We start from the raw sequence: 56,181 nt of genomic DNA, 5'->3' as shown, positions 1-56,181 counted from the left end.
GTATACGGCACGCCAGACATGCGCGTGATGCCCGCTCAGGCAAGAATCACCCCGTTCGGCGGGGGTCCCGGTTGGGTATGACGTGCGTTTAAACATATCGAACCGAGAAAGGGTCACCTTAATGGCCAACACGCCGCAGTCCAAAAAACGCGCCCGCCAGAACGAGAAGCGTTTTGCCATCAACAAATCGCGCCGCTCGCGTATCCGTACATTCCTGCGCAAAGTCGAAGAGGCCATCGCCTCTGGCGATCAAGACGCGGCCGTGACCGCGCTGCGCAATGCTCAGCCCGAGCTGATGCGCGGCGTGACCAAAGGCGTGGTGCACAAGAACACCGCATCGCGCAAAATTTCCCGCCTGTCGGCCCGCGTCAAGGCCATCGCACAGAGCTGAGAAGCAACTCATTGAAAGTAAAAGGCAGCGTCGTTGGCGCTGCCTTTTGCATGTCTGACGGTCCAAGGACGGTCAGAGATTCTTTTCCGTCAAAGGCCCTGTCAAGAGCATAGAATAGTTGCCGCCACGGGTGAGACGTTGCTAGTTTCAGACCTGCGATTCACGCTTGGGGGGACAGGCTACAACGGTGTCGGGCACAGAGGGAAACCCTCGGTCACGGCATCGAGACGGAGCGTTGCGCTCTGGCCATGTCCGATGCGAATGTATTTTGCGGTCAAAAACCGCGTGGCTTTGGGACAAGCCGCGCAATTATGGTGTTTGACCTCAGAATGCACGCTTGTTGATGAAGGGACATGCGACCGTTGCATCTGACAACGGCATGTATGCGCTTTGCCACAACCAAGCTTGTGTCGCACTGGGTCGAACAGCTGCTGTTCGATCCGGTTTGAGAAGAACGGCAGGGTCGCGGAACGGGGACAGAATGACACAAGAACAATGGGGCCAGTTGAAGCAGAAGCTTCAGCAATCCGTCGGGCAGAGCAATTTCAAGAACTGGATCGAACCTCTGGAATTTGCTCGCGTCGATGATGGCGTTGCGACGTTTCATGTCCCCACGACGTTTCTTGGAAATTATGTCTCGCAACATTTTGGCGAGCTGATCCTTTATCAGATGACCAATCTCTCTCCCGACGTGAGGCGCGTGCAGTTCCGTGTCGCCGCAAACAGTGGTGCGCGCCCATCTCGCCCCACTACCGCGGCTCCTGTCGAACCCATTGCCGACAGCCTGGTGCCGTCTGCGCCGCTGGACGAGCGATTCAGTTTTGACAGTTTCGTCGTTGGCAAGCCCAACGAATTGGCGCATGCCGCCGCGCGTCGTGTGGCAGAGTGTGGCCCTGTCACCTTTAATCCACTGTTTCTTTATGGCGGCGTCGGGCTCGGCAAGACACACCTTATGCACGCAATTGCCTGGGAACTGAAAAACACTCGTCCCGATTTGAACGTGGTCTATCTCTCGGCGGAGCAGTTCATGTATCGCTTTGTTCAGGCGCTGCGCGACCGCAAGATGATGGATTTCAAATCCGTGTTCCGCTCGGTTGATGTGCTGATGGTGGACGATGTGCAGTTCATCGCCGGCAAGGACAGCACGCAGGAAGAGTTCTTTCACACGTTCAATGCCCTCGTGGATCAGAACAAGCAGATCGTGATTTCGGCCGATCGCGCGCCCGGCGAGATTGCCAATCTCGAAGAGCGGATAAAGTCACGCCTGCAATGTGGCCTCGTGGTCGATCTGCACCCTACCGATTACGAATTGCGTCTAGGCATTCTGCAATCCAAGGTCGACCGCTACCGCGCGCAATATCCCGACCTCGTCCTGCATGACGGAGTGCTCGAATTCCTTGCCCATCGGATCAGCACCAATGTCCGCGTGCTCGAAGGGGCGATGACACGGCTCTTTGCCTTCGCCTCGCTTGTGCGCAAGCCTATCACGCTGGAACTGACGCAGGACTGTCTGGCAGACGTGCTGCGCGCGTCCGAGCGCAAAGTCTCTATCGAGGAAATTCAGCGCAAGGTCTCGGACCATTACAACATCCGCCTGAGCGACATGATCGGCCCCAAACGCACGCGCTGCTACGCCCGTCCGCGTCAGGTGGCGATGTATCTGTGCAAGCAGATGACCTCGCGCTCGCTGCCCGAAATAGGCCGCCGTTTCGGTGGCCGCGACCACACCACAATTATGCACGGTGTCAAGCGGATCGACGAGTTGCGTATTCAGGACGCGCAGATCGCCGAGGATCTGGAGCTTCTGCGCCGCACGCTGGAAGGCTGAGCAGCAGCAACCCTTGACGCTGCCGGTTTTCCGTCCGAAAACTCCAAAAAACACTTGAGGTGCAGGGTAGAGTTGCTACCTTGCCCCTCCCGGCTTTGGACCGGCACCTGACAGGAGCGAGGGAATGAAACTCAGCATCGAACGCGGCGCATTGCTCAAGGCCGTGTCCCAGGCCCAATCCGTGGTCGAACGGCGCAACACGATCCCGATCCTCGCAAATGTGCTGATCGAAGCCGAAGGCAACAATGTGCAGTTCCGCGCAACCGACCTCGACATCGAGGTGGTGGACAAGGCGCCTGCTCAGGTCGAACGTGCCGGTGCCACCACCGTCTCGGCGGTCATGCTGCATGAAATCGTGCGCAAACTGCCCGATGGGTCGCTCGTGACGCTCAGCGACGATGGGGCCTCTGGTCGCCTCACGGTGCAGGCCGGGCGCTCCAATTTCAATCTGGCCACCTTGCCGAAAGAAGATTTTCCGGTGATGGCCTCGTCGGAATATGCGAGCAATTTCTCGGCACCGGCACCGGTGCTGCGCCGCCTCTTCGACAAATCGAAGTTCGCCATTTCTACCGAGGAAACAAGGTATTACCTCAACGGCGTCTATCTGCATGTCTCTGACGCCGATGGCGGAAAGGTGCTGCGCTGTGTGGCCACCGATGGCCACCGTCTCGCGCGCATTGACGCTGACCTGCCCGATGGGGCATCAGACATGCCCGGTGTGATCGTCCCGCGCAAGACCGTAGGCGAATTGCGCAAGTTGCTGGAAGACGATGACATGAAGATCGCGGTCTCGGTCTCGGAGACCAAGATCCGTTTTGCCACCCCCGACATCACCCTCACGTCCAAGGTGATCGACGGCACCTTCCCCGACTACACCCGCGTCATCCCGCAGGGCAACACCCGCCGGATGGAAGTCGACGCCGCCGAATTCGCGCAGGCCGTCGATCGGGTTGCAACCGTCAGCTCCGAGCGTTCGCGTGCGGTGAAACTCTCGCTCGACGAGGACCGTCTGATCCTCTCGGTCAATGCCCCCGATAGCGGTGCTGCCGAAGAAGAATTGGCCGTGGCCTATGGCGATGAGCGGCTTGAGATTGGCTTTAACGCCAAATACCTGCTGGAAATCGCCAGCCAGGTCGACCGCGAGAATGCCGTTTTCCTGTTCAACTCCTCGGGCGATCCCACCCTCATGCGCGAAGGCAATGATACGACGGCGGTCTATGTCGTCATGCCGATGCGGGTGTGACGCCTGTCAGAGCCTCCGGCGGGAGTATTGTCAAGGTGAAAAAGTTCATATTTTTCATGGTGATGGAGTGCTGCCAGTTCTATCATCCACTTTTTTATCCACAGTTTCTGCTATCTTTGGAAGGGCAGTGAAGCAGAGCTACAATTGCCGCGTTATACCGTGACCGCCCCCCAATCAAGGGTAATCTCCCCCTTTTGGGCGCGGTGCATTCGCAGAATTTACACGGCCATTTTCAGCGGCTTTGCGCTTTCTCGTTACAATTCATGAACAGACAAAACCCAACCCGATCAGCAGGTGCAAAGAGTAGCTTAATTTACGCCAGATACTGTCCAAACGATAGAGAGTAGCTCAGAACGACACGGAAAGCACCCCGCTAAGAATGTGGGAATTACCGGGTATTATCTCCAGTCCGGCGCGTTCCTGTCATCAATCATCCTGCGCATTTGCGTGGCGGTAAGTAAGCGTCCGGCGAAGTCGCGGGTGGTTTAGAGATTGGCAGGTCGAATACCGACCCATGGGCTATTGGGCTTCTCTCGTGTAACCGCGACCCACCGGTTGTTCCCGTAACTGCACCATTCGACAATGGCCGGATCAACCGGATGCTCGACACGGTCAATGACATCTCCTGAGACCAGATTGATGCATTCCATTTGGGTAGCGGGGAGCAGCTTTTCTATAGCTTCTCCCAACGCGGCCAAATCTTCTCGCACGACATGATTTTCTTTTGGAAAGCTTGCACTGAGGCTTAAAGTGTCGGTCGCGAGTGCAATGTCTTCAGGCATCCCACGCTCGCTTGGAACAAAGAGCGTGCGCCCCAAATCCGCTTCAGCTTGGCGCTTTTGGCTGGTGTATCTTGGAGCTGGATATTGCCAAAGAGAAAAGCTGATCGCGACAAGAATCTGATCAGAGTTCGGCAAGACGCCAAACTCGGGATCGATGCTTACCTCCGCCAGTGCAGATGGGCCGTTGATCAGCCAAGCGTTCCAGTAGTCAATCTGTTCCGGTGTGGTCGTTTCAAGACGCTCTAGCTTGTATGCGTCGTTCAAGACAGGCCGCACCAATAGGGCTTCGGGAAAGGTCGAGCACGCCTCACTTAGAATCCTGCGCGACGTCTCAATGGTGATCTGACGAAGATAGCCTTCCCAATAGGTCGTTTGCCCTGTGAGGTCAGCATTGCGACGTGCCTCTGGATCAGTCTCCTCTGGAATGATCCCGTTTACGGTCACACCGAAGTTCGTACAGAACTGCGTGAGTGACATCGTGCCATCATACCGCGTCCCGATTTGCGTTTGCAGGATGCACTGACCGTCGTCTAATGCATCATCTCCTGGTTTGTTGGCAACGTGAACACGCAGTGCTCCACCACGATACCGGACATAAACACCCAGGCCCTCATGGGTTTCCCCATAGAATTGGGCGGGACAAGACCCGCCACCGCGAAGCTTGGCGAGATCAAGACCAAGGGGCTCAGGAAGCTCCGGTGTATGGAAACTCATCATCTTCATCGCTTGATGCTCCATCCGCGCGTTTGTGAAGCCACAATCCTTGCCCATCGCAATACTTGCCCGACGGCAAAGATTTGAGCTTTGCAACCGTAAATTCATTCGATTTTGCCATAAGAATATCCTCCAAATTATCTACATTCTAGCGCAACATTGCCCGAGCTGCCCCGGGATGCCTTGACACAGTAACGCATTGTGATTTAAGGAAGATTAAATCCCGTGACACGCAACGAAGACGCCTGACACGATAACGATACTCCTCCGGCGGGAGTATTTTTCGGAACGATGAAAGGGCCGTGCATGCCCGGCCTTTACCTCTCGGAACTGACCCTCTCGCATTTTCGCTCGCATAAATTCGGGCGGCTTTCGCTTGACGCACGGCCCGTCGCCATTCATGGCCCCAACGGCGCGGGCAAGACCAACCTGATCGAGGCGGTGTCGCTCTTGTCGCCCGGTCGAGGCCTGCGGCGCGCCGCGGCACAGGACATGGCGCGACGGCCCGAGGCGCTCGGCTGGAAGATCACCGCGATCCTTCATTCCCTGCACCAGGTCCACGAAGTCGAGACCTTGGCCGAGGGCATGGCCGCCCGTCAGGTTCGCATCGATGACAAGACCGCCACGCAGATCGCCCTTGGGCGCATCGCGCGTGTGCTCTGGCTCATCCCTGCCATGGACCGTCTCTGGATCGAAGGGGCAGAGGGCCGCCGCCGCTTTCTCGACCGGATGACCATGAGCTTTGTTCCCGCCCATGCCGAAGCCACGCTCGCCTATGACAAGGCGATGCGCGAACGCAACCGCCTGCTCAAGGATCAGGTCCGCGACGCGCAATGGTATCTCGCTCTGGAACGGCAAATGGCCGAGGCGGGCGCTGAGATCCACGCCAACCGTCAGCACGCGCTCGCGCTGATCGCGGGCGCGCAGATGCAGGCGGAAACAGCTTTTCCCACAGCCGAGCTTGAGCTGACCCAAACCGAAGGCGAAATGCCCGAGGCCGCCGACGACCTGCGTCAGGCGCTGGCCGAGAGCCGCTTTCGCGACCTTGTCGCCGGGCGCACCCTTATCGGTCCGCACCGGGCCGAACTTTACGGTGTCTATGCCGCCAAAGGCGTGCCCGCTGCCGATTGTTCCACCGGCGAGCAAAAGGCGCTCCTGGTCTCGCTCATCCTCGCCAATGCCCGCGCGCTCGCCCGCGATTTCGGTGCGCCGCCGCTTTTGTTGCTGGATGAGGTCGCCGCACATCTTGACGCCACCCGCCGGGCCGCGCTCTATGACGAAATCTGCGCACTGGGCGCTCAGGCGTGGATGACCGGCACCGGACCTGAACTTTTCTCCGAACTGGGCGCACGCGCACAACATATTCACGTCACCGACACCGACGGCATCAGCCAGATTTCTCAAGCGACCTAACCATGACTCCGCAACGCGTCACTCTCATCACCCTTGGCGTCGATGATCTCGACCGATCGCGTGCCTTTTACGCGGCCCTTGGCTGGACCCCGGCAGAGGCGCTGGATGAGGTCGTATTCTACCAGATGAACGGGCTTGTCCTCGGCCTTTTTGGCAAGGCGCATCTCGCCGCCGATCAGGGGCGCCCGGATGCTACCCTCGGCACCGGCGCAATCACGCTGGCGCAGAATTATTCGACCGAGGCAGAGGTGGACACCGCCTTTGCCACCGCCCTCGCGGCCGGGGCCACTGCGCTCAAACACCCCGACAAGGTGTTCTGGGGCGGTTATTCCGGCTATTTCGCCGATCCCGACGGCCATGTCTGGGAACTGGCGATGAACCCTTTCTGGCCGCTTTCCGAGGATGGCAGCCTGACCTTACCAGAGGCTCCATGACCATCGCCCCTTTCGACTTGTTGCTTTATGCCGCCGCCATGGCGGGCCTCTGGGCCGTGCCGGGGCCCGTGTGGGTGGCGCTGACTGCGCGCGCGCTTTCGGGAGGCATGGGCGGGGCCTGGCCCTTGGCCGTCGGCGTGGCTTTGGGCGATCTGATCTGGCCGCTTTGCGCCATTCTCGGCCTTACCTGGGTGCTCTCGCTCTATGGCGACGCCCTCAGCCTCTTGCGTTGGGTTGCGGCGGGGGTGTTCATCGTGATGGGGCTTTTGCTGATCCGGGCGCCTGCGCGGGTGCCCGGCGCCGATAGCCGAATGACACGCCCCGGCATCTGGGCCGGGTTTTCCGTAGGCGTTGCCGCGGTCATCGGCAACCCCAAGGCAATTCTGTTTTACATGGGGTTTCTGCCGGGTTTCTTCGATCTCTCGCAGGTGACAGTACCGGATATCGCCGCCATCCTCGCCATATCGGCCATTATCCCCATGCTCGGCAATCTGGCGCTTGCGCTCTTTCTCGACCGCGCGCGACGCCTGTTGCAGAGTCCAGCGGCGCTCCGGCGTATGAACGTCGGATCGGGCGCGCTCCTGATCCTTGTCGGGCTTGTGATCCCCTTCACATAAAGGGCACGCTCGCCTTCATCTGGCCCAAAATACCTTGGGGGAGTCCCGGATGTCATCCGGGACGGGGGCAGCGCCCCCTATCCGGGCAAGGTTCCGGTCAGAACATAGCGCAGCAGGTCCACCACCTGTGCCGGTTCGCGCGCCACGGCGAGGGCGGCGGCATCCACCTCCTTCAGAGCATGGTCGTGTTCCGGGCGTTGCAGGATGATCAGCGACTTGCCCAGTGCTGCGGCATAGCCCGCGTCAAAGGCCGCGTTCCATTGTTTGTACTGCTCGCCAAAGCGCACGACGACCACATCCGCCTCGGCCAGACCTTTACGGGTGCGGATGGCGTTGACCATGGCCCCCTTGTGGTCGTGCCAATACTTGTTCGGCTCCTCACCCAGAATCACCACGCCGCAATCATCGCTCGCCGCATGATCCGTGACCGGACCAGAGAAAACCACATCAAGCCCCTCGGCCCCCGCGATGATCTGTTCCCGCCAATCGGTATGGATTTCGCCTGACAGATAGACCTTGAGCATGGTTTCCTCCTTTTTCTTCAGCCCCGAAGAACCCCGCCGGTGGCCTTGGTCACTTTTTCGATGATCTTGGCCGATACCGCCTCGATATCGGCTTCGGTCAAGGTCTTGTCGCGCGGTTGCAGCCGCACCGTCAGGGCCAGGGATTTCTTGCCCTCGCCCAGATTGCCACCGCTGAACGCGTCGAACACCCGCACATCCTCGATCAGCGCCTTATCGGCCCCGGCCGCCGCATTGATCAGGGTCAGCGCCTCGGTTTGAGTATCCACGACAAAGGCGAAATCACGCTCGACCGCCTGCAAATCGCTGATGTCAAGCGCACCCCTGCTGGCAGAGGTCTTGCGCGGGAGCGGAATTTCCCCCGGATAGAGCGTAAAGGCCACGGCAGGCCCTTTGACATCCAGCGCCTGCAAGATACGCGGATGCACTTCGCCGAAGATGCCCAGCATCTTCTTGGGACCCAGACAGATCCGCCCATGCCGCCCGGGATGGAACCACGCCGGCCCATCGCGCAGGATTTGCACCTTGGCCGGTGCGCCGATGGCGGCAAGGATCGCCTCGGCATCGGCCTTGGCATCGAACACATCGACGGCACGCGCCGAGCCATGCACATCCTTGGGTCCGGTGCGCCCGACCAAGAGGCCCGCCACCTGCAAATGCTGCTCGCCGGGTTCGCCACCATGAAAGGCATGGCCAACCTCGAACAGCGCCAGATCCATGAGTCCGCGCGCCTGATTGCGTGCCGCCGCCCGCAAGAGCCCCGGAAGCAGATCGGGCCGCATGTGGCTGAGGTCTGCACTGATCGGATTGGCCAGCATCGTGGCATCATCGCCGCCGCCAAAGAGCGCGGCCGCCGCATGGTCGATGAAACTGTAGGTGACACATTCGTTATACCCGAGCGCCGCACCTGTGCGCCGCGCGATCTGCTCGCGCTTTTGCATCGGGCTGAGGATCGGCTTGGGTACGCCCGGCAGGGCGCGTGCCATCGGGCGGCCCTTGAGCTTGGTCAGGGAGGCGATGCGCGCCACCTCTTCCACCAGATCGGCCTCGCCCAGAATATCCGGTCGCCAGCTTGGGACATAGGCCATGTTGCCTTCGAGCTTGAAGCCGAGGGCGGTCAGTGTCTGACGTTGCTCACTCTCGGGAATATCCATCCCGACCAGCGATTGCACCCGCGCGGGATCCAGCCGGTAGGCGCGCGACACATCCGGCACCTTGCCCGCGACCACGCGGTTCGAGGGCACGCCACCGCAAAGATCAAGGATCATCTGCGTGGCCAGATCCAGCGCCTCCATATTGAACGCGGGATCAATGCCGCGTTCATTGCGATAGCGCGCGTCCGAGTTGATCCGCAGGGCGCGGCCCGTCGTGGCGATCTGCACCGTGTCCCAAACGGCGGCCTCGAGAAAGACATTCACGGTCTCGTCGGTGCAGCCGGTGGCAAGGCCACCCATGATGCCACCAATGCTCTCGATGCCGGTATCATCGGAAATCACCACCTGACCGGGGCCAAAGGTGTATTCCTTGTCGTCTAGGCCGATCAACGTCTCGCCGCCCGTTGTGCGGTGCACCCTCAAATTACCGCTGACCTTGTCGGCGTCGAACACATGCAGGGGGCGGTTGCGGTCATAGGTGAAGAAATTGGTGATATCGACAAGGGTCGAGATCGGGCGCAATCCGATGGCGCGTAGCCGCTGTTGCAGCCATTCCGGCGAGGGGCCATTCTTGACCCCCCGGATCAACCGCCCGGCAAAAACCTCGCAGCCGCCCGTTGCGGCATCATCGTCGATCGTCACACCAATGGGGCAGGAAAACTGCCCTTCGATGTCAACGGTCTTGGCGGGCTTCATGGTGCCCAATCCTCGTGCCGCGAGGTCGAGTGCCACGCCGCGCACGCCAAGCGCATCGGGGCGGTTGGGGGTGATGGCAATCTCTATCACCGGGTCCACCTTGGCAGGCTCATGAGCGGCCAGCCAATCGGTGAACCGTTGGCCCACCTCGCCCGAGGGAAGTTCGATGATGCCGTCGTGCTCTTCGCTCAGCTCCATCTCGCGTTCGGAACACATCATGCCGTGGCTCTCGATGCCACGGATCTTGCCCACGCCGATGGTGGTGTCGATCCCCGGCACATAAACCCCGGGCTTGGCGATGACCACAGTGATCCCCTCGCGCGCGTTGGGCGCACCACAGATGATCTGTGTCTCGCCATCCGCCGTGGCCACCTGACAGACGCGCAGCCGGTCCGCATCGGGATGCGGTTCGGCCTTGAGGACCTTGCCGATGGTAAAGTCACGCAGCCGCGCGGCGGGATCGGTGATCCCCTCCACCTCCAGACCCAGATCGGTCAGGGTCTCGGCGATCTCCTCCACCGAGGCGGTGGTTTCCAGATGCTCTTTCAGCCAGGACAATGTGAATTTCATGCGTGCTCTTCCGCCGGCAAATATGGGTTACAGAGCGCTTTACCGGATATGTCTGGCATGGAAAACCCCGCATTGCTGCGGGGCTTTGTCTTGGTTGGCCTGCGGGGTGGATTACTTCTTCCAGCGGCCCGAGAAATCAAAGGAGCTGTCATAGCCAAAGAGCGCGACCGCACCGCCAGTGTGCAGAAAGACGACGCGCTCGCCTTTCTTGAAATGGCCCTTGCGAATGAGGTCGATAAAGCCTGCTGCCCCCTTCGCCGAATAGACCGGATCAAGCAGGATCGCCTCCAACTCGGCGAACATGCGGATCGCCTCAAGGCCCGACTCGGTCGGGATACCATAGCCCTCACCGACATAATCGGTGTTTGCGACCACATCCTCGCGCTTGACCACTCCGGCGCAGCCCAGCTTTTCAGCGGTGGCGCAGGCGAGGTTATAGACGTTCTCTTCCTGCTTGGGCTTGGGCGCGCGCACACCAATGCCCAAAAGCGGGATCTGTGCATTCATCGCCTTGAGGCCGGTGATCAGCCCCGCCTGCGTGCCAGCGCTGCCGGTGGCGTGAACAATGTGATCCACCTTGAGCGCCCGATCATTGAACTGCGCCAGCATCTCGAAGGCGCAGTTGACATAGCCGAGCGCACCTGTCGGATTGGACCCACCACCGGGGATGGTGTAAACATTGCGCCCCTCGGCGCGGAACTTGTCCGCGACCTTTTCCATTTCGGCATTCATATCGCCGCCACCGGGGCGCTTTTCCGTGGTCGCCCCATGCATGTGATCCAAAAGGACATTGCCGCCGTTGTTGTAATTGGCGTTGTTCGATCCGGTCCGATCCTCAAGCAGCAGGTGGCAATCCATCCCCAGCTTGGCGGCAAAGGCCGCCGTTTGACGCGCATGGTTGGATTGCGTGGCCCCTTGGGTCATCACCATATCCGCGCCCTGCAATTCCGCCTCGGCCATCAGGAATTCGAGCTTGCGGGTCTTGTTGCCGCCAGTGCTGAGCCCGGTGCAATCGTCCCGCTTGATCCAGATTTCGGGACCGTTCAATTCCTTGGTCAACCGGTCCAGCCGCTCGAGCGGCGTGGGCAGATGGGCGAGAAAGCGGCGGGGATAACGGGCGAGATGCATGGGTGTCCTCCATTAACATGCGTTTTCCGTAGGGTAAGGCGGGACATTGGCCACGTCTAATGCTATTATCGCCCCATATAATGCAAGGATTGCAATATGCGACTGGAATGGTTGGATGACATACTGGCAGTGGCCGATGCCGGATCACTCGCCCGCGCCGCCGAGATACGGCATGTCAGTCAATCCGCCTTTACCCGCCGCCTGCGCGCGATCGAAGAGGCGCTTGGCGTGCCGCTCTTTGATCGGCGACGCAAACCCGTCGTGCTCTTGCCCGACATCGAGGCGCAGTCAGGCGAGATGCGCGCGCTGGCCACGCAATTACGCCACCTGCGCGAGAGCCTGATGCAGAGCGCCGGAGCGCGTGGCCTCACACTCGCCTGTCAACATGCCATCACCACCACCCATTCCCCAGCAATTGTAAGCATCCTCACCGCGCAGGGCGGACGGCCGGTGCGGGTGCGCTCGGATAACCGCGAGGAATGTCTTTTGCGCCTCTTGTCCGGCGAGGCAGATTTGGCCGTGGTATACGCCGTGCCCGAGATTGCACCACTCACGCTCAACCGCAGCTTTGAGCAGGTGCTCTTGGGGCGCGAGCGGCTGAGGCCGGTGGCGGCCCCCCGTCTGGCGCAGGGTAATGACCTGCCATTCATCGGATATCCTGCAGATGTATTTCTGGGACAGATCATGGCGCGCACGATCCTGCCGCGCATTCCCGCACACCGCGTTTTACGACGTCGTGCAGAAACCGCGCTGACGCTGGCGGCGCATGAATATGCGCGTCGGGGAATCGGGGTGGCATGGCTGCCCGAAGACATGGTGCAACGCGATCTGGACGAGGGGCGTCTTGTGCCGCTCGATCAGACGCTTCCAGAACAGGAAATGGAACTTTGGATGATCCGCCTCAGCGAGCGTAACGATGACGGCTGGGCGCATGACTGGTCGCGTCTGGTCGCGGCCTTGGGCGTCTGAGAGACTCAGATAACCCGGATCACATCCTTGTCGATGGCCAGCATATAGCCCCGGCGCGCGATGTTCTTGACCAAAAGCTCGCTCACCAACTGATTGCCAAGGGTATCGCGCAGCCGCTTGATGCGCGTGGCGCCTGCCGCCTCTTCGCAGTCCTCGGGCTTGCGCCCGGAAATCACCGCTTCGATCTCGGCCCCGGTCATCACGTCATCGTCCAATCGTGCCTCGGCCAGGACACTGAGGGTTTCCATGGCGGCATCGGTCAGCTTGAAACCCATATCGTTCAGATAGACCGTCTTTTCCTCTCGGCTGATCAGCAGGGAACTCACCTGGATACCCGACCGTTCGATCTGTGCCATACGGCGGTTGAGGGTGATCAGCATCACCAGAAAAACCAGCGACGCCACAAGAAGCGCGGTGGCAAATACCAGCAGGACAAAAATCACCATCCGGTAGCTGACCAGTGTTTCCGAGAAGGCCGTGCCCGAGAGCGCCAGAATTTCCAACAGCTTGATTTCGCCCTGACCGGTCAGCGCGTCATTCTCGACAAAGATCCGCTCGACCCTCGCGTTGAAGGCGTTGGCATCCGGCAGACTGAGGAACAGAAACACGGCCGCACTGGTCAGAATCGCAACGATGGCCCCCACCCCGGCGATTACCACCCGGTTGCCGGACCGGCGCGCATCGGCGGCGGTGGTGGTTATCCCGCGCATCCGCGCACGCTTCTGATTGTCACCTTAGCTTTCCTTCTTCGACAGCACCTTCAGCAGGGTCAGCCCCTGCCGTGCCAATTGCGCCCGGAGCGCCGCCTCTGCCGAGGCGCAGGGCGCGTTCACGACGGTTACGTCGTAATACAGCTCAAGCGGCTTGTCGCGCTTGGCTTTGTATTCCACCTGACAAGCCGCCTGCGCCGCAGTCGCGGCAAGGACAAGGCCAGAGGCGAAGATGAGGGGGCGTGTGATCTGGGTCATGCCGCCAAGATGCGCCAAGGCCCACGGCTATTCAATAACTTGTGCGACGGAGTGACCGGAAAACGGCGTGTTATCTGATAACATGGAGGCGTTATTGCCTGTCTGGGCGGCTCGGCCCCAACTTTGGGTCATAGCGTCCGGTCATGTGGGCCGACGCAGAGTAACGACGTCACTCTCCTGAAAGGAATGACCATGCATCGCAAGTTCATCGCACTCATCATCGGCGCGGCCCTGACCGTGAGCAGCCTTGCTGCCGCGCCGGTCCAGGCCAAGAACCGGGGCGAAACCGCCGCCATTATCGCGGGTGTTGCCGCACTGGCGATTGTCGGTGCCGCGATCTCCGATGACCGCAACCGCGACCGTGATCGCCGCCATGACTATGTATCGCGGGGTCATGGGTATAAGCAGCCGCATTACGCCCCCAAACGGCACCACAAACACGGCTACAACCCTGGCCACTATCGCCACCATTATAACCAGCACCGCTATTACGAGCCGCAGCACGACTATGGCCGCTCTTATCAGGGCCGCCCGGCCTATCAGCGGAGTACTGGCAACCATGTGCCCTATCACCGCGACGACCATCGCAACTGAGCCCTGTGCCCCGGAAAGGATAAACCCATGTTCAGCAAAGTTACCTCTGCCCTGATGATCGGCGCGCTTGCGCTGACCACGGCTACGGCAACCCCCGCCCTCGCCCGCGACCGCAGCGACAATCGCAACCTCGCCGTCGGGCTTGCCCTTGGCGCCATCGTCGGTGCGGCAATTGCCAGCAACAACAAGCAAAACAACAACGGCGTGTATCGGGATGATCGCAGATACCGCGACTACGATGATCGGGACTACGATGACGATCATCGGCGCTATGACAGAGGCCATGGTCATCGCGGCCATGACAATGATCGCGGGCGCTATGACAGAAATTACGGGCGGGCGCAGCGTGTCAACCTGCCGGGGGCATGCCGGGTCTATGCGGGCAACCGCGCGGGATATTCTGGCCGCTGCCTGAGCCACCGCTACGGCTCTTACCGCGCGTTGCCGTCGGCCTGCGCCGTTCGCGTGGGTGGGCAACATCAAGTGATCTACCGCGATCACTGTTTGAACCAATACGGATATTACTGAACCCATCAAACAGGCAAACAGAGGGAGGGGCGCGCCCCTCCCTTTGCATTTATCCGCGGATCATGCGACGAGAGGCCATGCTTGGCCCCGATTTCACCCATGAGCGCGCCGCCCTGTCCGAGGGGTATCTCCGCATCGCCGGGGTGGATGAAGTTGGGCGTGGACCGTTGGCCGGGCCGGTCACTGCCGCCGCCGTGATCCTTGATCCGGCGAATGTCCCCGAAGGCCTGAACGACTCAAAGAAACTGAGTGCCGCGCGACGTGCCGCGCTCTGTGAGGCGATCCATACCTCTGCCCAAGTCAGCGTGGCCCATGCCAGCGTCGCAGAGATTGACGAGATCAATATCCTGCGCGCCGCGCATCTGGCGATGGAGCGGGCGATCGCAGCCCTCGACCCTCCGCCCGATCTCGTCTTGATCGACGGCAACCTGATCCCGCGCGGCCTGACCCTTCCTGCCCGTGCGATCGTGCGCGGCGATGCGGTCTCTCTCTCGATTGCGGCGGCCTCAATTGTGGCAAAAATCAGGCGCGACCGGATCATGTGGGATTTGGCGCAACAGTTCCCCGGCTATGGCTGGGAACGGAACGCCGGATACCCGTCGAAAAGCCACAAACAGGCGCTTCTAAATCTTGGTGTAACCCCACATCATAGGCGTTCGTTCAAACCCGTCCACAACATCTTGTATCAAGAAAATAACTAAGCCACTGATTCAAAAAAGAATTTGACGGCGATTCGGGTTTGACTCATCTTGGTCTCCAACGACCAGAGCGCAAAAGCGCCGGGATAGAGGCAGAAGATGACGACAATGACCAAAGCCAAGAGCGCGCCTGCGCTCCCTCTCAACACGATTATCGCCGGGGATTGCATCGAGGTGATGAACAGCTTGCCAGAGGCAAGCGTTGACCTGATCTTTGCCGATCCTCCCTACAATCTCCAGCTCAAGGGCGATCTGCATCGCCCCGACAACAGCCAGGTGGATGCGGTCGATGACGCCTGGGACCAATTCTCGAGTTTCGCCGCCTATGACAAATTCACCCAGGACTGGCTCAAGGCGGCACGCCGACTGCTCAAGCCGAATGGCGCCATCTGGGTGATCGGCTCTTACCACAACATCTTTCGGGTGGGGGCGGCGCTGCAGGACGCAGGATACTGGATCCTGAATGATGTGATCTGGCGCAAATCCAACCCGATGCCGAATTTCCGTGGCAAACGCCTGACCAACGCCCATGAAACGATGATCTGGGCGTCTAAATCCGAGGGTGCGAAATACACCTTCAACTACGAGGCGCTGAAATCGCTCAACGACGGGGTGCAGATGCGCTCGGACTGGGTGCTGCCGCTGTGCACAGGGCATGAGCGGCTCAAGGATGACAAGGGCGAAAAGGCCCATCCGACACAAAAGCCCGAGAGCCTGTTGCACCGCGTTCTGGTCGGCTCGACCAACCCCGGTGACGTGATCCTAGACCCGTTCTTTGGCACCGGCACGACCGGCGCCGTCGCCAAGATGCTGGGCCGGGATTACATCGGGATCGAGCGCGAGGCGGCCTATCGCGTGGTCGCGGAGAAACGGCTGGCAAACATCCGCAAATTCGACCGCGACGCGCTCCAGGTCTCGACCTCGAAGCGGGCAGAGCCGCGTGTTCCCTTTGGTCAGCTGATCGAACGTGGCATGCTGCGCCCCGGTGAAGTTCTGACCTCGATCAACGGCAAGGCGGCCAAGGTTCGTGCCGATGGGACGTTGGTGGCCGATGGCGTAAACGGCTCGATCCACCAGATCGGCGCGCATCTCGAAGGCGCCCCTTCCTGCAATGGCTGGACCTATTGGTGTTTTCGCCGCGAGGGCAAAGTGGTGCCCATCGACGTGTTGCGCCAGCAGATCCGCTCGGAAATGGAAGAGCGCCCCAACTGATTCTCAGACACCGCCGGTGCCCAAGGCCTGACTTTCTCGGGCACCATTGACCTGCCCCGCCTCTCTGGCGGGGCTTTTTTCGCTATCGGTCTGGGGCGGGCGCAACCAGATCGGCCAATTCCGAGAACAGCATATCAGGCTGAAACAGTCTCTGTTTCATATCCCAGAGCGCCGCAATGCGTCCCTCTGACAGAACATGCCCTGCCATCGCACCCAGTTTGGCGCGCACATCCGCCTCGGGCATCGGGGCCTCCGGGCCGCCGCGCGCGTTGACATCACCCGATGTCAGTCGTCGCCCATCTTGCAGGATCGCCGTCACATCAGACCATCGCCCGGCGGGAAAGCGGGCAGAATGGCGGGGCTCTTCGCGCACCGTGATGCGGGCGTGCAGACGGGCGACCTCCGGATCATTCAATCCCGCATCAGTGATATGCTCCGGCCCGATTCTTCCATGCACCAGCAACGTGGCCAATGCGAAGCCCAGCGAATACTGCGCCTCGCTCGTCGTTTTGGGCAGTCCGGGGAAAAGGGCAGCCGATTGCGCAAAAGTCGCCACTTCAAGTCGCTCGATCTCGGCGGCCCGGACGCCATGTTCAACCATCAGCACGCGCACCCCCTCAAGCGCACCATGCGCCCAGCGGCAAATCGGATAGGGCTTGATGTAATTGCGCAGGATCGTCCAATCCTGTCCCAAATCCTCCCAGATAGGCGCAACCTCTTGCCCCTCGATCGTGATCGCGGGCGCGCCGGTAAAGCCGCGCTCTGCCAGTAACAGAGACGAAATTCCCACAAGAGCGCCCATGCCAGACCCGTCGTGCAGCATGGTGGGATTGGCGATCTCGCGCATCATCTGGCTACGCGGACCGTGGTACTCTGCGATTCCCATCGCCTCGCGCAGAATATCGGAGGGTTGCCCGCGCAAATGCGCCCCGATGGCCGCAACGCCCAGCGCGTTCCACGCACCCGAAGTGTGGTAATCCGCAGTGGTTGCATGAAGGGCCACCCCCGCCCGCGCCGCCACCTCATACCCCATGGCAAGCGCGGTGAGCGCCTGTCGTCCGGTCAACTTCGGATGCTGCCCCGCAAAGGCAAATAGGGCCGGCACCAGCGCGCAGCCAATATGCCCTTTGGTTGGATTATAGCCGTCATGCCCATCAAGATTGTCGATTTGCGTGGCCAGCGCCCAAGCTGCGCCTGGCATGGCGCAACGTCGCCCATCAAAGAGCAAGGTAGCGCTGTGTTTGTCACTCCCAGCGGCATGAAACTCCACCGCGAACTCGCGCGCGATGCGCCCCACCTCCAGCGTCGCTGCGCCCGCCGCAACGCCGAGCGTATCGACCAGCAAAAGGGCCATTCGCTCCAGCACTTCCTGTGGTATTTCAAGTGTGCGGTCGAGCACGAATTTCGCAACGCGGTCGAATTGATGAGGGTTGGAGGCAAAGGACATCGGAGCAACTTTCTGCAAGGGGGCCATGTCTCAGCGTGGCGCGTTATGGCGCCGGTTTGTCGGCTGTTTGCGACATTTCCTGTCTCGCATTCTCCTCTTGCAGCGCATGAAACCGGCTGTTAGCAATCGTTCTCATCCGTTGGGGTGCCCGCAATCCGGGCTGAGAGGCGCCTCGCCAACCCATCGAACCTGATCCGGGTGATGCCGGCGTAGGGAACGGACTTCAGCTCGCCCGGCGCGCCCCCCGTCCGTTCCCCGCAAGACGAGAGGAATGGCAAATGGTTGCCACAGCTTTGACGATCGCAGGCTCCGACAGCGGCGGAGGTGCGGGTATTCAGGCGGATCTCAAGACTTTTTCGGCGCTTGGCGTTTATGGCGCGAGCGTGATCACAGCCGTCACCGCGCAAAACACCTGCGCCGTGACCGATGTGCATGCCATTCCGAATGCGATCGTAGCGGCGCAAATCAAGGCTGTTTTGGGCGATATCAGGGTCGATTGCATCAAGATCGGCATGTTGGGCGATGCCAGTTTGATCGAAACCGTGGCAGGGGCGCTGACAGAGTATCATGGCCCGATTGTCCTCGATCCTGTGATGGTTGCGAAATCCGGCGCGCGCCTTTTGCCGGACACAGCGCGTGCCGCGCTCATCGCGCATCTCGTGCCGCGTGCTGATCTCCTCACCCCGAATTTGCCTGAGGCGGCGGCACTTTTGGGCGTGGCAGAGGCGCAGGACGATGCCGAGATGCAGGCGCAGGGCTCGCTTTTGCGTCAAATGGGGGCCAAGGCCGTCTTGATGAAAGGCGGGCACGCACAGGGCGAGACCTGCACCGATTGGTTGATGGCTGATGAGGTGATCCGCCTGGACGCTCCGCGCATCAGCACGCGGAACACTCATGGCACCGGCTGTACGCTATCATCGGCCATCGCGGCGCAGCTGGCAAAGGGACTAACCTTGCCAAAGGCTGTGTCCGCCGCCCATGGCTGGTTGCATCACGCGATCCTTGCCGCCGATACGCTGGAGATCGGTCAAGGGCATGGCCCGGTCCATCATTTCCACGAGGTCTGGACATGACCGAGGCGGTCACCATACGGGGCGCGGGCATTGTTGGCCTCTGCGTGGCAACCGAACTCTTGGCACGTGGAATTTCCGTCACTTTGCGTGATCCGGCACCGGAACCCGGCACGCATGCCTGTTCTTGGTGGGCGGGCGGCATGCTTGCCCCATTTTGCGAAGGCTTTTCCGCAGAAGAGCCGGTGGTGCGCCTGGGTCAAGAGGCCGCTGACTGGTGGGCAGCGCAGGGTGTCGAGGTGATACGCCGCGGATCACTTGTCGTGACCTTGGACCGCGACCGCCGCGAACTCGACCAATTCGCGCGCCGAACCCGAGGGCATCGGATGGTTTCAGGCTCTGATTTGGCGGAATTAGAGCCACATCTGGCGGATCGCCATGACCGCGCGCTTTTCTTTCCAGACGAGGCGCATATCAACCCGCGCGCTGCGCTCATGCACCTGCGCACGCGGCTACACGCGGCCGGCGGACGGTTCGAGCAGAGCGATACCGCCCCCACGGGATCGATCATCGACTGTCGCGGTCTTGCAGCACAGGATAGCCTGCCCAATCTGCGCGGCGTCAAGGGCGAGATGGTCGTCTTGCACAGTCGGGATGTGACCCTATCTCGGCCTGTTCGCCTGCTGCACCCGCGATTTCCGCTCTATATCGTGCCGCGCGGCGATGGGGTGTTCATGCTGGGCGCAACACAGATCGAGAGTGCGGAACGCGGACGTGCCTCAGCCAGGTCCGTGATGGAACTGCTGTCTGCGGCTTATGCCCTGCACCCGGCCTTTGGCGAGGCGGAGGTGTTGGAGATCGGTGCCGACGCACGCCCGGCCTTTCCCGACAATCTGCCGCGGATCATTCAACAAAACGGCACGATCCATGCCAACGGTCTCTTCCGCCACGGCTTTCTCTTGTCACCTGTGGTGGCGCGGATGGTGGCCAATCTGGTCACAGGCAACAATGAAACACCGGAGTTTTTGTCACATGAAGATCACGGTTAACGGCACCCCACGCGACAGCACCGCCGCAACGCTCGACGCGCTGCTGGTCGAGTTGGGGTATGGCGGGGCCAAGGTGGCGACAGCAGTGAACGAAAGCTTCGTTCCCGCTGCAATAAGGCCAGAACAGAGACTGAATGAGGGCGACAGGATCGAAATTGTCGCGCCACGGCAAGGGGGCTGACATGCCTGTTTTCTACGAGACTGAGGTCAGCTCGCGGCTGATGCTGGGCACGGCGCAATATCCATCGCCCGCAATCCTTGCCGAGGCCTTCAAACGCTCTGGCGCGGGAATCGCAACCGTGTCCGTGCGCCGCGAGGCGGGGGGCGAGCGGGCCGGGCAGGCGTTCTGGGACATGATCGCCGATCTCGGGGTGCATGTCCTGCCCAATACCGCCGGTTGCCATTCGGTGCGCGAGGCCGTGACAACGGCGCAGATGGCGCGCGAGCTCTTTGACACCAACTGGATAAAACTCGAGGTGATCGGCCATGCCGACACACTTCAGCCTGACCCTTTCGGTCTGGTCGAGGCGGCACGCATCCTGACCGATGACGGATTTCAGGTGTTTCCATATTGCACCGAAGATCTTGTGCTCTGCGAACGGCTGGTCGAGGCCGGGTGCCGGGTGCTGATGCCTTGGGGCGCGCCCATCGGCACGGGCCTTGGCCTCAACAATATCTATGGCTTGCGCAGTTTGCGGGCGCATTTCCCCGATCTGCCATTGGTCATCGACGCCGGTTTGGGCCTGCCCTCACAAGCTGCACACGCAATGGAGCTGGGCTATGACGCCGTTCTGCTCAATACCGCGGTGGCCAAAGCGGGCGACCCGGCGGCAATGGCCGAAGGTTTCGCACGCGCACTCGAGGCCGGCCGCCTGGCCTATGAGGCTGACCCGATGGAGCCGCGTGATATGGCCGCCCCCTCTACCCCTGTATTCGGGAGGGCGTTCACCTGATGTCTCTGACGCGTTTCTATCCGATTTTCGATCATACGGACTGGCTGCGCCGCCTGCTTCCGCTTGGCGTTGCGCTCGTGCAGTTGCGCATCAAAGACCTCACGGACGAAGCCCTGCGGGATGAAATTGTGCAGGGACAGAGCCTGTGCCGTGCCCATGGCGCGACTCTCGTGGTCAACGATCACTGGCAGGCGGCGATTGATGCAGGCTGCGATTGGGTGCATCTGGGCCAAGAGGATCTGGACACGGCCGACATTGCCGCTCTGCGCCGCGCCGGGATCAAACTCGGGCTCAGCACGCATGACCATGCCGAACTTGACCGGGCGCTCTCGTATGATCCCGATTACGTGGCACTTGGCCCGGTCTATCCCACCATTCTCAAAAAGATGAAATGGCACGAACAGGGGCTGGACAAGCTGACGGAATGGAAGCGCCTGATCGGCGACATTCCCCTCGTCGCCATTGGCGGCATGTCTGTGGAGCGGGCGGGCGGGGCCTATGCGGCCGGGGCGGATATCGTCTCTGCCGTGACCGATATAACCCTTCACGCCGACCCAGAGGCGCGGGTGCGGCAATGGTTGGATGTGTCGGGATGAGCCGCTACATGCGCCAGACTGCCCTCCCTGAATTCGGGACCGCGGGACAGGATCGGCTCGCGGCGGCGCATGTTCTGGTCGTGGGTGCCGGTGGGCTGGCAGCGCCGGTGCTTCAGTATCTGGTGGGCGCGGGCGTCGGGCGGATCACGCTGATGGATGGTGATCGCGTTTCCCTGAGCAACCTGCACCGCCAGACCTTGTTTCGCGTGACGGATATCGGCCATCCCAAGGCGCAGGTCGCGGCGCGGCACATGGCCGATCTTAACCCGGATTGCACGATTTCCCCCGTAACAGAGCCGCTTGATCCGCTGAATGCCCCCCTTCACGTCGCCACCGCCGATCTGGTTCTTGATTGCGCCGACAGCTTCGCGGCGAGCTACATACTGTCCGATGTGTGCCTCTCGCAGGGCACGCCGCTGATCAGCGCTTCTATCGTTGGCACCTCTGGCTATGTGGGCGGGTTCTGCGGTGGGGCACCGTCTTTGCGCGCCCTCTTCCCCGATCTGCCGGACCGGCTGGGCAGTTGTGATGCTGATGGCGTTCTGGGGCCGTCCGTGGGAGTGATCGGCAGCCTTCAGGCGCAGATGGCCTTGGCAATTTTGGCTGGAATAGAGCCTGATCCGCTGGGTCAGCTCGTCACTTTCGAGGCGGTCGGTCATCGCTTTGGCGGTTTCCGTTTTGACGGTGCGCCAGAGCCAGAGGATGGCTTTCGTTTTATCGCACCCGATCAGATCGCGCCCGCCGATTGGCTGGTCGACCTGCGCGCCGAGACCGAGAGCGGTCCCGCCCTGCCAAATGCCAGCCGCCTCAGCGTTGGCGATTTTGACCACCCCAACATCCGCCCCCAAGCCGCGCGCGTCGTGCTGGCCTGTCGTTCCGGCCTGCGGTCGTGGCAGGCCGCGAGCCGACTTCGGGGTCATTGGGACGGAGAGATAGCCTTGATCGCCCTTGGCGACCTTCAACAGGAGACTGACACATGAGATACCTCACCCTGATCCTTGCTCTTTTCGCCAGCCCGGCCATGGCACAGGACAAGATGACGCTCATTCTGGATTGGTTCATCAACCCGGATCACGGCCCGATCATCGTGGCCGAAGAACTGGGCTATTTCCAAGAGGCCGGACTTGAGGTCGAGGTCATCGCACCTGCCGATCCGTCCGATCCGCCCAAGATGGTGGCCGCCGGCCAGGCCGATCTTGCGATTTCCTACCAGCCGCAGTTGCACATGCAGATCGAGAACGGGCTGCCGCTGCGCCGCGTGGGCACTCTGGTCGCGACCCCTCTCAACTGCCTCTTGGTGCTTGAGGACGGCCCGATCAAATCCACCGCTGACCTCAAGGGGCGCAAGGTGGGCTTTTCGGTCGCCGGCGTCGAAGAAGTGCTGCTCTCGACCATTCTTGCGCAGCATGGCCATGGCCTGAGCGATATCGAATTGGTCAGCGTCAACTGGTCTCTCTCGCCCTCGCTCATGTCGGGTCAAGTCGATGCGGTGATTGGGGCCTATCGCAATTTCGAACTCAATCAGATGGAAATCGAAGGTGTTCCGGGGCGGTGTTTCTACATCGAGGAAGAAGGCGTGCCCGCCTATGACGAGCTGATCTATGTCGCCAATCCCGACACGATGAATGCCGACATGATCCGCCGGTTTCTGCATGCCACAGAGCGCGCGACGCAATACATCATGAATCACCCACAGGAGAGCTGGGAAATTTTCGCAGGCACATCGCCCGAATTGCAGGATGAGTTGAACGAAAAGGCCTGGGTTGACACCTTTCCGCGCTTCGCCACCCGCCCCGCGGCCCTGGATCACGCCCGCTACAAGCGCTTTGAACAGTTCCTACTCGACACCGGGATGATCGAGAACGCAACGCCCGTATCCGGCCTTGCCATGGACCTGAACGCGGAATGACACATGATTACGGAATAACCTTTCCCCGCTTGCGCGATGCGGCGGGCCAGGTCTGGCAGGATTACACGCATCATGCCTTTGTCGAGGGGTTGCGCGATGGCACACTGCCGCGCAAGGCGTTCCTTGGGTATCTGGTGCAGGATTACGTGTTTCTCATCCATTTTGCCCGTGCCTGGGCGCTGGCCGTGACCAAGGCCGACGCGCTGGAGGAGATGCGCGCCTGTGCCGCCACCGTCGATGCGCTGGTCAACCACGAGCTCAGCCTGCATGTCAAAACCTGCGCCGAAGCGGGGCTGAGCGAGAACGACCTCTACAATGCCGAGGAACACCCCGCCAATCTGGCCTATACGCGCTACGTCCTCGACGCGGGGCATTCCGGCAACTTCCTCGATCTGCTGGCGGCACTTGCCCCATGCGTCATGGGCTATGGCGAGATTGGGGCGCGGCTGGGGCCGGTGGAAGAGGATCACCCCTACGCCGGCTGGATCAACACCTACGCTGGCGACGCCTATCAACAGGTCTGCCGCGATGCTGGCCTGCTCTTTGACGGTGCCGTGGCGCGGCGACTGGGTGCAGGGGCCGAGGCAACACCCGGCTGGGGTCGCCTCTGTCAGCGCTTCAGCACCGCCACGCGGCTTGAAGTCAGTTTCTGGGACATGGGCCTGTCGTTTGGTCACTGATGCCCTTCGCCGCGTGACCTGAGATATTCAGGCCGCGCGGCTCGCAACCACTGCCAACAGCGCAATATAGGTCAGCTGATGTGCAGCCTGATCGAGACCAAGGTAGTGCCAGAAACGCGGATCGGTCTCGGTCACACCCTCCTGCGCCACGCGGCGCGCCTTGGCCCAGTCGATATGATAATGCACGACGATCTCGGCAAGAGCGAGACCAAGCGCCAGTTCCCACGGCACAGCGAACCAGAGCAGGATGGGTAGGCTCAACGCACCATGAACCCCGGCGTGCACAATACCCGATGGATGGCCATAGCGCCCTTTATTCCGCGCGATCCATCCGGTCTGAAGCTGAAAATCACCCAGGTAATGCTTCATCTGAAACAGGGTCAGAAAGAGGCACGTATCGAAAATGCTCGTCATGAAACACCTCGGGCAATAGGCATAACTGCGCGGCTCTCAAATGAGGCACTCCGCCGGAAACGCGATTTGATCCAAATTGGGTCGAGCGGCAATGCCGAGAGCTTAACACATCCGCCACGCCATTGCATCACCGGCGCGGCAATCCCATCGAGACGAGGGTTTCCAGGTCATCCTTGATCCCGGCCACGAGCGCGGGCCATTTCGGGAAATGGAACCCATATTTGATCACATCAAGGGAAAAATCGGGGCGCACGGTCAACGCTTGTGCCAAGGCGCGCTCTGCCGTGGTCCGGTCGCCTGCGCGCAGGGACAGCACCGCATACGCAGAATGCACAAAGGCCTCTGCCCCCGGATGGCGGGCCGCCGGTTCGAGATATGGGCGCATGTTCTCTCCCAAGGTCATGTCGCGCATCCAGATCGCAACGGCGAGCATCCAATGGAACGACCACAGCATCGGATCTTGGGGACTGAGGCGAACGGCCTCTAATCCGGCCTCTTCCATCTCTTCGGTGTCGGGGTTCTTTTGAAAGAGGTTGATGAAGGTCTGCGCATTATAGATCAGCGCGTCATTGTGATTGAGGGCGCGCGCGCGGGCAAGCGCCTCGCGCGCGTCCTTCTCTTGCCCTTGCAGGGTCAGGAGCTGCGCCAGGGTGATATGCCCAAGCTCTAGCCTGTCATCCAGTTCAATGGCGCGATTGGCGTGGAACATGCCCTTGACCACATCTTCACGGGGATTGCGGCTCCGACCCGAATAAATCCGCACGGCATGAACACGGCCAATCAAGGCATGCGGCAAAGCATAGGTCGGATCGGCCTCTGCGGCGGCATGAAACAGGGCGGTCGCATTACGGACGCCACCAGAGGTGCGCATGTCGATTTCGGTCAGCCCACGCTGGCACATTTCCCAGGCCGACAGGCTCTCGGTTGGTTTGGCGCGCGACATGGCGCGTTCATGCGCGCCGATTTCAGGGGTGAGGCCGGTGACGATGCACCGGGTAATGTCATCTTGCAGGGCAAAAAGATCGGCCATATCGCGATCATAGCGATCAGACCAGATCTGACGGCCTGTCTCGGCCTCGATCAGTTGCGCAGTCACACGCAGCCGCGCCCCCGCGCGGCGCACGGCCCCCTTGACCACATAGCGCACACGCATGTCCTGCGCGATCTGCCGCATGTCCTGCGCGCGGTCCTTGTAGGCAAAGGACGACCCACGTGCGATCACGAACAGCGAGCGAAAGCGCGAGAGCTCGTTGATCAGATCCTCGGCGATGCCATCCGCCAGAAACCCGTCCTCGACCGAAGAGGACAGGTTATCGAACGGCAAGACGATCACTGACGGACGATCGGCGCTCTGGGTGACGGTGCTGCGGTTTTCGGCCTCTACCCCGGTCGTGACATGCCAGACCTCGACCGGCGTCGGAATGTTGCGCACATATTGCATGCCTTGACCGCTGATGATCAGGCCCGGTTCCCGCGCCAGCATGTCGCGCACCGTGCGCGAGACGCAAATGCCGCCGGGGGCGGACAGGGTTTCCAGCCGCGCAGCGATATTGACCACGTCACCCAACACATCGCTTCCGTCGATCAGCACGCTGCCGTGATTGATGCCCACCCGCAGGCGGATGCGCAGATCCTCCGGATTGTTGCGCTCATGCTCCGCAATCGCGCGCTGTGCAGTCAAGGAGGCATGGACGGCGGCGGCAGGGCCGGGGAACTCCACCAAAAGCCCGTCGCCCATGGATTTGACAACGCGTCCGCCATGATCCGCGATGGCCGGGTCGATGATCGTCTGTCGCAGGGTGCGCAGACGGGTGAACACGCCGTCCTCGTCCATCGCCACAAGGCGGGAAAACCCCACCACATCCGCGGCGGCGATGGTTGTCGCCTTGCGCTCCAGCGTCTTCACCTTTGTCCCCTTCGTCGCGGTGCCCAGCCCGCCCCCTATCTTTAGGATATGCGCGTTATATTTGTCACCTGAGCATTTGTGGTGATACGTAGCGTCGGAGCCATTTGTGTCCAGATATCAAGCCAACCTTTTGACAACACGGTCACAGCCGGTTTGTCGCTAAAGATCAGGCCAAGCGTCAGCGGCAGAGAAATCCAGATCATGCCGTAATAGGCGGGTATTTGCTTCAACGGGCCGTATCCCTGCACCGAGTAGGCATATTCCAGCATTCCGGTCAGGATCAGCAGATCATTCTTGGCGAGAAAGTCGTAGAAGCTGTCATACTGGAGCAGTTCCGTCGGCGCGCTCAGCGGCATGGGCAGGGTGAGGCCGCGATAGAGCGCCAGCAGCACGTCATACTCCGCCAGGCGCACGAAAATCTCGGCCTTGACCTTGTCCGCGTCGAACCCCGCCATCCAGTTTGCAGGATCGGCAAAGGGCTGGTTGGCCTCGTAATACCCCTTGAGAAGCGTGTAGTCGTCATAATCCATCAATGTGGCCGGTGCGGTCACGCCGGGAAACTGCCCGGTTGTAACCATGCCGCGGATCGTGTGGCCTGCCGGGTCCTGATGGTTGGCGGTCAGGTACATGCCCTCGCGGATATTGCCCTCCATGAACCCGCAGGCTGCAAAATGTGCGGCCATCTGGTCGTAAGCGGGCGAGAGGTAACAGGTGCCCAACTCGCAAGGCGTGGGCTGCCCGTTGGGCGAGGGGAGATCATAGGTGACGGTATGCGTCTTGCCGCCGAAACGGTCGGTGGATTCGAGGATCTCGACATTGGTATAACCCAACCCTTGCAAGCGGTGCGCGAACATCATCCCCGACGGGCCGGCCCCCAGCACGATGATCGGCGCCGTCTTGTCCGCAGGCAAGGACCAGCCCAGCTTTTCCTGCTGGTCCAGCAACATGCCGCCATACTGCCAGCATTGCAGCACGGATTCAAAACAGGTCGAACCATGAACAAAGACCGTGTTGTTCTTGCCTTGCAGGCCCAGATAGTTCCACGGACCGCCCCCGCGCAGCCCGGAGTTGTCGAAATGGTCGAAATAGGGTGTCCGCAGATCGACCGGCGCGCCCGTGCTGTCCGTGACGATTTCGTAATCGGGATAGGGCCACCAATCGAGCGTGGGCAGCGTCTGTTCCAGGTTGGCAAGAAATTCCGCCTCGGTCATCGGCGGGCTGGCCGGGCCCTGCAACTGATAGACGGTCACAAGGTTCTCGGTCATGGAATTGGCCGTTTCGAGCGAGAATTGCTTGGCCGTTTCGTTGCGATAACCGCTGACATGGCCTGCCATCGCGGTGATCTCGGTCGGGGCAAGAATGATCCCGTATTTCGGCGCGGGATTGGGCACTTTCACCCGCACCAGAGTGGTATGAAAGGTGAAATTGGTCAGTTGATCAAAGACCGCGCTCTCTGCGGACGTGTAATCACAAATGCCGCTCAGATTGCGTGGTTCGCAGGCGACCACCAAGAGGTCACAGGTCTTGGTGACGGGGGCCGCACCGTCAATCGAAACGGTCAGCGTGACGGGCGGGGTGGATGCTTTGATGTTCAAATGCGCTCTCCGGAAATATCTGATGCTGTGGAATGGGACCGGGGCCGGTCGCATCCTTGATACACCGTTTCGGGCAATCTTTGAATCTCTAAAAGGTTGTATGGCAGGCATGCCGCCTCAGATTTCGCGTGCGCCGCTGGATCGCTCAGGCCCGCGACGAGATGCGGCTCGACAACAGGTCGCCGGTTTCCGTGAGGATCGGATAGGCGGCCATGGTAAATCCGGTGTTCACCTGCTTGAGGGCGCGCAGCGTCTCCTGATGGATATTGCTAGTTTCGATGCTCTCGGTCAGCCCCTCGCGCAAGCGGCCCAAATGCGCGCGCTGCAACTCTTGCTCAAGGGCGCGGATGCTGTCCTTTTCCGCCACTAGCGCGCGGGCATCATCAGGGTGTTGGGTCATCATCACCCGCAGCGCCAGTTGCGCATTGGCCAGAACCCGGTCGTGGAAATCGCAAATCTCTAGCCAGCCCGGGCGGGAGAAATGCACGCCTTCCGCCGTCAAACGCTGCGCAAGGCCGAGAAGCGTGCTGGCAATCGCATCCCCCGCCGCCTCGAAATTGGCAGCGGTCGTCGATAGGTCCAGCGAGTTTTGACTCAACTCCTCCGACAGCCCGTTGCGCGTGAGCTGTGCCAGATAGAGCTTTGTGTCGAAATGGCGTCTGCGCAGATTCTCCTGAGCATCGCGGATGGCGGATGCCGTGCCCTCCTCCCAGGTCGTAAAGAGCGTGGGAACCGGGCGCAGCATGGCCTCGACCATTTCGCCGATCCGGATCACTTCACGTGTGGCGCAAGACAGCGCGCGGGTCGGATTGCCGAGCGCGCCGGGATCAAGGGCTGTGATATGATCGAGCCTGCTACCCTGGCTGGGCGCAGACAGAACCTTGCCGGCAAGCCGTGTCGCAACCCCCGTAAAGGGCAGGACAAGCACGACCAGCGCCAGATTGAAGAGGATGTGGAGATGGATGATCTGCGCCGCAGGCGTTGACCCAAGCCATGCCAAGGGCGGCTGGAACACCGACAGCAAGGCCAGGGTGAGGGCCGCCCCACCCCCACGCAGACAGAGGTTTGACAGAACCAGACGCCGCGCGTCCAACTCGGCGGCGAGGGTCAGGCCAAACGCGATGAAGGCACCGCCAAGGTTCGCCCCGAGGATCAGCGCGATGGCCGCTGGCACAGGCATGAGCCCTTCCATCACCAAGGTGGCAAAGAGCAGAACAGCAGCGACCGAAGAATGAACGAGCCAGGAGAAAACCGCGCCGATCACAAAGGCGGTCAATACATCGCGGGCCAGGTATTGCATCGCCGCCGCTGCTGCCGGATTGTCGATAAGGGGTTCGGTCGCCGCGCGCAGCATGTCGAGCGAAACAAAGATCAGCGCCAGCCCGATCAGAATACGCCCGCTCTGCCGGGCGCGCCTCTGATGACCACGTAGAAACAGAACAACACCGCCCAGCAAGAGAACCGGAATGAACCACGCCTGCCGCGCCAGAAGCAGTTTGGCGACAAGCGCCGATCCAAGGTCAGCGCCCAGCAGGATTGCAAGCCCGGCAGCAATGGCGATGCCGCCCGATGCCACGAAACCGGCGGTCAGAATGGCAACGGCGGTCGAACTCTGGAGGGCCATGGCCGCGATCATGCCCGTGATGGCGGCCAGCGTGCGGCTCTGACCCGATCGGCGCAACCAGAGGCGCAACTCTGCGCTAAAGGCTCGTTCGACCCCCGTGCGCACAAGGCGAACCGACCAGATCAGCAGCGCCGCAGCCCCGGCGATCTGGAGAAAGAAGAGTGTGAGGTTTGGGTCGTCCAATTCGGTGACTCGTCCGCGTGGCCGTAGTTCAAGAGCGCCGAGAGTGACCTGCGCAATACCGCTACACAAGAGGCGCAGACGCAGATTTCACCAAGTGTGACAGTTTTGTGAAGGTTTTATGACGCACGCTCACCGATACGTCCGCTCCTCGATGGGCGTAGCGTCGATCCGGGCGAGCAACAGGTCAAGCAGGCTTTGTTCCGCGCGATTGAGCACCGCACGCGGGTTCCAGACCACGTGCACATCGACCGCCGCTGTCTGGTCATAGGGCGGCAATTGCCACAAGAGACCATCGCGCACCTCGCGCGCTGCCACATGCAGCGGCAGCGGGCCCACGCCCAGCCCCGCGATGATCATGCGGCGCACTTCCTCGAGATGGCTCGAGGTTGCGATGATCTGATCCCCGAGTTCCGCCTGCGCGCGCATCAGCGTCACAGGCTTTAGCGCGTCCTGCAATCGGTCGGTTTCAAAACTGACCGCTGAACGCCCGGCGAGATCGGCGCGCGTCAGGTCGCGCCGGCCAAACAGGGCATGGTTTGGCCCACAAAATAGGCCAAAGAACTCTCGATACAGGCGCATATACTCCAGCTTGGGGTTGCGCTGATGCACAAGGCAGATGGCAAACGAGGCAGAGCGCGCCGATACCGTTTCAATCGCCTGCGCCGAGGAATGCACCTCGATTGCCAGCGTCGCGCGGGGGTTTTCCGCATGGAACTCTGCCAGCACCTGATCAAAAAGTGGGCAGATCACATGAGAAGCCAAGGAAAGCCGCACATGGCCCGTCACCTCATCCGTCATGTCGCGCATGAGGGTCGAGAGGCGCAGGATAGAGCCTTGGATATCCAGCGCCTCGCGATACAGCACCTCGCCTGCCTCGGTCAGCGCGAAATGCCCCGGCGTGCGGTGGATAAGCCGCTTGCCCACCCGATCCTCCAACCTTTTCAACGCCGTAGATACCGAAGGCTGTGTCAACCGTAACCGATGTGCGGCATCGGTGACCGAGGTGGACTGCGCCAGCACGACGAAAGTGCGCAAGAGATTCCAATCCATTTCGCGCATGATGCGTTCGGGGCTGTTCCGCTGATCCATAGACTGCATCTATTGTCACAATTCCTATTATCTATTTGATTAATGATGGCTCGCTTTGCACCCTCGGCGCAACCCCACCCATGACGGGTCGCACAAGAAAGGGAGTAGCATGTCGGTCGAGGCCCGCGAAGCGAGGCAGCCGTGGATTCTGTTGTCGCCCGCCTTGGTCGCGGTGACGCTGCTCTTGCTCGTGCCGCTGATGTTCATCGTGGTCTATTCGTTCTGGCTGCGCTCGGCGATGGGCGCGGATACGGTCGGGTTCTACCTCGACAACTGGCACAAGACCCTCACCGATCGCTTTTACCGCGACATCCTGCTCAACACGATGAAAATCGCGGCAATCACCACGGTGATCTGTGCCCTGATGGGCTATCCGGCGGCCTATTTCATTGCCCGTTCACGCGGCAACAAGATGGTGCTGCTGCTTCTGCTGATGCTGCCTTTCTGGATCAGTTACATCATCCGCACGATGAGCTGGATCAACATTCTGGGCACCTCTGGCGCGCTCAATTCCCTGCTCCTGTCCCTCGGCATCATCAGCGCGCCTATCCAGATGCTCTATAATGAGGCAACCGTGATCCTCGGCCTTGTGCATTTCCTGCTGCCCTTCATGGTGCTCAACGTCTACGTCAGCCTTGAGGGTATCGACACCAACCTCGAGGATGCCGCCAATTCGCTCGGGGCAACCCGGTGGCAGGCATTCACCCAGGTCACCCTACCCCTATCGCTCCCCGGCCTCGCGGCGGGCGGATTGCTGTGCTTCGTGCTGGGCGCGGGCACCTATATCACGCCCGTCATCCTCGGCGGACCCCGCGATGCGATGTTCGCCAATCTCGTGTTCGAGGCGATCATCACACAGTTGAACTGGCCGCTTGGTTCGGCACTGTCACTGCTGCTGTTGATCGTGCTGGGCCTCCTGGTGGCGGTTTACAACCGTTATCTCGGCATGGCGCAACTGGCCAAGGGGCTGGGCTGATGGGGTGGCAGATCATCCGCGCCTGGACCGTTGTGGTTTATGGCTTCATGTTCCTGCCGGTGGCGGTGGTGGTGCTGTTGTCGTTCAACGCCAACCAGTTCGGCAGCTTTCCGATGACCGGCGTTTCGCTGCACTGGTTTCAGGAATTATGGAACAACGACGCGGTGATGCGCGCCTTTCGCACCTCGCTGGTGCTGGGGCTGATGACGGCACTCATTTCCACCACATTGGGCATTTTGGCCAGCCTTGCCTTGGTGCGCTACAATATCCCGGGCCGCAATGCGATTACCACGCTGCTGATCGCGCCTATTCTCGTGCCAGAGGTGGTGCTGGCGGTCGCGCTCTTGCTCTTTCTCAACTGGCTGGGCATCGGCAAGAGCTTTGCCTTGCTGCTCGCGGGGCATGTGATCTTCACCCTGCCCTTTGTCATCCTCGTGGTGCAGGCGCGGCTGGTCAGCATCAAGCGCGATGTCGAAGAGGCGGCGCTCAGCCTGGGTGCCTCGCCGGTGCAAACCTTCTTTGCCGTAACCTTGCCGCTCATGCTGCCTGCGGTGGCTGCGGGCGCGCTCTTCGCCTTTACGATCAGCTTCGATGACATCACCGGCACGCTCTTCTGGAAACCCGGCGGGGTCGAAACCGTGCCGACGCAGATCTTCTCGATGCTGCGCAATTCGATCAGCCCGGAGATCAACGCGCTTGGAACCGTGATGATCGTGATGACCGTGGGCCTGCCGCTGCTTGGCGCGGCAGTGGCCCGAAAACTCGCCATGAAAGGCGGCACCTGAGAACCGCCCCGACATTCAACAAGGAGACCTGAGAAATGGATAATACCACACGTTACGAAAGACTGCTGGATCGCTACCGCAACGGTGATCTGGATCGGCGCAATTTTCTGGGCCTGATCGGCGCTGCGGGCCTCGCCTACGGCGTGCAGACGCCCTTTGCCAAATTTGCCCATGCGCAGGATGTGCAGCAGGTCCGGTTTGATGGCTGGGGCGGGGTGGTCTCCGAGGCGTTCCGCAAATATGCGTTCGATCCCTACACGGCAGAGACCGGGATTACTGTGGTCGATGGCACTTTTGCGGGGGGCGATGAGTATCTGGCGCAGGTCCGCTCCAGCCAGGAAGGTGAGTATAACATCGCGCACCTGTCCGGCGTGTTCGACTATGCCCGCTATGTGAACTTCGGCCTGACGGTCGAGTTGAACCTCGACAATATCCCGAACATGTCGCTGGTGATGGATGCGCTGACCAACGCGTTCCGCAAGGTGACGCCGGATTACCTGTCCGCAGTTCCCTATGACTACGGCACGACGGGTCTGGCCTATAACCGCAAGTATATCTCGGATGAGGAGATGAAGGAAAAAGGCGCCTCGATCCTCATTGACGCCGCCTACAAAGGCAAGATCGGCGGCTGGTCGGATTGGCGCACCCGGGTCTGGTACGGCGCGCTCCAGACCGGGCAGGACCCCAACAACATTCAGGATATGGAAGCGGTCTGGGATGCGATCCGCAGCCATCGCGACCTTGCCTTGAAATACTGGTCGTCGGGCGCGGAACTGATGAGCCTTCTGGCAGAGGAAGAGATCTACGTTACCGAAGGCTGGTCAGGCCGTATCGCCGCGCTGCAACAACAGGGCCACGACATCGGCTATTACGACGCGCCCGGCAGCTTTGCCTGGCAGGAATGTCTGCATGTGCTCAAGGGCAGCCCGGTCGAGGCCTGCGAAGAACTCTTGAACTTCATGCTGGCGCCCGAGACCTCCATCGCGGTGGCCGAAGGTCAGAACTATCCGCCCGCGCTGGATGGGACCAAGGTCGACCTAGGGTCCAAGATCCCGACGCTGCCCGCCTATGACCCGACCGGCACGCTCGCGTCGCTGACCTTTGCCAATCCGGCCTATTGGAATGGCAACGAGGCCGAATGGTCCGAAACCTTCAGCCGCGTGCAGCGCGGATATTGAATCCTTGCCGCGTTCCCTTTTGGGGGCGCGGCCCATCCCCAAGAGGACCACGCCGATGAGCGCCGTCACCCTCAGCAATATCGTCAAGCGCTTCGGCACCTTTACTGCCGTGCATCGCACCACGCTCGAGATTCCCGAAGGGGCGTTTGTCACGCTTCTGGGCCCGTCCGGCTGTGGGAAGACGACCAATCTGCGCATGATCGCGGGCCTGCTCGATCCCACCGAAGGCGAAATTCTCATTGGCGGCAAGCGCGTCAACGACGTGCCCATCCACAAGCGCAATCTCGGCCTCGTGTTTCAGAACTATGCGCTTTTCCCGCACAAGACCGTGGCCGAAAACGTGGCCTTTGGCCTCAAGTACCGCAACGTGCCCAAGTCCGAGATTGCGGCCAGGGTGCGCGACGCGCTTGACCTCGTGCAATTGCCCCATGTCGGGGACCGCTATCCCAAGGCACTGTCGGGCGGCCAGCAACAGCGCATTGCCTTGGCCCGCGCCATCGTGATCGAGCCGGACGTGCTCTTGCTCGATGAACCTCTTTCGGCGCTTGATGCCAATCTGCGCGAGGATATGCGCGTCGAGCTCAAGCGCATTCAGGAACGCATCGGTGTCACCACGGTCTTTGTCACCCACGACCAATCCGAGGCGCTGGCGATGTCCGATCTGATCGTTGTCATGTCCGAGGGGCGCGTGGAACAGGTGGGCAAGCCCGAAGAGGTCTACAACACCCCGGCAACCGAGTTCGTGGCGAACTTTCTGGGCGCATCCAACATCTTTGACGCGCGGTGCATCGAACATGGCGCAACGGTTGTGGTTGAGGATGCCGTCTTTGGCCGCGTGACCGTGCCCGCCGCCAAGGCGCCCAACCTGACGGGCACCGGCCCCGCAAAACTTGTCGTGCGCGCCGAAAAGCTGAAACTCGCGCGCGAGGCCGCGCCCGAGGGCGTGATTTCTGTTCCCGCCAACGTGGAAACGGTGGACTATCAGGGGCAAGCAGTGCGGTATTTCGTGCGCGCGGGAGAGGCGCAGTTACAAGCCATCAACATGATCGACGACCACCCGTTCGCGGTGGGCGCAGCGGTCCATCTGCATTTGCGCCCGCAAGATTGCGCGGCGCTTCCGGGATAAGACAATGAACGTAAAACCCTCTCACCTTTTCTATCAGGGGCGCGAGCGCAAGCCGATGCTCGATCAGGCACGCGGCGTCTACATGTGGGACGTGGATGGCAAGCGCTATCTGGATGGGTCATCCGGCGCTATGGTCTGCAACATCGGCCATTCCAATGAAAACGTGCTCGACGCAATGCGCCGTCAGATGGAGAAATCGACGTTTGGCTACCGGTTGCATTTCGAAACCGAGGCATCAGAGAAACTCGCCGCCAAGACCGCTGCCCTTTGCCCCGAGGGGCTGAACCGCGTGTTCTTTGTGTCGGGCGGGTCAGAGGCAGTGGAATCCGCACTGAAACTGGCCAGGCAATATGCGTTGGCAATCGGAGAGGGCAGCCGCTGGAAGATCATCAGCCGCGCGCCGTGTTATCACGGCTGCACGCTCGGCGCGCTTGCGATCACCTCTTATGCGCCGCTGACCGATCCCTTTCTGCCCATGATGCAGGCGATGCCGAAAATCCCCGCACCGCGCGCATATCTGGATGGGCTAGACGCCGATCTTGAGGCGACCGGGCATCACTACGCCGACATGCTCGAAGCCAAGATACTGGAAGAAGGCCCCGACAGCGTGCTTGCCTTTGTGGTCGAGCCGATCGGCGGTGCTTCTACCGGGGCACTGGTGCCGCCGCGCGGCTATATGGAAAGGGTGCAGGAGATTTGCCGCAAATACGGCGTGCTCTTCATTCTGGACGAGGTGATGACCGGGGCGGGCCGCACCGGCAAATTCCTCGCCTCCGAGCATTGGAACCTTGCCCCGGACATTGTCGTGATGTCCAAGGGCTTCGCCGCCGGTTACGTGCCGCTTGGTGCCATGGTCGCGCATGAACGGCTGGTCGAGCCGGTTTTGGACGCGGGCGGCTTTCTGCATGGCTTTACCTATGCGGGCAATCCACTGGCCTGCGCCGCAGGCCTCGCCGTGATCGACGAGATCGAGCGCATGGATCTGGTTGGCAACGCCGCGCGGATGGGCGAGCGCCTGCAAGAGCGCCTGCGCGGCCTGATGCAGCGCTATGCCATCATCGGCGACGTGCGCGGCAAGGGGTTGCTCACTGCGTTCGAGTTCATGGCGGATCGCGGCACCAAGGCGCCGCTGCCCAAGGGCTTGCGCGCGTTTGATCGCTTTGTTCAGATTGCCTATGACAAGGGGCTTATCGTCTATTCCCGCCGTACCCGCGATGGGGTCGAGGGGGATCACATCATCGTCGCCCCCCCGATGATCGTGACCGAAACGCATCTGGACGAGATTACCGAAATGCTCGATGTCTCGCTGGCAGAGTTCACCGACGAAATCCGCCCCGCGCTGGACAGAGCGATGTAATGCGCGAGATCATCATTACTTGCGCCCTGACCGGGTCTATCCATACCCCCTCCATGTCGCCGTATCTGCCCGTTACGGCGGATGAAATCGCACGCGCCGGGATCGAGGCGACCGAAGCGGGGGCAGCCATCCTGCACCTGCATGCGCGCGATCCGCAGACCGGGCGGCCCTCTGCCGACCCCGCGCATTTCCGCGCATTTCTGCCCCGGTTGAAACAGGGCTGCGACGCGATCCTGAACCTCTCGACCGGGGGCAGCGCGACCATGACGCTTGATGAGCGACTGGCCGCCCCCATCGAGGCCGCGCCGGAAATGGCCTCGCTCAACATGGGCACGATGAATTTCGCGCTCTATCCAATGGCAGAGCGGATCACCGACTGGCGGCACGACTGGGAGCAGCCCTTTCTCGAAGGCTCGGATGATCTGGTGTTCAAGAATACCCCCCGCGATATCGCCCGCATCCTGACGGAACTGGGCCAGAACCGCGGCGCGCGGTTCGAGTTTGAGTGTTACGATCTCAGCCACCTCTACATGCTGCGACACTTCGCGGACCGGGGTTTGATCCGCGCCCCCTATTTCATTCAATTCGTCTTTGGCGTCTTGGGCGGTATGGGCGCGGATCCCGAGAACCTCACGCATATGGTGCGCATCGCAGACAAGCTCTTTGGTCAGGACTACATGTTCTCCGTATTGGCCGCCGGGCGGCATCAGATGCCGATGGCGGCGCAGGCGGCGGCAATGGGTGGGCATGTGCGCGTGGGGCTCGAAGACAGCCTGACCATCGCGCGCGGCACGCTGGCGCGCTCCAACGCCGAACAGGTCGCCAAGGTGCGTGGAATTGTCGAGGCGCTGGGCCGGACGGTTGTCGGCCCTGCCGAGGCCCGCGCGCTCTTGGGTCTCAAGGGCGCTGACCGGGTGGCGATCTGACCCATGGTGGACTTTCACGCAGTTGAAACAGAGCATGACCTGGCCTTGCTGGACACGGCCTTGCGCCAACTCAGCGCAGATTTGGGCGATGCCCATAGCGCCGGGCTGGACGCCTTGCGCACCGGGCTGACGGGCGCGATACCGGCGGCCTATGGTTTGCTCGCGCTGGAAGAGGATTTGATCGGTGCCGCCCTTTTTGGCCCGCTGTTTTCCACCGTGCGCGGGGCGGCGGGCGTCTATGTCTCTGACCTCTGGGTCACCGAGGCGGCGCGTGGGCAAGGATTGGGCCGCGCGCTCCTGTCTCAGGTGGCGCACAGGGCGGGCGTGCTCTGGCGGGCAGAATGGATGATGCTGGCGGTCTACGCCCACACCCCCGCGTCGCGCCGGTTCTACGAACGGTTGGGCTTCGAGGCGCAAGACCGGGTGACACAGATGCGCCTGCCCCAGGCAGCGATGCACAGATTGATGGGAGAGGACGGATGAGGGCGATTTTTGACGCGCGGCAATGGCAGCACGATCCCAAACATTTCATGGCCAACGGGGTGATCAAGCCCAGCCCCGAGCAGCCCGAGCGCATCACGCGGCTGACCGACGGCGCCACGGCGGCGGGCTGCGACTTTGTCGCGCCCAAGGATGCCGGTCTTGGGCCGATCGCGGCACTCCATTCGCCTGAGTATGTTACCTTTTTGCGCAACATCTATGCGCGGTGGCAGCATATCGAAGGCGCGGGCGCAGAGGTGATCCCCAATATTCACCCCGCCAGTCGCCGCGACAATTACCCCAAATCCGCCGTCGGCCAAGCAGGCTATCATCAGGCCGATACCGCCTGCCCGATTGGCGCAGGCACATGGGAGGCCGCCTATTGGTCGGCGCAAACCGCCGTGACCGGCGCGGATATGCTGGCCGCCGGAGAGCGGGCCGCCTATGCGCTCTGCCGTCCGCCGGGGCATCACGCCTTTGGCGATCTGGCGGGGGGGTTCTGCTTTCTCAACAATGCGGGCATTGCGGCAGAGCGGTTGCGCGCACGGGGGCTGCGTGCCGCGATCCTCGATGTCGACGTGCATCACGGCAATGGCACCCAAGGCATTTTCTATGATCGCGACGACGTGCTGACCGTTTCGATTCACGCCGATCCAGCGCGGTTTTATCCCTTTTTCTGGGGTCATGCCGATGAGCGGGGCGTTGGGCGCGGCACCGGCTATAACCTCAACCTGCCGCTGGCTCGCGGTACCGGCGATGATGCCTACCTCAGAACGCTCGACATCGCTCTGGAGCGGGTGGCGAATTTCGGGGCCGATGTGGTGGTCGTGGCGCTTGGTCTTGATGCCTATGAGGGCGATCCCTTTCAGGGGCTGGCCATCACCACGCCCGGATTTGGGCGTATCGGGGCGGCGATTGCCGGGCTGGGGCTGCCCACGCTCTTCGTTCAAGAAGGTGGGTATCTTTGTAAGGAATTGGGCGAGAACCTTACATCGGTCCTGACGGGATTTGAGGGGGCGTGAGCATGGCCGATGTGATCGTGATCGGCGGCGGCATCGCCGGGATCAGCGCGGCCGCAGAACTTGCGCGCGGCGGTGCCGATGTCGTCGTTCTCGAAATGGAGCGGCAGATCGGCTATCACGCCACGGGTCGCTCCGCCGCCATCTTTATCCGCAACTATGGCAATGCCACGCTGCGCGCGCTGAACGCCGTCGCAGAGCCGATTTTCGAGCAGCCGGGCGAGATCAGCGACAAGCCCCTCCTTAGCCCGCGCGGCGAGTTGATGGTCGCCTCCGAGGAGGAACTGCCGATCCTCGACGCATATCTGGACGGCTCGACCGGCATTGACCGTCTGACCGGCAAAGAGGCCGCAGAGATTGTGCCGATCCTGCGTGCGGACCGGATTGCCGCTGCGATGATTGAGCGGAACGCACGGGGCATTGATGTGGACCTCTTGTTGCAGGGCTATGCGCGCCTGCTGCGGGCGCGAGGCGGGCGGATCGTGACCGGCGCGGCGGTCAGCGGGCTGTCACAGCGCGCCGGGCTCTGGCATGTCGACAGCGCGCAGGGGCCGCATAGCGCGCCGATCGTCGTCAACGCGGCGGGTGGCTGGGCGGACGAGGTGGCCACCTTGGCCGGTCTGCGCCACGCGGGGTTGCAGCCCTATCGCCGCTCCGCCGCGATCATTCCTGCGCCCGAAGGCTATGAAACCGAGCATTGGCCGATCTTCGGCTCGATCGCCGAGACATGGTATGCCAAACCCGAGGCGGGCAAACTCATGGTCTCTCCCGCCGACGAGGATCCGGTTGCCCCCCATGACGCCTGGGCTGATGACATGGTTCTGGCCGAGGGGCTGCATCGGTTCGAGCAGGCCGTCACCGTGCCTGTGACACGGGTCGAGCATAGCTGGGCCGGTCTGCGCACCTTTGCGCCGGATCGAACGCCGGTGGTGGGGTTTGATCCACAGGCAGAGGGGTTTTTCTGGCTGGCCGGACAGGGCGGTTACGGCGTTCAGACGGCACCTGCACTGTCGCGGCTGACGGCGGCGCTGATCGCGGGGCGCGCACCGGATGTGCCGGATCTCGTTCTGGCCGCCATGGCACCGGGGCGGTTCGGACCGGCGTGAGAGGGCGCGTGACGGCCCGTTACCCCTGCGCCTTGGCCTTGATCGACGCGAATTTGCGCAGGAGGTGATCCTTCATCAGCTTGCCGCAACGCTCTGCGTCCCGCGCGCGCAGAGCCTCGATGATGGCCTCATGCTCTTCGACCGCCGCGCGCCAGCGTTCGGGCGTGAGATTGGCCTGATAGCGCGCGCGCTGCACCCGGAAGGCCAGCAATTCATGCGTGCGCAACAGCGTTTCATTCCCCGCCGCTGCCAAAATCGCCTTGTGGATGGCCTGATTGATCCGAAAATAGGTCGGGCGATCCGCCTCTTCATAGGTACGGCGCAAGGCTGCCGTCATCTCCTCGATGTCCTGCACGGTCTCTGCGTCGGCCTGCATCGTGGCCAGTTCCCCCGCCAGCCCCTCGAGGGCGGCTAGCACGCAAAACACCTCGGCCAATTCCGCCTCACTCTGGCGGGTGATGACCGCACCGCGATGCGGGATGAGATCCAGCAGGCCCTCGGCCGCCAACACCTTGAGCGCCTCGCGCAGCGGTGTGCGCGACACGCCGAATTGCTCGGTCAGCGCCTTTTCATTGATCTTCTCTCCCGGCTGCAATTGCCCTTCGAGGATCATCTGGCGCAGGCGGTTGGCGATCTCGACAGCCAGCGCGGTGCGGCCAATCGGATCGGATTTGAGGGCAGTCATCGGGGCCTCCGGACCGGGGTTATCCATCGTTGCGGCCCTCCCTTACAGCATTTTCCGACGCCCTGTCGAAGATTTCCGCGATATGCAGCGCGCGGCGGCCGGCACCGTCGGCAATCTGGTGACGGCAAGAGGTGCCATTGGCGATTAAGAGATCGTCCGGCGCGGCGGCACGCACCGCAGGCAAGAGCGACAGTTCCCCCATCTTGCGTGAGACCTCGATGGTTTCGACCTGATAGCCAAAGGCACCGGCCATGCCGCAACAACTGCTTTCGATGGTCTTGGGGTCGAGGCCGGGGATCAGACCCAGCGCCTGCCCCATATCACCCATCACCCCGGCGGCTTTCTGATGGCAATGTCCATGCACATGCGCGGTCTGACCCAGAGCGCCAAGCGGCAGGTCAAGCCGCCCGGCGCGCGCCTCGCGGGACATGAATTCCTCGAAGAGATAGGCGTTTTCCGACAAGAGGCGCGCGTCCTCTCCCGGCAAGAGCGTCAGAAACTCATCGCGCAGGGTCAAGAGGCACGAGGGCTCCAGCCCCACCACCGGCACGCCCGCGCGGATATGCGGCAAGAGCGCATCGAGCGTGCGCTGCGCCTCGGCGCGGGCCTTGTCGATCATGCCCGCCGCCAGATATGTCCGCCCGCAGCAGAGCGGGCGACCGGGGGCATTGGCGGTGATCACCTCATAACCGGCGCGCGTCAACACCCGGAGCGCGGCGCGGGGAATTTCCGGCTCCATCCAACGGTTGAACGTGTCGGTGAAGAGGATAATCTTGCCCCCCTTGGTCGATGGGCGGGCGCGCTTGACCTCCGAGTCCTTGAAGAAATCACCGCGAAAGAGCGGGAGGGATCGCGCAGCGGCAAGCCCGGTCATCCGTTCTCCCAGCGCGGCCAGCAGCGGCACGCGATTGCGCAGCGCGATCAGACCACGCAGCGCCACGGCAATCCGCGCATAGCGGGGCATCTCGGCGATCAGCCGCGCACGCAGGCCGAAGCCCAGCTTTTGCCCGCGTTGATAGAGGACCTCGGTCTTCATCCTGGCCATGTCCACGCCGGTCGGGCATTCGCGCTTGCACGCCTTGCAGCCGACGCAAAGCTTCATCGTTTCAGCCATCTCGTCCGAGAACAGCGCGTTCTGGCCAAGACGCCCCGACAGGGCCAGCCGCAGCGTATTGGCGCGGCCCCGCGTTACGTCGCGCTCGTCGCGCGTCACACGGTAGCTGGGGCACATCGCCCCGCCCGCCAGCTTGCGACAGGCGCCGTTGTTGTTGCACATCTCGACCGCGCCCTGAAAGCCGCCGCCCTTGCCCGGCCAGGCAGACCAGTCATGCCCGGTCTTGAGGTCAGCGAAATCATAGCCCGGCGGATAGCGCATCAGACTGCGGTCATCCATTTTCGGCGCATGCACGATCTTGCCGGGGTTGAGGCGGGTGTCGGGATCAAAGGCCGCCTTGACCTCTTCAAATGCGCTCAGAATACGGGGGCCGAACATGGCGCCGTGAAATTCCGAGCGCACGATGCCATCGCCATGCTCGCCGGAATGCGAGCCTTTATACTCGCGCACCATGGCAAAGGCCGCCTCGGCGATCTCGCGCATCTTGCGCACGTCCTGCTCGAGCTTGAGGTTGAGAACCGGGCGCACATGCAGGCACCCCTCGGAGGCATGGGCGTACCATGTCCCGGTGGTGCCGTGGCTATGGAACACCTCTGTCAACCGGTCGGTGTAATCGGCCAGATGCTCGAGCGGCACGGCGCAATCCTCGACGAAAGACACAGGCTTGCCCGCCTCTTTCATCGACATCATGATGTTGAGCCCAGCCTTGCGCAATTCGCCGATCTCTGCGGCAAGGGCCATATCCCAGACCTCGACCACGCCGCCCTCATGGGCACCCCCCGCGCCAAAGCCATAGCCAAGGTCCGACATCGTATCGGCCAAGCGGCGCATGTTTTCCTCGTTCTCGGGCGGGCTGTCGGCGAACTCCACCAGAAGCATCGCCGCCGGTTCCCCGCGCACGAATTGCTCCAGCGTTCTGGCATAAAGCGGAATGGCGCGTGCAAGGTCGATCATGGTGCTGTCCACCAGTTCGACCGAGGTGGGGCCAAGCGCCACCAGCGGCTTGGCCGCTTCCATCGCAGCGCGGAAGGTGGGGAAATGGCAAACGCCCAGAACACGGGTTTTCGAGGGCAGCGGCGACAGCCTGATCTCGATGGCGGTGGATGTGGCCAGCGTCCCCTCGGACCCGATCAGCAGATGGGCGAGGTTGATCGGCGTGTCACCGGGCACAAGCGCGTCGATGTTGTAGCCGCCCACCCGACGCTGCACCTTGGGAAAGCGCGCGGCGATCTCGCGGGCCTCACGCGCGCCAAGGTCGAGCATTTGCCGCAACAAGGGTTCTGGCACGCGATTGCCGGAACCGGGACCAAAATCGAACGGCGTGCCGTCGGCCAGAAAACCCTCGATCCTGTCCACGTTGTCGCGTGTCGTGCCATAGCGCAACGAGCGCGAGCCGCAGGAATTGTTGCCGACCATGCCCCCGATCGTGGCGCGCGAGGCGGTCGAGACATCGACAGGGAACCACAGGCCATGCGGTTTGAGTGCGCGGTTGAGATCATCCAGAACGATCCCCGGCTCGACCACCGCGCGCCGTCCCGCGACATCCAGTTCCAGAATCCGGTTGAGATATTTCGAGCAGTCCACGATCAGGCCGGTGTTCACCGTCTGCCCACATTGCGACGTGCCGCCGCCGCGCATCGTCAGCGGCACACCCGCCTCTCGCGCCGCGTCCAATGCGGCCAGAACATCCTCTGGTGCCTTGGCCAGAATCACCCCCGCCGGCATGATCTGATAGATCGAGGCATCGGTGGCATAGCGCCCGCGCGAGAAGGCGTCAAAGCGCGTTTCGCCCTGCACCTCGCGGCTGAGGCGCTGTTGAATTGTGCTGTCCAGCATGGGTCTCGATCCGGTCGAAGGTCTGAGTTTGGCCTTGACAGAATATTGAATTCAGAATTCAATTCAACAGAATTCACCTTGATCCGAGTCCGCAATGCGGCGGAAAGGCGGGCAAGGACGCAGTCTCTGGGAGGAATGATAATGACCGCTGGCCGCCACTTTCTGCAAATCCCCGGCCCTTCAAATGTGCCGGATCGCATCCTGCGGGCGATGGATTATCCCACCATGGATCACCGTGGCCCCGCCTTTGCCGATGTCGGACGCAAGGCGCTGGAGGGCATGAAAAGCATCTTCAAAACCGAAAGCCGCGTGGTGATCTATCCCTCCTCCGGTACCGGGGCGTGGGAAGCCGCGCTGGTCAACACGCTGTCACCCGGTGATGCCGTGCTGATGTATGAAACCGGCCATTTCGCGACCCTCTGGCAGAAACTTGCGCTGAAGCTGGGGCTGAACCCGGTCTTTATCGACAGCGATTGGCGCGCCGGGGCGGATGCCGCGCGGATCGAAGACCGCCTGCGCGCCGACAAGGGCCACGAGATCAAGGCTGTCTGCGTGGTGCATAACGAAACCTCGACCGGGTCCGTGACCGATGTGGCCGCCGTGCGCCGCGCGATGGATGCCGCCAAGCATCCGGCGCTCTTGATGGTCGATACGATTTCGTCGCTCGCCTCGGTTGAGTATCGGCATGATGACTGGGGTGTCGATGTCACCGTGTCCGGCTCGCAAAAGGGTCTGATGCTGCCGCCGGGCCTGTCGTTCAACGCGGTCAGCGCCAAGGCGATGAAAGTCTCCGAGAGCGCCGCGCTCAAACGCTCTTACTGGAGTTGGGCGGAAATGGCCGGGCCCAATGACACCGGCTATTTCCCCTACACGCCGGCCACCAACCTGCTTTACGGCCTCAACGAGGCCATCGACATGCTGCAGGAAGAAGGGCTCGACAACGTCTTTGCCAGACACAAGCGGCATGGCGCCGCCGCGCGCGCGGCGGTTGAGGCCTGGGGCCTCGAGGTGCTCTGCAAGAAAGCCTCGGACCGCTCGCCGGTGCTGACCGCCGTGATGATGCCCGAGGGGCATTCCGCCGACAATTTCCGCGCGGTCACCCTGCGCAACTATGATATGTCTCTGGGCAATGGCCTGTCCAAGGTGGCGGACAAGGTGTTCCGCATCGGGCATTTGGGGGATTTCAACGACCTCATGCTGATCGGTACCCTTGCGGGTGTTGAAATGGGCCTGCGCGACGCTGGCGTTCCGCACCGGGCCGGGGGCGTGCAGGCGGCGATGGATCTTTTGGGTCAGAAATTCGACGGCGCCCGCGCAGCGGCCTGAAGGTATTGGTCCGGGCCGGAAGAGGAGCCTGCCCGGATCAACTGTCACGATCACATGACAAGAAAGACCAAGGCGCGGCTGAGACCGCGCACATGAAAACCAAGGGAGGAAGACAATGAAAAACGCAATACTCGCATCCGTGGTGGCGTCCTTCGTGGCGGTGCCGGCAATGGCGGCAGACGTTACCATGCGCTTTGGCCATGTGGGCGAACCGGGGTCCCTGTTCGAGGCGACCGCCAACCATTTTGCCGCCTGCGTGGGTGAGAAATCCGGTGGCAAGGCCGAGGTTCAGACCTTTGGCTCGTCGCAGCTGGGCAATGACAAGGAACTGCTGCAAAAGCTCAAGCTGGGTCAGGTCGATTTCGCGCTGCCCTCGTCGGTGATGTCCTCGGTCGATGGCCTCTTTGGCGTGTTCGAGATGCCCTATATCATCAAGGATCGCGACCACATGCGCCGCGTTCAGGGCGCGATGATGGACACGTTCCAGGCCGCCGCCAACAACAACGGCTATCACATTGTCGGTCTGGCCGAGAACGGGTTCCGCCACATCACCAACAACATCCGTCCAATCAACGTGCCCGAGGATCTCAAGGGCATCAAGCTGCGCACACCCAACGGGGAATGGCGCGTGAAGATGTTCCAGCAATATGGCGCCAACCCGACGCCGATGGCCTTTTCCGACGTGTTCACCGCGTTGCAGACCGGCGTGATGGACGGGCAGGAAAACCCCTATACCCAGATCGCCACGGCCAAGTTCCAGGAGGTGCAGAAGTATCTCTCGATCACCGGCCATGTCTATACGCCTGCGTATATTCTCTCCTCGAAGAAGGGCTATGACGGGCAGTCAGAAGATGTGCGCGCCGTGCTGTCCGAGTGCGCCGCCGACACCCAGACCTTTACCTATGAGACAGCCGTCAAGATGGAAGGCGAGTTGCTCGACGTGATCAAGGCCGCCGGGGTCGAGGTGAACGAGGCCGACAAAGAGGCGTTCATCGCCGCCTCGAAGCCGGTTTACGACGCATTCGCCGAACAGGTCGAGGGCGGGCAAGAGCTGATCGACTCTGTCCTCGCGCTTGGCAACGCAAGCTGATCCGATCCCCGTGACGGTCCCTGACGGGGCCGTCACAGACCTGGTCTGACAGGATTTCGCGGATCTCATCCGGCATGATCGTGCCGGCCCCTCTCTTGCACCGGAACGCTGCGCATATGACCTCCCTCCTCACCCAAACCAACCGGATCGCAAGCCGCCTGCTTGAATGGATCACGGTTTTGCTGATGGTCGGGCTGACCATCGTCGTGATCGTCGCCGTGATTGCCCGCCTCATGGGCCAGAGCTTTTCCTGGTATGACGAGGTTGCCGCGATCATGCTGGCATGGATCACCTATTACGGCTCAGCGCTTGCAGCGCTGCATCGGCGGCATATCGGGTTTGACTCGGTTCTGCTGGCCATCCCGGGCCGGTTCCGGATGCTTGCGGTTCTGGTGGGCGAGGCGCTGGTTCTGCTCTTTTTCGTCCTGATGGCGCGCGCCGGGTTTCAGGTGCTCGAGGTTCTCGAGGGGGATACGCTGACCTCGCTGACCTGGGTGCCGGTGCAACTGACACAGTCGGTAATCCCCATCGGGGCCATTCTCTTTATCATCTGCCAATTGCTCAGCCTGCCGAATTACTGGGTTCAGACCTCGCGCGGAATCTCTCTCGAACATGCCGAGATCGAAGAGGAAGTCGAAACCGAACTCGCCAAGAACAAGGAGCGCGTGTGATGCTGATGTTGGGTATTTTCGCGGCCCTCGTGGCGATGATCTGCATCAACGTGCCCATTGCCATCGGGCTTGCACTTGCCGGGGTGCTTGGTCTGCTCGTGACGGAAGGGCCAAGCAGTCTCGTGACCATCGCACTGGATATGTATGGCGGTTCGACCAAGTTCTCGCTCATCGCAATTCCGATGTTCGTGCTGGCGGGGGCGATCATGAACGCGGGCGGGATCACCGACCGGCTGATCAACTTTGTCACGGCGATCATCGGCTTCGTGCGCGGCGGTCTGGCCATGGTCAACATCGGCGTGTCGCTCTTCTTTGCCGAAATCTCGGGCTCTGCCGTGGCCGATGTGGCAGCCATGGGCTCGATCCTCATTCCGCAGATGAAAAAGCGTGGATACTCCAAGGAACTCTCGGCCGCGGTCACCTCGTCCTCGGCGTCGCTTGCGATCATCATCCCGCCGTCGATCCCGATGATCCTCTATGCGGCCTCGTCCAATACCTCGGTCGAGCAACTCTTTGTCGCGGGCGTGGTGCCGGGCCTCTTGGGGGCGGCAGGCCTGATGTTCGTGGCCTATGTCTTTGCCCGCCGTTACAATCTGCCGACCGAAGAGGCGTTCAACATCCCGCGCCTGCGCGAGACCTTCGTTGACGCTCTGCCTGCGTTCCTTTTGCCGATCATCATTCTGGGCGGTATCTTTGGCGGCTATGTCACCGCGACCGAAGCGGCCGGTCTTGCCGTGATCGCGGCCATCATCGTGTCGGCATGGTATCGTCAGGTCGATCTCAAGCATCTGCGCCGCGCCATGCTGGACGGGGGGATTCAAACCGCCGTCGTCATGTTGCTGGTGGCGGCCTCGGTGCTGATGGGCGGGTTCCTGACCCGTGCGCAGATCCCGCAGCATCTGGCCCAGGGCATTCTCAACATCACCGATCAGCAGTGGATGATCCTGCTTATCCTCAACGTCTTTTTCCTCGTCATCGGCTTTTTCCTGCACTCTGCCGCCGCGATCATCCTCGTGATCCCGATCGTGATGCCGCTGATCACGGCGGCGGGTATTGATCCCGTGCATTTCGGCCTCGTGGTCACGCTGAACCTTGCCATCGGACAACAGACACCGCCCGTGGCCTCGGTGTTGATCACCGCCTGCGCGGTGGCGCGGGCGAATATCTGGGAGGTATCAAAGGTCAATATCTGGTTCATCCTCGTGCTGCTGATGGTACTGATGCTGTGCACCTATGTGCCCTCGGTGCCTCTCTTCCTCGTCGAATATTTCTACCGCTAAGGGGATGCAGATGACCGAGATCCTGTCAGAGGTCCGGGGCCATACGCTCTGGATCACCTTCAACCGCCCCGAGGCGCGCAACGCGCTGACGTTTCAAATGTATGAAGGCCTGGCAACCCTCTGCCGCGAGGTGCCGACCGACGGAAGTATCCGCGCCGTGGTGATCCATGGCGCGGGGGGCAAGGCCTTTGCCGCAGGCACCGACATGACGCAGTTCCGGGCCTTTGACAAACCGCAGGACGCGCTCGATTACGAGGCGCGGATCGAACGGGTGCTGGAGGCGGTCGAGCGCTGCCCCCTGCCCACCGTCGCCGCGATCAATGGGGCCTGCACGGGGGGCGGCGCGGCGATTGCCGGGGTCTGCGACATCCGCATCGCCGCCGCCAACCTCAAGTTCGGCTTTCCCATCGCCCGCACCCTTGGCAACTGTCTGGCCGCTGCCAATCTGGCGCGTCTGTCGTCCCTGATGGGGGCGGGGCGGGTGCGCGAGATGATCTTTACCGCCCGCCTGATCGGCGCGGACGAGGCGCAGGGCTGTGGCCTTGTCACCGAGGTGCTGGAGCATGAGACGGCGCTGATGGCCCGCGCCGAGGACCTGGCCGACACGCTGTCGCAGATGGCCCCGCTGACCCTACGCGCCACCAAGGAAGCGATGCGCCGCGTCAGCGCCGCCACGCGGGTCGAGGACGCCGATCTGATCGAAATGTGCTACATGAGCCGCGATTTCCGTCACGGGATGGAATCCTTTCTCGCCAAGCAGAAACCGGAATGGAGCGGCACATGAGCGCGACTGGTCCTCTCGCCGGAATGAAGGTGATCGAGCTTGCGCATATCATGGCCGGGCCTGTCTGTGGCCTGATGCTGGCCGATATGGGCGCGGATGTGATCAAGGTGGAAAAGCCCGATGGCGACGACAGCCGCCGTTTTGTGCCGCCCGCGATCGAGGGTGAATCCGCCGCCTACATGATGATGAACCGCAACAAGCGGGGGCTTGCTCTCAACCTCAAGGACCCGGAGGCGGTTCAGGTCTTGCACCGCCTGCTGGAAGAGGCCGACGTGGTGATCGAGAATTACCGCATGGGCACGATGGAACGTCTGGGGCTGGGCTATGACGACCTGCGCGCGATCAACCCGCGTCTGATCTATTGTGAAATCTCGGGCTTTGGCCGTACGGGTCCGTATGCAGAACGCGGCGGCTTTGACCTGATTGCCCAAGGCATGTCTGGCCTCATGTCGATCACCGGCGAGGGGCCGGGGCGCCCGCCCGTCAAGACAGGCGCGCCCGTGTCTGACATCACGGCAGGGATCGTCGCGGCCATGGGGGTTTCGGCCGCCTATGCGCGCATGTTGCAAACCGGGCAGGGGCAGAAGGTGGATACCTCGCTCTTCGAGGCGGCCATCACCCAGACCTATTGGCAATCCGCCATTGCCTTTGCCACCGGCGTGGCCCCCGGCCCGATGGGATCGGCGCATCCGCTCAATGGCCCCTATCAGGCGTTCCAGACCGCCGATGGCTGGATCAATGTGGGGGCCGCCAACCAACGCAATTGGTTGCGGTTTCTCGATGTGATCGGTGCGCCGGAACTCAACGATGATCCGCGCTTTGCCTCCAATCATGACCGGATGCAGCATCTCAAGGAACTCGAAGAGATCCTGAACGATCACCTGAGGCACGAAACCTCTGAGGTGTGGTTGGAGCGGATGGAACGTGCGGGCCTGCCCGCTGGCCCGGTGCTCGACATTCTGCAAATGCAGGCCGATCCACAGGCACATGCGCGCGAGATGATCGTCGAGGTGGATCATCCCGTGGCAGGCACGGTCAAGACCCTCGGCCATCCGGTCAAGTTCAGCGAGACCCCCGCCAATATCCGCAGCGCCGCGCCGCTGCTCGGCCAACACAGTCGCGAGGTGTTGCGCGACGCGGGCTATGACGCAGAGCAGATCGAGGCAATGATTGCCTCTGGTGCGGTGATCGCAGCATGAGCGACCCCTTGACGACGGCGCTGCTTCTGGCGCGAAACGGTGGTCCCAAACTCCCGGCGTCCACAGGCGAAGGGTTGACGCGCGACCGCGTGTTTGCGGTGCAGGAAGAGGTGGCAGCAGAGCTTGGCCCCGTGGGCGGCTTCAAGGTCGCGTGCCCCTCCGGCGCGCCGATCATCATTGCCCCGATCATGGCCCGCGACATTTACCAAAGCCCGGCCACGATCCAACTGGCAGAGGGTGAAGAGGCGGGAGTCGAACTCGAATACGCCTTTCGTCTGATCGCGCCCCTGCCCGATCCGGACGCCCCCGATTTTGAGGTCCAGTTGCGCAACGCTGTCGAGCTCTTGCCCGTCTTTGAACTGGTCCAGAGCCGGCTTGCCGATCCCAAGGGCGCGACGGCTGCGCTCAAGATGCTGGACAATCAACTCAACGGCGCTGTGGTCCTGGGCGCGCCCTGCGCCGACTGGCGCGCCATCGACGTGACCCGCGCCGAGGCGCATCTGACCCTTGGGGACGATACCCTGCTGGACGGGGCCGCTACGGTGCCGGGCGGCGATGCCTTCGTCACGCTCTGCGCGCTCGCGCGGTCCCTTGGGGACCATTGCGGCGGCTTGCACCCAGGCCAGGTGGTGATCACCGGATCGCTCAACGGGTTGCCATGGGTGCAGGCCCCCATCGCGGCGCAGGGCGACATCGCGGGCCTTGGCAGCGTCACGATGACCTTGGCGTGAGGCCTCCGACTTTGGTCGTAGAAAATGGCGGCAGCAAACCCTTGTCCCGCCCGGAAACTGCGATAGGGTCAGAGAGTGCGAATGCAACGTAAACGGTATTTCGCATGAGCCGCGCGAAGGGGAGAGCGCGTTGGGTCAGCTTGACGAAGTCTAGGATCATGGCTCTGTCCGGGCCTCACGCATCGGACAGGCAGAACGGATTTTGAAACGGGAGGAACCACATGAAACATCTGCTGTCATCCATCGCCACTCTGGCGCTCAGCGCCGGGCTTGCCCATGCGCAGGCCGCCAATGTGCCGGACAATCTGGAAAAACTGTCGAACTTCCAGTCGACCGGCGTCACCGATTTTACCTTTATCGAACAGGGCGGCGACTATGCCGAGGGGATCAAGAAAACGCTCGAGCGGATCACCCTGCCCGATGGGTTCAAGATCGGCCTCTATGCCGTTGTGCCCGATGCCCGCCACATGGCCGTGGGTCCGCAAGGGATCGTGACCTTTGTCGGCACGCGCAAGGACAAGGTCTGGTCCGTGACCGACCGCAACAAGGATCGTGTGGCCGATGAGGTCAAGGATTTTGCGCCCTCGCTGAAATTCTCGATCCCGAATGGTCCCTGCTTTTCCAAGGACGGGTTTCTCTATATCGCCGAGCAGAACCGCGTTCTTCTCTTTCCCGCCGCGGAATTCTTTTACGAAAGCCCCGATGTGGCGGCCTTCAACCTTGTCGCCAAGGGGGATCTGATCCCCGAGGACGAAGAAAGCTTCAACCACACCGCGCGGGTCTGTGACATCGGACCGGATGGCAAGATTTACATCTCGCTCGGCCAGCCCTTCAACGTGGCCCCCGCTGACCGCCTCGAGAAATACAAGGAATGGGGCATCGGGGGCATCATCCGCATGAACACCGATGGCACTGGCCGCGAGGTCTATACCTATGGCGTGCGCAATTCGGTCGGTCAGGATTTCCACCCCGAAACCGGAGAGCTGTGGTGGACCGACAATCAGGTCGATGGCATGGGCGATGACATCCCGCCGGGCGAGTTGAACCGCCAGACCGCCGCAGGCCAGCATTTCGGCCATCCGTGGTATGGCGGCGGTTCGGTCCGCACCAATGAGTACAAGAACGAAGAGGTGCCAGTCGAGGTGGTGATGCCCGCGGTCGAAACCGTGGCCCATGCCGCCGACCTTGGCATGGCCTTTTACACCGGCAACATGTTCCCCGCCAAGTACAAGAACGCCATCTTCTCGGCGCAGCACGGGTCGTGGAACCGGACAGAGCCGGTCGGCGCCCGCGTGATGGTGACGTTCATAGACAGCGAGGGCAACGCCACGATGGAACCCTTTGCCGAAGGCTGGATCGACGAGAACGGCGAATATCTGGGTCGCCCCGTCGATGTGGCGCAATTGCGCGATGGTTCGATCCTCGTGTCGGACGATCTTGCCGGGGCGATCTATCGCATCTGGTACGAGGGCAATTGATGCTCAAGGCGTGTATTCTGGGTCTGGGCGGGGTTTTCCTCGCCCAGATCGCTATGGCCGAGGGCGTGACCGGCGATCCAGAGGCGGGGCGCAAGCTGGCGGGCCAGTGCCGCACCTGTCACGGGATCGAGGGCATGGCGAAAATGCCCATCGTCCCGCATATCGGCGGCGAGAACCCCGCCTATATCGAACATCAATTGACCGCCTTTCGCGAAGGGCGGCGCGTGCATGAAATGATGAGCGTGGTCGCCGCCACCCTGTCGGATCAGGCGATTTCCGATCTGGCCGCGTGGTATAGCAGCCATACGCCGGTGGCGTCCCTTGCCCCAAGCCAGAGCGCCGAAAACGCGCCAGAGGCCTGCACCGCGTGTCACGGCGTGGATGGGATTGCGCTGATCGAGGATGCGCCCAATCTGGCGGGCGAGACGGTGATGTATATCGACACGCAGCTCAAGGCCTTCCGCACCGGCAAGCGTCAGCACGACATCATGAGCGGCATCGCCGCCGAGATGTCGAATGACGACATCCGCGCGGTGGCAGAGTGGTATTCCTCTGTTCAGTTCAAGGTCGAGCCGGTTCAGTGAACCCGACCAAACCAAATGGAAACGGGCGCGCCTGATGGCGCGCCCGTTCGTTTTCTGTGTGGGGGCGCTCAGCCCTTCTTGAGCACCCGCTGGCCCAGCACTTCGGCAATCTGCACCGCGTTGAGCGCAGCGCCTTTGCGGAGATTGTCCGACACGCACCACAGGTTGATGCCATTATCAATCGTCGGATCCTGCCGGATGCGGCTGATGAAGGTGGCGTAATCCCCCACGCATTCGATCGGCGTCACGTAGCCGCCATTCTCGCGCTTGTCGATCACCATGATGCCGGGGGATTCGCGCAGGATGTCGCGGGCTTCGGCCTCGTCCAGATGATCCTCGAACTCGATGTTGATCGCCTCGGAATGGCCGACAAAGACCGGCACGCGCACACAGGTGGCCGTGAGCTTGATCTTGGGATCAAGGATCTTCTTGGTCTCGGCGACCATCTTCCACTCTTCCTTGGTCTGACCATCCTCAAGGAACACGTCGATATGCGGAATCACGTTGAACGCGATCTGCTTGGTGAACTTCTTGGCCGGTTTGTCGTCGGTGGGGTTATAGACCGCCTTGGTCTGATCCCAAAGCTCGTCCATGCCCTCTTTGCCGGCACCCGACACCGATTGATAGGTCGAGACGACGACGCGCTTGATTCTCGCGCGGTCATGCAGCGGCTTGAGGGCCACCACCATCTGCGCGGTCGAGCAGTTGGGGTTGGCGATGATGTTCTTCTTGGAATAGCCCATGACCGCATCGGCATTCACCTCGGGCACGATCAGCGGCACGTCGGGGTCGTAGCGGTAGAGCGACGAGTTGTCGATCACGACACAGCCCGCCTTGGCCGCCTTGGGGGCATAGGTCTTGGTCGCGTCCGAGCCGATGGCAAACAGCGCCATATCCCAACCGGTGAAATCGAACGTATCCAGATCCTGGGTCTTGAGAGTTCGGTCGCCAAAGCTGACTTCGGTGCCCAGAGAACGGCGCGACGCAAGTGCGGCGATCTCATCCACCGGAAACTCGCGCTCTGCGAGGATGTTCAGCATTTCGCGGCCCACGTTACCCGTGGCACCTGCGACGACGACTTTGTAACCCATGTATCTGCCTCCTGAGCCGGGGGTTGCGGTGCGGGTCATACAGGGAAAGGGCGGGATGTGAAAGGGGCCGCGCTCAATCCATACTGTCGCGGCTGAAGAGATAGATCACGAGGCCGATGACAAGCGCAAAGCCGAAGAGCGCGAAAATCGCGGTGTAGCCGGCCAATGCGGTCGGTGCCGCTGCATGCAACGGACCAGAGGCAAACTGCGCCACCCCCACCCCGCCAATGCCAAAGAGATTGAGCAGCGTCACACCCCGCCCCGCCAGGTGGGCCGGAAAGAACGCGCGCCCATGCGCGATCAGCACCGGAAATGTGGCCCCGGCAAGCCCGATCACCGCCAAAAGTGCAATCGACAGCCCAAGATGACGGTCCGGCCAGAGCATCAGCACAAAGATAGCCGCCATACAGATCACATTGCCGGTAAAGATCACCCATTTACGCGAATTGAACACCCGGTCGAGCGGACCATAGACAAAGGTGCCCGCGATCATCGCCACCCCCATCACCAGCGTCGCCTGTCCAACCTGTCCGGTATCGAGACCAAAGACATCGCGCAGGTAGGGCCCGGCCCAGAGACCCCGCAGCGCTGCCGCAGGTGCATAGGCCACAAACATCAACGGCAGGATGGCCCAGATCGCGGGCATTTTGAGCAAATCCAGAAGTGAGCCGCGCGTATCCCCACTGACCGCCTCGGGGTCGCGCACCAGCAGATGGATGCCAAGCGCCACAAAGACCGAAATGCCTGCCAGCCCCCAGAGTGCCGCGCGCCAGCCCAGTGTTTCGGCCGCCCAGGCCATGGGCCAGGCCGCGACCAGATTGCCGACCGATCCGACCCCAAGCATGAGGGCCGCCAATGTGGCGAACTGCGCGGGCGGAAACTGCCGCGCGAAGATGTAGTAGGAGGCCATCAGCACCGGTGAACATCCCACGCCGATGAGCGCCATGGCGAGGCTGATCTGCAAGGGTGTGGTGGCCAGCGCAAAGAGCGCGGATCCCCCGCCGCCACCGATCAGCAGCAGCGCCGCCGCCGTGCGGCGCGGGCCTACCCTGTCGAGGGCCCAGCCCACTGGCAGTTGCATCGCCGCAAAGATCAGGAACCACAGGCCGGAGGCAAATGCCAGATCGTCCGGCGTCGTGCCGATGTCGACCGCCAATGGCCCGCTCAGCACCGCCAGAAAGGCGCGAAAGAACTGGCTCAGGACATAGGCAAGACACAGGAGGATCAGGCCGGCGCGCATGGGATGTCCTTGTCGGTCAGGGTTCAGGATTGGTCAGGGCTCAGGCCGCGCCGCGTGCGATCAGCACATCGACATGCGCCGCCACGCTCTCGGCCAGCGCATAGAGATTGTAGCCGCCCTCAAGACAACTGACCAATTTCCCGCCGCAAAGCTCGTCCGCCAGATCACAGAGCCGCTCTGTCACCCAAGCAAAATCCTCGGTTTCCAGCATCAGATCGGCCAATGGGTCATCGCGATGCGCATCGAATCCGGCAGACACCAGGATCAAATCCGGCTTGAACGCCCGCACGCGCGGAAACACCTTATCCTCATATTCCCGGCGAAAGACCTCCCCGCCCGAACGCGGCGGCAAAGGCACGTTCAGGATCGTGTCATGCGGCCCGGTTTCATGGGCGGCCCCAGTGCCGGGCCAGAGCGGATACTGGTGCGACGAGGCAAAGAAGGCGCGAGGCTCGTCCTCTAGCAAATCCTGCGTGCCATTGCCGTGATGCACGTCGAAATCCACCACCGCCACACGCTTCAACCCGTGGTGATCCAGCGCAAACTTGGCCGCGACCGCCACATTGCCAAAGAGGCAAAACCCCATCGTCGTCTCACGCTCGGCATGATGCCCGGGCGGACGGGTCGCGACAAAGGCATTGTTGGCCTCACCCGAGAGCACCAGATCAACGGCGCGCACAGCGCCGCCCGCCGCCCGATGCGCCGCCGCGAGCGTGCCGGGCGACATCCAAGTATCGGCATCGAGTTGCACCCGCCCCGAGGCGGGCGAGGCGGCGCGGATCGCCTCGACATGGCGCTTGGGATGCACCCGCAGCAGATCGTCCTCGGCCACCAGCGGTGCCTTGACGAGGATCACATCCTTGCCCTCCAGCGCCTCCAGGATACGTTCCAGACGCGCCACCTGTTCGGGATGACCTTGGGGCGTTTCGTGGCCCAGGCAATCGGGGTGGGTGATCAGGGCTGTGGTCATGGCGCTCCTCCGTCATTACAATGAAAAGAGCCTGAATTGCGGGGCTTGTCCAGTGCAGCCTTGTGGCCGGATTGACCGCGTGTCAGTCTGGCAGGCATGGAAGGAGATGCCGCCTCAGTGACTCAGGACATCGTGCTTGCCGTTTGGGGGCAGGCCGAATTGTTTCTGTGGAGCATGCTGCGACCCTGGAATGCCTATCAGCTGGGCATCCTGCTTGCCCTGTTCTTCGCGGCA

At 61.8% G+C, this 56,181-nt stretch carries 55 protein-coding genes and 1 riboswitch (1 of these 56 cut by a window edge); of the genes, 38 read left to right on the top strand and 17 right to left on the bottom strand.

Going from position 1 to position 56,181, the window contains the following annotated elements; genetic code table 11:
• Positions 1-121: 121 nt before the first annotated feature.
• From rpsT to dnaN, 3 genes are all read left to right on the top strand, one after another.
• Complete coding sequence (gene rpsT / locus MVC20_RS18805; RefSeq protein ID WP_037276502.1) at positions 122-391, top strand: 30S ribosomal protein S20; 270 nt, start codon at positions 122-124, stop codon at positions 389-391.
• A 481-nt stretch (positions 392-872) separates the two neighbouring features.
• On the top strand, positions 873-2,219 hold the full coding sequence (dnaA, locus tag MVC20_RS18800; protein ID WP_297544161.1) for a chromosomal replication initiator protein DnaA: 1,347 nt from the start codon (positions 873-875) through the stop codon (positions 2,217-2,219).
• A 124-nt stretch (positions 2,220-2,343) separates the two neighbouring features.
• A complete protein-coding gene (dnaN, locus tag MVC20_RS18795; RefSeq protein WP_297544160.1) occupies positions 2,344-3,462 on the top strand; it encodes a DNA polymerase III subunit beta in 1,119 nt (372 codons plus the stop codon).
• Between the two features lie 485 nt (positions 3,463-3,947).
• On the opposite strand, the gene MVC20_RS18790 is transcribed toward dnaN, so the two are convergent.
• Positions 3,948-5,066, bottom strand: a complete 1,119-nt coding sequence (locus MVC20_RS18790) for a hypothetical protein (protein WP_297544159.1) — start codon at positions 5,064-5,066, stop codon at positions 3,948-3,950.
• 198 nt (positions 5,067-5,264) lie between these two features.
• Here MVC20_RS18790 and recF point away from each other — a divergent pair, with 198 nt between their 5' ends.
• Genes recF through MVC20_RS18775 form a run of 3 tightly spaced genes read left to right on the top strand, consistent with a single transcriptional unit; the run spans position 5,265 to position 7,422 of the window.
• The gene (gene recF / locus MVC20_RS18785; RefSeq protein ID WP_297544158.1) at positions 5,265-6,371 is read left to right on the top strand and encodes a DNA replication/repair protein RecF; all 1,107 of its coding nucleotides are present in this window, start codon (positions 5,265-5,267) and stop codon (positions 6,369-6,371) included.
• A 2-nt stretch (positions 6,372-6,373) separates the two neighbouring features.
• Positions 6,374-6,805, top strand: a complete 432-nt coding sequence (locus MVC20_RS18780) for a VOC family protein (RefSeq protein WP_297544157.1) — start codon at positions 6,374-6,376, stop codon at positions 6,803-6,805.
• A complete protein-coding gene (locus MVC20_RS18775; protein ID WP_297544156.1) occupies positions 6,802-7,422 on the top strand; it encodes a LysE family translocator in 621 nt (206 codons plus the stop codon). Before MVC20_RS18780 ends, MVC20_RS18775 begins: the two co-directional genes overlap by 4 nt.
• Before the next feature lie 77 nt (positions 7,423-7,499).
• Here the strand turns inward: MVC20_RS18775 and MVC20_RS18770 are convergent, their stop codons facing one another.
• The 3 genes from MVC20_RS18770 to MVC20_RS18760 all read right to left on the bottom strand — a co-directional run bounded on the left by MVC20_RS18770 (position 7,500) and on the right by MVC20_RS18760 (position 11,491).
• Positions 7,500-7,946, bottom strand: coding sequence for a YtoQ family protein (locus MVC20_RS18770; protein WP_037276492.1), 447 nt, complete (start codon positions 7,944-7,946; stop codon positions 7,500-7,502).
• 17 nt (positions 7,947-7,963) lie between these two features.
• On the bottom strand, positions 7,964-10,363 hold the full coding sequence (pheT, locus tag MVC20_RS18765) for a phenylalanine--tRNA ligase subunit beta (protein WP_297544155.1): 2,400 nt from the start codon (positions 10,361-10,363) through the stop codon (positions 7,964-7,966).
• A gap of 111 nt (positions 10,364-10,474) precedes the next feature.
• On the bottom strand, positions 10,475-11,491 hold the full coding sequence (locus MVC20_RS18760) for a D-cysteine desulfhydrase (protein ID WP_297544154.1): 1,017 nt from the start codon (positions 11,489-11,491) through the stop codon (positions 10,475-10,477).
• A 96-nt stretch (positions 11,492-11,587) separates the two neighbouring features.
• On the opposite strand from MVC20_RS18760, the gene MVC20_RS18755 reads away from it, so the two are divergent.
• A complete protein-coding gene (locus MVC20_RS18755) occupies positions 11,588-12,460 on the top strand; it encodes a LysR substrate-binding domain-containing protein (RefSeq protein ID WP_297544153.1) in 873 nt (290 codons plus the stop codon).
• Positions 12,461-12,465: 5 nt separating this feature from the next.
• Here the strand turns inward: MVC20_RS18755 and MVC20_RS18750 are convergent, their stop codons facing one another.
• Positions 12,466-13,170 (bottom strand): hypothetical protein, encoded by a 705-nt coding sequence (locus tag MVC20_RS18750; protein ID WP_297544152.1) that lies wholly within the window; start codon positions 13,168-13,170, stop codon positions 12,466-12,468.
• 24 nt (positions 13,171-13,194) lie between these two features.
• Positions 13,195-13,428, bottom strand: coding sequence for a hypothetical protein (locus MVC20_RS18745; RefSeq protein ID WP_297544151.1), 234 nt, complete (start codon positions 13,426-13,428; stop codon positions 13,195-13,197).
• 192 nt (positions 13,429-13,620) lie between these two features.
• Here MVC20_RS18745 and MVC20_RS18740 point away from each other — a divergent pair, with 192 nt between their 5' ends.
• The 4 genes from MVC20_RS18740 to MVC20_RS18725 all read left to right on the top strand — a co-directional run bounded on the left by MVC20_RS18740 (position 13,621) and on the right by MVC20_RS18725 (position 16,460).
• A complete protein-coding gene (locus MVC20_RS18740) occupies positions 13,621-14,022 on the top strand; it encodes a hypothetical protein (RefSeq protein WP_297544150.1) in 402 nt (133 codons plus the stop codon).
• A 27-nt stretch (positions 14,023-14,049) separates the two neighbouring features.
• Entirely contained in the window at positions 14,050-14,550 is a 501-nt protein-coding gene (locus tag MVC20_RS18735; protein WP_297544149.1) for a hypothetical protein, read from the top strand.
• 77 nt (positions 14,551-14,627) lie between these two features.
• A complete protein-coding gene (locus tag MVC20_RS18730; RefSeq protein WP_297544248.1) occupies positions 14,628-15,251 on the top strand; it encodes a ribonuclease HII in 624 nt (207 codons plus the stop codon).
• A gap of 96 nt (positions 15,252-15,347) precedes the next feature.
• Positions 15,348-16,460 (top strand): site-specific DNA-methyltransferase, encoded by a 1,113-nt coding sequence (locus tag MVC20_RS18725; RefSeq protein WP_297544148.1) that lies wholly within the window; start codon positions 15,348-15,350, stop codon positions 16,458-16,460.
• Positions 16,461-16,542: 82 nt separating this feature from the next.
• Here the strand turns inward: MVC20_RS18725 and MVC20_RS18720 are convergent, their stop codons facing one another.
• Positions 16,543-17,925: an MmgE/PrpD family protein gene (locus tag MVC20_RS18720; protein ID WP_363320827.1), complete on the bottom strand. Its 1,383-nt coding sequence runs from the start codon at positions 17,923-17,925 to the stop codon at positions 16,543-16,545.
• A gap of 112 nt (positions 17,926-18,037) precedes the next feature.
• A riboswitch (TPP riboswitch) is annotated at positions 18,038-18,140 on the top strand.
• A gap of 45 nt (positions 18,141-18,185) precedes the next feature.
• Here MVC20_RS18720 and thiD point away from each other — a divergent pair.
• From thiD to tenA, 8 genes are read left to right on the top strand one after another with little or no spacing between them, the layout of a single operon-like run.
• Entirely contained in the window at positions 18,186-18,980 is a 795-nt protein-coding gene (gene thiD / locus MVC20_RS18715; protein WP_297544147.1) for a bifunctional hydroxymethylpyrimidine kinase/phosphomethylpyrimidine kinase, read from the top strand.
• Entirely contained in the window at positions 18,977-19,966 is a 990-nt protein-coding gene (locus tag MVC20_RS18710) for an FAD-dependent oxidoreductase (protein WP_297544146.1), read from the top strand. Before thiD ends, MVC20_RS18710 begins: the two co-directional genes overlap by 4 nt.
• Positions 19,950-20,147, top strand: a complete 198-nt coding sequence (gene thiS / locus MVC20_RS18705) for a sulfur carrier protein ThiS (protein ID WP_297544145.1) — start codon at positions 19,950-19,952, stop codon at positions 20,145-20,147. Before MVC20_RS18710 ends, thiS begins: the two co-directional genes overlap by 17 nt.
• A 1-nt stretch (position 20,148) precedes the next feature.
• Positions 20,149-20,919, top strand: coding sequence for a thiazole synthase (locus tag MVC20_RS18700; RefSeq protein WP_297544144.1), 771 nt, complete (start codon positions 20,149-20,151; stop codon positions 20,917-20,919).
• The gene (locus MVC20_RS18695; protein WP_297544143.1) at positions 20,919-21,515 is read left to right on the top strand and encodes a thiamine phosphate synthase; all 597 of its coding nucleotides are present in this window, start codon (positions 20,919-20,921) and stop codon (positions 21,513-21,515) included. Before MVC20_RS18700 ends, MVC20_RS18695 begins: the two co-directional genes overlap by 1 nt.
• Positions 21,512-22,495, top strand: a complete 984-nt coding sequence (locus tag MVC20_RS18690) for a HesA/MoeB/ThiF family protein (protein ID WP_297544142.1) — start codon at positions 21,512-21,514, stop codon at positions 22,493-22,495. Before MVC20_RS18695 ends, MVC20_RS18690 begins: the two co-directional genes overlap by 4 nt.
• On the top strand, positions 22,492-23,424 hold the full coding sequence (locus MVC20_RS18685) for an ABC transporter substrate-binding protein (protein ID WP_297544141.1): 933 nt from the start codon (positions 22,492-22,494) through the stop codon (positions 23,422-23,424). Before MVC20_RS18690 ends, MVC20_RS18685 begins: the two co-directional genes overlap by 4 nt.
• Positions 23,421-24,104: a thiaminase II gene (gene tenA, locus MVC20_RS18680; RefSeq protein ID WP_297544140.1), complete on the top strand. Its 684-nt coding sequence runs from the start codon at positions 23,421-23,423 to the stop codon at positions 24,102-24,104. The genes MVC20_RS18685 and tenA overlap by 4 nt, the downstream gene beginning before the upstream one ends.
• 27 nt (positions 24,105-24,131) lie before the next feature.
• Here tenA and MVC20_RS18675 read toward each other — a convergent pair whose 3' ends face one another.
• From MVC20_RS18675 to MVC20_RS18655, 5 genes are all read right to left on the bottom strand, one after another.
• On the bottom strand, positions 24,132-24,518 hold the full coding sequence (locus MVC20_RS18675) for a DUF3307 domain-containing protein (protein WP_297544139.1): 387 nt from the start codon (positions 24,516-24,518) through the stop codon (positions 24,132-24,134).
• 127 nt (positions 24,519-24,645) lie between these two features.
• Positions 24,646-26,424 (bottom strand): adenylate/guanylate cyclase domain-containing protein, encoded by a 1,779-nt coding sequence (locus tag MVC20_RS18670; protein ID WP_297544138.1) that lies wholly within the window; start codon positions 26,422-26,424, stop codon positions 24,646-24,648.
• A gap of 41 nt (positions 26,425-26,465) precedes the next feature.
• Entirely contained in the window at positions 26,466-28,019 is a 1,554-nt protein-coding gene (locus MVC20_RS18665; protein ID WP_297544137.1) for an NAD(P)-binding protein, read from the bottom strand.
• 145 nt (positions 28,020-28,164) lie between these two features.
• Positions 28,165-29,826 (bottom strand): Na/Pi cotransporter family protein, encoded by a 1,662-nt coding sequence (locus tag MVC20_RS18660; protein WP_297544136.1) that lies wholly within the window; start codon positions 29,824-29,826, stop codon positions 28,165-28,167.
• Positions 29,827-29,955: 129 nt separating this feature from the next.
• Positions 29,956-30,915 (bottom strand): LysR family transcriptional regulator, encoded by a 960-nt coding sequence (locus MVC20_RS18655; protein WP_297544135.1) that lies wholly within the window; start codon positions 30,913-30,915, stop codon positions 29,956-29,958.
• 109 nt (positions 30,916-31,024) lie between these two features.
• On the opposite strand from MVC20_RS18655, the gene MVC20_RS18650 reads away from it, so the two are divergent.
• The 9 genes from MVC20_RS18650 to MVC20_RS18610 are packed head-to-tail and all read left to right on the top strand — an operon-like array spanning position 31,025 to position 39,868.
• Complete coding sequence (locus MVC20_RS18650) at positions 31,025-31,891, top strand: ABC transporter permease (protein ID WP_297544134.1); 867 nt, start codon at positions 31,025-31,027, stop codon at positions 31,889-31,891.
• On the top strand, positions 31,891-32,676 hold the full coding sequence (locus tag MVC20_RS18645) for an ABC transporter permease (RefSeq protein ID WP_297544132.1): 786 nt from the start codon (positions 31,891-31,893) through the stop codon (positions 32,674-32,676). The genes MVC20_RS18650 and MVC20_RS18645 overlap by 1 nt, the downstream gene beginning before the upstream one ends.
• Positions 32,677-32,711: 35 nt before the next feature.
• Positions 32,712-33,854: an extracellular solute-binding protein gene (locus MVC20_RS18640; RefSeq protein ID WP_297544130.1), complete on the top strand. Its 1,143-nt coding sequence runs from the start codon at positions 32,712-32,714 to the stop codon at positions 33,852-33,854.
• 55 nt (positions 33,855-33,909) lie between these two features.
• On the top strand, positions 33,910-34,980 hold the full coding sequence (locus tag MVC20_RS18635) for an ABC transporter ATP-binding protein (RefSeq protein ID WP_297544128.1): 1,071 nt from the start codon (positions 33,910-33,912) through the stop codon (positions 34,978-34,980).
• Positions 34,981-34,984: 4 nt separating this feature from the next.
• On the top strand, positions 34,985-36,337 hold the full coding sequence (locus MVC20_RS18630) for an aspartate aminotransferase family protein (RefSeq protein ID WP_297544126.1): 1,353 nt from the start codon (positions 34,985-34,987) through the stop codon (positions 36,335-36,337).
• Entirely contained in the window at positions 36,337-37,263 is a 927-nt protein-coding gene (locus tag MVC20_RS18625) for a 3-keto-5-aminohexanoate cleavage protein (RefSeq protein ID WP_297544124.1), read from the top strand. The genes MVC20_RS18630 and MVC20_RS18625 overlap by 1 nt, the downstream gene beginning before the upstream one ends.
• A gap of 3 nt (positions 37,264-37,266) precedes the next feature.
• Positions 37,267-37,746, top strand: coding sequence for a GNAT family N-acetyltransferase (locus MVC20_RS18620; protein WP_297544122.1), 480 nt, complete (start codon positions 37,267-37,269; stop codon positions 37,744-37,746).
• The gene (locus MVC20_RS18615) at positions 37,743-38,765 is read left to right on the top strand and encodes a histone deacetylase family protein (protein WP_297544120.1); all 1,023 of its coding nucleotides are present in this window, start codon (positions 37,743-37,745) and stop codon (positions 38,763-38,765) included. Before MVC20_RS18620 ends, MVC20_RS18615 begins: the two co-directional genes overlap by 4 nt.
• Positions 38,766-38,767: 2 nt before the next feature.
• Positions 38,768-39,868 carry an FAD-binding oxidoreductase gene (locus MVC20_RS18610; RefSeq protein ID WP_297544118.1) on the top strand — a complete coding sequence of 367 codons (1,101 nt, stop codon included), beginning with the start codon at positions 38,768-38,770 and terminating at the stop codon, positions 39,866-39,868.
• Positions 39,869-39,887: 19 nt separating this feature from the next.
• Here the strand turns inward: MVC20_RS18610 and MVC20_RS18605 are convergent, their stop codons facing one another.
• Together MVC20_RS18605 and MVC20_RS18600 are read right to left on the bottom strand one after the other, a co-directional pair.
• On the bottom strand, positions 39,888-40,553 hold the full coding sequence (locus tag MVC20_RS18605; protein ID WP_297544117.1) for a GntR family transcriptional regulator: 666 nt from the start codon (positions 40,551-40,553) through the stop codon (positions 39,888-39,890).
• Positions 40,554-40,572: 19 nt separating this feature from the next.
• The gene (locus tag MVC20_RS18600; RefSeq protein ID WP_297544116.1) at positions 40,573-43,503 is read right to left on the bottom strand and encodes an FAD-binding and (Fe-S)-binding domain-containing protein; all 2,931 of its coding nucleotides are present in this window, start codon (positions 43,501-43,503) and stop codon (positions 40,573-40,575) included.
• 141 nt (positions 43,504-43,644) lie between these two features.
• On the opposite strand from MVC20_RS18600, the gene MVC20_RS18595 reads away from it, so the two are divergent.
• The 9 genes from MVC20_RS18595 (at position 43,645) to MVC20_RS18555 (ending at position 52,646) form a co-directional block, all read left to right on the top strand.
• Positions 43,645-44,829: an aminotransferase class V-fold PLP-dependent enzyme gene (locus MVC20_RS18595; protein WP_297544115.1), complete on the top strand. Its 1,185-nt coding sequence runs from the start codon at positions 43,645-43,647 to the stop codon at positions 44,827-44,829.
• Positions 44,830-44,944: 115 nt separating this feature from the next.
• Positions 44,945-45,919 (top strand): TRAP transporter substrate-binding protein, encoded by a 975-nt coding sequence (locus tag MVC20_RS18590; protein WP_297544114.1) that lies wholly within the window; start codon positions 44,945-44,947, stop codon positions 45,917-45,919.
• Positions 45,920-46,035: 116 nt separating this feature from the next.
• Positions 46,036-46,590, top strand: coding sequence for a TRAP transporter small permease subunit (locus MVC20_RS18585; protein ID WP_297544113.1), 555 nt, complete (start codon positions 46,036-46,038; stop codon positions 46,588-46,590).
• On the top strand, positions 46,590-47,870 hold the full coding sequence (locus tag MVC20_RS18580; protein ID WP_297544112.1) for a TRAP transporter large permease: 1,281 nt from the start codon (positions 46,590-46,592) through the stop codon (positions 47,868-47,870). Before MVC20_RS18585 ends, MVC20_RS18580 begins: the two co-directional genes overlap by 1 nt.
• 10 nt (positions 47,871-47,880) lie before the next feature.
• On the top strand, positions 47,881-48,654 hold the full coding sequence (locus MVC20_RS18575) for an enoyl-CoA hydratase/isomerase family protein (RefSeq protein WP_297544110.1): 774 nt from the start codon (positions 47,881-47,883) through the stop codon (positions 48,652-48,654).
• Positions 48,651-49,853, top strand: coding sequence for a CoA transferase (locus MVC20_RS18570; RefSeq protein ID WP_297544108.1), 1,203 nt, complete (start codon positions 48,651-48,653; stop codon positions 49,851-49,853). Before MVC20_RS18575 ends, MVC20_RS18570 begins: the two co-directional genes overlap by 4 nt.
• Positions 49,850-50,584: a 2-keto-4-pentenoate hydratase gene (locus tag MVC20_RS18565; protein ID WP_297544107.1), complete on the top strand. Its 735-nt coding sequence runs from the start codon at positions 49,850-49,852 to the stop codon at positions 50,582-50,584. The genes MVC20_RS18570 and MVC20_RS18565 overlap by 4 nt, the downstream gene beginning before the upstream one ends.
• A 221-nt stretch (positions 50,585-50,805) precedes the next feature.
• Positions 50,806-52,062 (top strand): PQQ-dependent sugar dehydrogenase, encoded by a 1,257-nt coding sequence (locus tag MVC20_RS18560; protein ID WP_297544106.1) that lies wholly within the window; start codon positions 50,806-50,808, stop codon positions 52,060-52,062.
• A complete protein-coding gene (locus MVC20_RS18555; protein WP_297544105.1) occupies positions 52,062-52,646 on the top strand; it encodes a c-type cytochrome in 585 nt (194 codons plus the stop codon). Before MVC20_RS18560 ends, MVC20_RS18555 begins: the two co-directional genes overlap by 1 nt.
• A 68-nt stretch (positions 52,647-52,714) precedes the next feature.
• Here MVC20_RS18555 and MVC20_RS18550 read toward each other — a convergent pair whose 3' ends face one another.
• The 3 genes from MVC20_RS18550 to MVC20_RS18540 all read right to left on the bottom strand — a co-directional run bounded on the left by MVC20_RS18550 (position 52,715) and on the right by MVC20_RS18540 (position 55,947).
• Positions 52,715-53,737, bottom strand: coding sequence for an aspartate-semialdehyde dehydrogenase (locus MVC20_RS18550; protein WP_297544104.1), 1,023 nt, complete (start codon positions 53,735-53,737; stop codon positions 52,715-52,717).
• 73 nt (positions 53,738-53,810) lie between these two features.
• Complete coding sequence (locus MVC20_RS18545) at positions 53,811-54,977, bottom strand: MFS transporter (protein ID WP_297544102.1); 1,167 nt, start codon at positions 54,975-54,977, stop codon at positions 53,811-53,813.
• A 40-nt stretch (positions 54,978-55,017) separates the two neighbouring features.
• Complete coding sequence (locus MVC20_RS18540) at positions 55,018-55,947, bottom strand: histone deacetylase family protein (RefSeq protein WP_297544100.1); 930 nt, start codon at positions 55,945-55,947, stop codon at positions 55,018-55,020.
• A gap of 96 nt (positions 55,948-56,043) precedes the next feature.
• On the opposite strand from MVC20_RS18540, the gene MVC20_RS18535 reads away from it, so the two are divergent.
• A protein-coding gene (locus MVC20_RS18535; RefSeq protein WP_297544098.1) for a mechanosensitive ion channel domain-containing protein crosses the window boundary here: on the top strand, positions 56,044-56,181 show its 5' portion. 1,188 nt of this gene lie beyond the right edge of the window; only the first 138 of its 1,326 coding nucleotides appear in the window; it begins with the start codon at positions 56,044-56,046; its stop codon lies beyond the right edge, outside the window.

Origin of the sequence: Roseovarius sp., from assembly GCF_027019125.1 — a bacterium.
Lineage (GTDB): Bacteria > Pseudomonadota > Alphaproteobacteria > Rhodobacterales > Rhodobacteraceae > Roseovarius.
This window is presented reverse-complemented; position numbering and strand designations above follow the sequence as displayed.

What these genes read in the sequence shown, in the direction of transcription:
- MVC20_RS18630 (WP_297544126.1), top strand. Translation starts at nt 34,985, where the DNA reads ATGAACGTAAAACCCTCTCACCTTTTCTATCAGGGGCGCGAGCGCAAG.
- MVC20_RS18650 (WP_297544134.1), top strand. Translation starts at nt 31,025, where the DNA reads ATGTCGGTCGAGGCCCGCGAAGCGAGGCAGCCGTGGATTCTGTTGTCG.
- MVC20_RS18640 (WP_297544130.1), top strand. Translation starts at nt 32,712, where the DNA reads ATGGATAATACCACACGTTACGAAAGACTGCTGGATCGCTACCGCAAC.
- MVC20_RS18625 (WP_297544124.1), top strand. Translation starts at nt 36,337, where the DNA reads ATGCGCGAGATCATCATTACTTGCGCCCTGACCGGGTCTATCCATACC.
- MVC20_RS18570 (WP_297544108.1), top strand. Translation starts at nt 48,651, where the DNA reads ATGAGCGCGACTGGTCCTCTCGCCGGAATGAAGGTGATCGAGCTTGCG.
- MVC20_RS18690 (WP_297544142.1), top strand. Translation starts at nt 21,512, where the DNA reads ATGAGCCGCTACATGCGCCAGACTGCCCTCCCTGAATTCGGGACCGCG.
- pheT (WP_297544155.1), bottom strand. Translation starts at nt 10,363, where the DNA reads ATGAAATTCACATTGTCCTGGCTGAAAGAGCATCTGGAAACCACCGCC.
- MVC20_RS18685 (WP_297544141.1), top strand. Translation starts at nt 22,492, where the DNA reads ATGAGATACCTCACCCTGATCCTTGCTCTTTTCGCCAGCCCGGCCATG.
- MVC20_RS18770 (WP_037276492.1), bottom strand. Translation starts at nt 7,946, where the DNA reads ATGCTCAAGGTCTATCTGTCAGGCGAAATCCATACCGATTGGCGGGAA.
- MVC20_RS18550 (WP_297544104.1), bottom strand. Translation starts at nt 53,737, where the DNA reads ATGGGTTACAAAGTCGTCGTCGCAGGTGCCACGGGTAACGTGGGCCGC.
- MVC20_RS18745 (WP_297544151.1), bottom strand. Translation starts at nt 13,428, where the DNA reads ATGACCCAGATCACACGCCCCCTCATCTTCGCCTCTGGCCTTGTCCTT.
- MVC20_RS18575 (WP_297544110.1), top strand. Translation starts at nt 47,881, where the DNA reads ATGACCGAGATCCTGTCAGAGGTCCGGGGCCATACGCTCTGGATCACC.
- MVC20_RS18585 (WP_297544113.1), top strand. Translation starts at nt 46,036, where the DNA reads ATGACCTCCCTCCTCACCCAAACCAACCGGATCGCAAGCCGCCTGCTT.
- MVC20_RS18555 (WP_297544105.1), top strand. Translation starts at nt 52,062, where the DNA reads ATGCTCAAGGCGTGTATTCTGGGTCTGGGCGGGGTTTTCCTCGCCCAG.
- thiS (WP_297544145.1), top strand. Translation starts at nt 19,950, where the DNA reads ATGAAGATCACGGTTAACGGCACCCCACGCGACAGCACCGCCGCAACG.
- MVC20_RS18645 (WP_297544132.1), top strand. Translation starts at nt 31,891, where the DNA reads ATGGGGTGGCAGATCATCCGCGCCTGGACCGTTGTGGTTTATGGCTTC.
- thiD (WP_297544147.1), top strand. Translation starts at nt 18,186, where the DNA reads ATGGTTGCCACAGCTTTGACGATCGCAGGCTCCGACAGCGGCGGAGGT.
- MVC20_RS18730 (WP_297544248.1), top strand. Translation starts at nt 14,628, where the DNA reads ATGCTTGGCCCCGATTTCACCCATGAGCGCGCCGCCCTGTCCGAGGGG.
- MVC20_RS18595 (WP_297544115.1), top strand. Translation starts at nt 43,645, where the DNA reads ATGACCGCTGGCCGCCACTTTCTGCAAATCCCCGGCCCTTCAAATGTG.
- MVC20_RS18740 (WP_297544150.1), top strand. Translation starts at nt 13,621, where the DNA reads ATGCATCGCAAGTTCATCGCACTCATCATCGGCGCGGCCCTGACCGTG.
- MVC20_RS18635 (WP_297544128.1), top strand. Translation starts at nt 33,910, where the DNA reads ATGAGCGCCGTCACCCTCAGCAATATCGTCAAGCGCTTCGGCACCTTT.
- MVC20_RS18540 (WP_297544100.1), bottom strand. Translation starts at nt 55,947, where the DNA reads ATGACCACAGCCCTGATCACCCACCCCGATTGCCTGGGCCACGAAACG.
- rpsT (WP_037276502.1), top strand. Translation starts at nt 122, where the DNA reads ATGGCCAACACGCCGCAGTCCAAAAAACGCGCCCGCCAGAACGAGAAG.
- MVC20_RS18735 (WP_297544149.1), top strand. Translation starts at nt 14,050, where the DNA reads ATGTTCAGCAAAGTTACCTCTGCCCTGATGATCGGCGCGCTTGCGCTG.
- MVC20_RS18695 (WP_297544143.1), top strand. Translation starts at nt 20,919, where the DNA reads ATGTCTCTGACGCGTTTCTATCCGATTTTCGATCATACGGACTGGCTG.
- MVC20_RS18615 (WP_297544120.1), top strand. Translation starts at nt 37,743, where the DNA reads ATGAGGGCGATTTTTGACGCGCGGCAATGGCAGCACGATCCCAAACAT.
- MVC20_RS18620 (WP_297544122.1), top strand. Translation starts at nt 37,267, where the DNA reads ATGGTGGACTTTCACGCAGTTGAAACAGAGCATGACCTGGCCTTGCTG.
- recF (WP_297544158.1), top strand. Translation starts at nt 5,265, where the DNA reads ATGCCCGGCCTTTACCTCTCGGAACTGACCCTCTCGCATTTTCGCTCG.
- MVC20_RS18710 (WP_297544146.1), top strand. Translation starts at nt 18,977, where the DNA reads ATGACCGAGGCGGTCACCATACGGGGCGCGGGCATTGTTGGCCTCTGC.
- MVC20_RS18600 (WP_297544116.1), bottom strand. Translation starts at nt 43,503, where the DNA reads ATGCTGGACAGCACAATTCAACAGCGCCTCAGCCGCGAGGTGCAGGGC.
- MVC20_RS18605 (WP_297544117.1), bottom strand. Translation starts at nt 40,553, where the DNA reads ATGACTGCCCTCAAATCCGATCCGATTGGCCGCACCGCGCTGGCTGTC.
- dnaN (WP_297544160.1), top strand. Translation starts at nt 2,344, where the DNA reads ATGAAACTCAGCATCGAACGCGGCGCATTGCTCAAGGCCGTGTCCCAG.
- MVC20_RS18565 (WP_297544107.1), top strand. Translation starts at nt 49,850, where the DNA reads ATGAGCGACCCCTTGACGACGGCGCTGCTTCTGGCGCGAAACGGTGGT.
- MVC20_RS18545 (WP_297544102.1), bottom strand. Translation starts at nt 54,977, where the DNA reads ATGCGCGCCGGCCTGATCCTCCTGTGTCTTGCCTATGTCCTGAGCCAG.
- MVC20_RS18790 (WP_297544159.1), bottom strand. Translation starts at nt 5,066, where the DNA reads ATGAATTTACGGTTGCAAAGCTCAAATCTTTGCCGTCGGGCAAGTATT.
- MVC20_RS18725 (WP_297544148.1), top strand. Translation starts at nt 15,348, where the DNA reads ATGACGACAATGACCAAAGCCAAGAGCGCGCCTGCGCTCCCTCTCAAC.
- MVC20_RS18750 (WP_297544152.1), bottom strand. Translation starts at nt 13,170, where the DNA reads ATGCGCGGGATAACCACCACCGCCGCCGATGCGCGCCGGTCCGGCAAC.
- MVC20_RS18655 (WP_297544135.1), bottom strand. Translation starts at nt 30,915, where the DNA reads ATGGATCAGCGGAACAGCCCCGAACGCATCATGCGCGAAATGGATTGG.
- MVC20_RS18590 (WP_297544114.1), top strand. Translation starts at nt 44,945, where the DNA reads ATGAAAAACGCAATACTCGCATCCGTGGTGGCGTCCTTCGTGGCGGTG.
- tenA (WP_297544140.1), top strand. Translation starts at nt 23,421, where the DNA reads ATGACACATGATTACGGAATAACCTTTCCCCGCTTGCGCGATGCGGCG.
- MVC20_RS18700 (WP_297544144.1), top strand. Translation starts at nt 20,149, where the DNA reads ATGCCTGTTTTCTACGAGACTGAGGTCAGCTCGCGGCTGATGCTGGGC.
- MVC20_RS18610 (WP_297544118.1), top strand. Translation starts at nt 38,768, where the DNA reads ATGGCCGATGTGATCGTGATCGGCGGCGGCATCGCCGGGATCAGCGCG.
- MVC20_RS18560 (WP_297544106.1), top strand. Translation starts at nt 50,806, where the DNA reads ATGAAACATCTGCTGTCATCCATCGCCACTCTGGCGCTCAGCGCCGGG.
- MVC20_RS18675 (WP_297544139.1), bottom strand. Translation starts at nt 24,518, where the DNA reads ATGACGAGCATTTTCGATACGTGCCTCTTTCTGACCCTGTTTCAGATG.
- dnaA (WP_297544161.1), top strand. Translation starts at nt 873, where the DNA reads ATGACACAAGAACAATGGGGCCAGTTGAAGCAGAAGCTTCAGCAATCC.
- MVC20_RS18755 (WP_297544153.1), top strand. Translation starts at nt 11,588, where the DNA reads ATGCGACTGGAATGGTTGGATGACATACTGGCAGTGGCCGATGCCGGA.
- MVC20_RS18760 (WP_297544154.1), bottom strand. Translation starts at nt 11,491, where the DNA reads ATGCATCTCGCCCGTTATCCCCGCCGCTTTCTCGCCCATCTGCCCACG.
- MVC20_RS18780 (WP_297544157.1), top strand. Translation starts at nt 6,374, where the DNA reads ATGACTCCGCAACGCGTCACTCTCATCACCCTTGGCGTCGATGATCTC.
- MVC20_RS18775 (WP_297544156.1), top strand. Translation starts at nt 6,802, where the DNA reads ATGACCATCGCCCCTTTCGACTTGTTGCTTTATGCCGCCGCCATGGCG.
- MVC20_RS18580 (WP_297544112.1), top strand. Translation starts at nt 46,590, where the DNA reads ATGCTGATGTTGGGTATTTTCGCGGCCCTCGTGGCGATGATCTGCATC.